This window comes from Butyricimonas hominis (assembly GCF_014287455.1).
Lineage (GTDB): Bacteria > Bacteroidota > Bacteroidia > Bacteroidales > Marinifilaceae > Butyricimonas > Butyricimonas muris.
In genome coordinates this window covers 807,401-865,071 of sequence record NZ_JACOOH010000001.1, presented here as the reverse complement: position 1 = coordinate 865,071, position 57,671 = coordinate 807,401, and the positions used below count along the sequence as shown (strand labels likewise).

Annotated in this window: 43 protein-coding genes and 1 pseudogene (2 of these 44 running past the window's edge); 29 read left to right on the top strand and 15 right to left on the bottom strand. The window is 41.7% G+C overall.

Features of this window, described 5'->3' with window-relative positions:
• The 10 genes from radA to H8S64_RS03345 all read right to left on the bottom strand — a co-directional run.
• A protein-coding gene (radA, locus tag H8S64_RS03390) for a DNA repair protein RadA (protein ID WP_186974934.1) crosses the window boundary here: on the bottom strand, positions 1 to 680 show its beginning. 688 nt of this gene lie to the left of the window's left edge; only the first 680 of its 1,368 coding nucleotides appear in the window; it begins with the start codon at positions 678 to 680; the stop codon falls past the left edge of the window.
• 36 nt (positions 681 to 716) lie between these two features.
• Entirely contained in the window at positions 717 to 1,079 is a 363-nt protein-coding gene (locus H8S64_RS03385; protein ID WP_099291400.1) for a four helix bundle protein, read from the bottom strand.
• Positions 1,080 to 1,111: 32 nt separating this feature from the next.
• Complete coding sequence (locus H8S64_RS03380) at positions 1,112 to 3,442, bottom strand: transglycosylase domain-containing protein (RefSeq protein WP_186975009.1); 2,331 nt, start codon at positions 3,440 to 3,442, stop codon at positions 1,112 to 1,114.
• Between the two features lie 31 nt (positions 3,443 to 3,473).
• Positions 3,474 to 5,021, bottom strand: coding sequence for an ATP-binding protein (locus H8S64_RS03375; RefSeq protein WP_186974933.1), 1,548 nt, complete (start codon positions 5,019 to 5,021; stop codon positions 3,474 to 3,476).
• 314 nt (positions 5,022 to 5,335) lie between these two features.
• Entirely contained in the window at positions 5,336 to 6,430 is a 1,095-nt protein-coding gene (locus tag H8S64_RS03370; protein ID WP_186974932.1) for a TlpA disulfide reductase family protein, read from the bottom strand.
• A gap of 12 nt (positions 6,431 to 6,442) precedes the next feature.
• A complete protein-coding gene (locus tag H8S64_RS03365; RefSeq protein ID WP_186974931.1) occupies positions 6,443 to 8,026 on the bottom strand; it encodes a PKD-like family lipoprotein in 1,584 nt (527 codons plus the stop codon).
• Positions 8,027 to 8,053: 27 nt separating this feature from the next.
• Positions 8,054 to 8,827, bottom strand: coding sequence for a DUF4843 domain-containing protein (locus H8S64_RS03360; RefSeq protein ID WP_186974930.1), 774 nt, complete (start codon positions 8,825 to 8,827; stop codon positions 8,054 to 8,056).
• A gap of 10 nt (positions 8,828 to 8,837) precedes the next feature.
• Positions 8,838 to 10,265 (bottom strand): RagB/SusD family nutrient uptake outer membrane protein, encoded by a 1,428-nt coding sequence (locus tag H8S64_RS03355; protein WP_186974929.1) that lies wholly within the window; start codon positions 10,263 to 10,265, stop codon positions 8,838 to 8,840.
• 12 nt (positions 10,266 to 10,277) lie between these two features.
• Entirely contained in the window at positions 10,278 to 13,610 is a 3,333-nt protein-coding gene (locus H8S64_RS03350) for a SusC/RagA family TonB-linked outer membrane protein (protein WP_186974928.1), read from the bottom strand.
• A gap of 130 nt (positions 13,611 to 13,740) precedes the next feature.
• Positions 13,741 to 14,886 carry a FecR family protein gene (locus tag H8S64_RS03345; RefSeq protein WP_186974927.1) on the bottom strand — a complete coding sequence of 382 codons (1,146 nt, stop codon included), beginning with the start codon at positions 14,884 to 14,886 and terminating at the stop codon, positions 13,741 to 13,743.
• Between the two features lie 176 nt (positions 14,887 to 15,062).
• Here H8S64_RS03345 and H8S64_RS03340 point away from each other — a divergent pair, with 176 nt between their 5' ends.
• The gene (locus H8S64_RS03340) at positions 15,063 to 15,605 is read left to right on the top strand and encodes a sigma-70 family RNA polymerase sigma factor (protein WP_186974926.1); all 543 of its coding nucleotides are present in this window, start codon (positions 15,063 to 15,065) and stop codon (positions 15,603 to 15,605) included.
• A 9-nt stretch (positions 15,606 to 15,614) separates the two neighbouring features.
• On the opposite strand, the gene H8S64_RS03335 is transcribed toward H8S64_RS03340, so the two are convergent.
• The 5 genes from H8S64_RS03335 to carA form a co-directional block, all read right to left on the bottom strand.
• A complete protein-coding gene (locus H8S64_RS03335; protein WP_186974925.1) occupies positions 15,615 to 16,130 on the bottom strand; it encodes a PIN domain-containing protein in 516 nt (171 codons plus the stop codon).
• Positions 16,131 to 17,183, bottom strand: a complete 1,053-nt coding sequence (locus H8S64_RS03330) for a helix-turn-helix domain-containing protein (protein ID WP_186974924.1) — start codon at positions 17,181 to 17,183, stop codon at positions 16,131 to 16,133. It abuts the gene before it with no gap.
• Positions 17,184 to 17,254: 71 nt separating this feature from the next.
• Positions 17,255 to 17,659, bottom strand: a complete 405-nt coding sequence (locus H8S64_RS03325) for a hypothetical protein (protein WP_099291388.1) — start codon at positions 17,657 to 17,659, stop codon at positions 17,255 to 17,257.
• A gap of 119 nt (positions 17,660 to 17,778) precedes the next feature.
• A complete protein-coding gene (gene carB / locus H8S64_RS03320) occupies positions 17,779 to 20,991 on the bottom strand; it encodes a carbamoyl-phosphate synthase (glutamine-hydrolyzing) large subunit (RefSeq protein WP_186974923.1) in 3,213 nt (1,070 codons plus the stop codon).
• A gap of 49 nt (positions 20,992 to 21,040) precedes the next feature.
• On the bottom strand, positions 21,041 to 22,129 hold the full coding sequence (gene carA, locus H8S64_RS03315; protein ID WP_186974922.1) for a glutamine-hydrolyzing carbamoyl-phosphate synthase small subunit: 1,089 nt from the start codon (positions 22,127 to 22,129) through the stop codon (positions 21,041 to 21,043).
• A 169-nt stretch (positions 22,130 to 22,298) separates the two neighbouring features.
• Between carA and H8S64_RS03310 the strand changes: the two genes are divergently transcribed.
• From H8S64_RS03310 to H8S64_RS22885, 28 genes and pseudogenes are all read left to right on the top strand, one after another.
• Positions 22,299 to 22,778 carry an arginine repressor gene (locus H8S64_RS03310; protein ID WP_099291385.1) on the top strand — a complete coding sequence of 160 codons (480 nt, stop codon included), beginning with the start codon at positions 22,299 to 22,301 and terminating at the stop codon, positions 22,776 to 22,778.
• An 84-nt stretch (positions 22,779 to 22,862) separates the two neighbouring features.
• Positions 22,863 to 23,702 (top strand): pantoate--beta-alanine ligase, encoded by an 840-nt coding sequence (gene panC, locus H8S64_RS03305; RefSeq protein ID WP_186974921.1) that lies wholly within the window; start codon positions 22,863 to 22,865, stop codon positions 23,700 to 23,702.
• Positions 23,703 to 23,725: 23 nt separating this feature from the next.
• A complete protein-coding gene (gene panD, locus H8S64_RS03300; protein ID WP_099291383.1) occupies positions 23,726 to 24,076 on the top strand; it encodes an aspartate 1-decarboxylase in 351 nt (116 codons plus the stop codon).
• A 76-nt stretch (positions 24,077 to 24,152) separates the two neighbouring features.
• Positions 24,153 to 24,572 (top strand): D-glycero-beta-D-manno-heptose 1-phosphate adenylyltransferase, encoded by a 420-nt coding sequence (gene rfaE2, locus H8S64_RS03295; protein WP_255469403.1) that lies wholly within the window; start codon positions 24,153 to 24,155, stop codon positions 24,570 to 24,572.
• A gap of 85 nt (positions 24,573 to 24,657) precedes the next feature.
• Positions 24,658 to 25,122: a GNAT family N-acetyltransferase gene (locus H8S64_RS03290; protein WP_186974919.1), complete on the top strand. Its 465-nt coding sequence runs from the start codon at positions 24,658 to 24,660 to the stop codon at positions 25,120 to 25,122.
• 696 nt (positions 25,123 to 25,818) lie between these two features.
• Positions 25,819 to 27,300 (top strand): lipopolysaccharide biosynthesis protein, encoded by a 1,482-nt coding sequence (locus tag H8S64_RS03285; RefSeq protein ID WP_099291380.1) that lies wholly within the window; start codon positions 25,819 to 25,821, stop codon positions 27,298 to 27,300.
• Positions 27,301 to 27,364: 64 nt separating this feature from the next.
• Complete coding sequence (gene dut / locus H8S64_RS03280) at positions 27,365 to 27,799, top strand: dUTP diphosphatase (RefSeq protein WP_099291379.1); 435 nt, start codon at positions 27,365 to 27,367, stop codon at positions 27,797 to 27,799.
• Between the two features lie 10 nt (positions 27,800 to 27,809).
• Entirely contained in the window at positions 27,810 to 29,546 is a 1,737-nt protein-coding gene (locus H8S64_RS03275) for a tetratricopeptide repeat protein (protein ID WP_186974918.1), read from the top strand.
• Entirely contained in the window at positions 29,536 to 30,390 is an 855-nt protein-coding gene (gene lolB1, locus H8S64_RS03270) for a lipoprotein insertase outer membrane protein LolB1 (protein WP_099291377.1), read from the top strand. Before H8S64_RS03275 ends, lolB1 begins: the two co-directional genes overlap by 11 nt.
• Before the next feature lies 1 nt (position 30,391).
• On the top strand, positions 30,392 to 31,579 hold the full coding sequence (locus H8S64_RS03265) for a murein hydrolase activator EnvC family protein (RefSeq protein WP_186974917.1): 1,188 nt from the start codon (positions 30,392 to 30,394) through the stop codon (positions 31,577 to 31,579).
• 181 nt (positions 31,580 to 31,760) lie between these two features.
• A complete protein-coding gene (locus tag H8S64_RS03260; RefSeq protein ID WP_099291375.1) occupies positions 31,761 to 32,159 on the top strand; it encodes an ATP-binding protein in 399 nt (132 codons plus the stop codon).
• 9 nt (positions 32,160 to 32,168) lie between these two features.
• Entirely contained in the window at positions 32,169 to 32,597 is a 429-nt protein-coding gene (gene ybeY / locus H8S64_RS03255; protein WP_186974916.1) for an rRNA maturation RNase YbeY, read from the top strand.
• A gap of 1 nt (position 32,598) precedes the next feature.
• Positions 32,599 to 34,482: a tRNA uridine-5-carboxymethylaminomethyl(34) synthesis enzyme MnmG gene (gene mnmG, locus H8S64_RS03250; RefSeq protein WP_436231458.1), complete on the top strand. Its 1,884-nt coding sequence runs from the start codon at positions 32,599 to 32,601 to the stop codon at positions 34,480 to 34,482.
• Positions 34,483 to 34,602: 120 nt separating this feature from the next.
• Positions 34,603 to 36,216, top strand: coding sequence for an adenine deaminase (gene ade, locus H8S64_RS03245; RefSeq protein ID WP_186974915.1), 1,614 nt, complete (start codon positions 34,603 to 34,605; stop codon positions 36,214 to 36,216).
• A gap of 12 nt (positions 36,217 to 36,228) precedes the next feature.
• Complete coding sequence (uvrC, locus tag H8S64_RS03240; RefSeq protein WP_186974914.1) at positions 36,229 to 38,031, top strand: excinuclease ABC subunit UvrC; 1,803 nt, start codon at positions 36,229 to 36,231, stop codon at positions 38,029 to 38,031.
• 146 nt (positions 38,032 to 38,177) lie between these two features.
• Positions 38,178 to 38,735 (top strand): RNA polymerase sigma factor, encoded by a 558-nt coding sequence (locus tag H8S64_RS03235; protein WP_141560916.1) that lies wholly within the window; start codon positions 38,178 to 38,180, stop codon positions 38,733 to 38,735.
• Positions 38,736 to 38,851: 116 nt separating this feature from the next.
• Positions 38,852 to 40,009, top strand: coding sequence for a FecR family protein (locus H8S64_RS03230; RefSeq protein ID WP_186974913.1), 1,158 nt, complete (start codon positions 38,852 to 38,854; stop codon positions 40,007 to 40,009).
• Between the two features lie 347 nt (positions 40,010 to 40,356).
• Positions 40,357 to 41,511, top strand: a complete 1,155-nt coding sequence (locus tag H8S64_RS03225) for a TlpA family protein disulfide reductase (RefSeq protein WP_186974912.1) — start codon at positions 40,357 to 40,359, stop codon at positions 41,509 to 41,511.
• Positions 41,512 to 41,570: 59 nt separating this feature from the next.
• Entirely contained in the window at positions 41,571 to 43,004 is a 1,434-nt protein-coding gene (locus H8S64_RS03220) for a TlpA family protein disulfide reductase (RefSeq protein ID WP_176554988.1), read from the top strand.
• A gap of 10 nt (positions 43,005 to 43,014) precedes the next feature.
• Positions 43,015 to 43,971, top strand: a complete 957-nt coding sequence (locus tag H8S64_RS03215; RefSeq protein ID WP_099291367.1) for a TlpA family protein disulfide reductase — start codon at positions 43,015 to 43,017, stop codon at positions 43,969 to 43,971.
• 5 nt (positions 43,972 to 43,976) lie between these two features.
• Positions 43,977 to 46,361 (top strand): S9 family peptidase, encoded by a 2,385-nt coding sequence (locus H8S64_RS03210; protein WP_186974911.1) that lies wholly within the window; start codon positions 43,977 to 43,979, stop codon positions 46,359 to 46,361.
• 423 nt (positions 46,362 to 46,784) lie between these two features.
• Positions 46,785 to 48,263: a hypothetical protein gene (locus H8S64_RS03205; protein ID WP_222621129.1), complete on the top strand. Its 1,479-nt coding sequence runs from the start codon at positions 46,785 to 46,787 to the stop codon at positions 48,261 to 48,263.
• A 41-nt stretch (positions 48,264 to 48,304) separates the two neighbouring features.
• Positions 48,305 to 51,970: a SusC/RagA family TonB-linked outer membrane protein gene (locus H8S64_RS03200; RefSeq protein ID WP_186974909.1), complete on the top strand. Its 3,666-nt coding sequence runs from the start codon at positions 48,305 to 48,307 to the stop codon at positions 51,968 to 51,970.
• Positions 51,971 to 51,982: 12 nt separating this feature from the next.
• Positions 51,983 to 53,560: a RagB/SusD family nutrient uptake outer membrane protein gene (locus tag H8S64_RS03195; RefSeq protein WP_186974908.1), complete on the top strand. Its 1,578-nt coding sequence runs from the start codon at positions 51,983 to 51,985 to the stop codon at positions 53,558 to 53,560.
• A gap of 11 nt (positions 53,561 to 53,571) precedes the next feature.
• Positions 53,572 to 54,591, top strand: coding sequence for a hypothetical protein (locus H8S64_RS03190; protein ID WP_186974907.1), 1,020 nt, complete (start codon positions 53,572 to 53,574; stop codon positions 54,589 to 54,591).
• A 156-nt stretch (positions 54,592 to 54,747) separates the two neighbouring features.
• Complete coding sequence (locus tag H8S64_RS03185; RefSeq protein WP_255469402.1) at positions 54,748 to 56,130, top strand: TolC family protein; 1,383 nt, start codon at positions 54,748 to 54,750, stop codon at positions 56,128 to 56,130.
• 91 nt (positions 56,131 to 56,221) lie between these two features.
• Positions 56,222 to 57,124 (top strand): HlyD family secretion protein, encoded by a 903-nt coding sequence (locus tag H8S64_RS03180; RefSeq protein ID WP_186974906.1) that lies wholly within the window; start codon positions 56,222 to 56,224, stop codon positions 57,122 to 57,124.
• 7 nt (positions 57,125 to 57,131) lie between these two features.
• A pseudogene (locus H8S64_RS22885) lies at positions 57,132 to 57,671 on the top strand (ATP-binding cassette domain-containing protein); it runs 1,120 nt beyond the window's last position.

Here is a 57,671-nt window from a genome sequence, read left to right as displayed (position 1 = left end):
TCCAAAATCTTGGGACCGGCCAGCTGACCGTCTTTCGTGATATGTCCGATCAATATCGTGGTAATTGTATTTTCTTTGGAGAAACGCAACAATACATTCGTGCATTCCCGTATTTGTGAAAGACTTCCCGGGATAGCATCCACCGTTTCGGTAGACAATGTCTGAATGGAATCGATAATCAACAGTTTCGGTTCCAGTGCACGGGAATGTTCCAGCACCGCTTCCAGTGAATTACCGGAAAGAAACAAACAATCGTCATTCTCCGCACCCAAACGTTGTGCCCGCATCTTGATCTGGGATACACTTTCCTCCCCCGACACGTAAAGCACCTTCCCGTTATGATTATGCAAGGCAAATTGCAAGATAAGAGTGGATTTCCCGATGCCCGGCTCTCCGCCCAACAAAATCATAGATCCCGGTACAATTCCGCCTCCCAACACCCGGTTCAATTCCCCGTCGCCCGTATCCATCCGTTCGTCGGCATTGGTTTTCACCTCCGATAACCTCAACGGGCGGGAAGAACTGTTCCCGATAATAGAAGCCGCCCGTTTCCCCTTCACGGCAACTTCCACTTCCTCCACAAAACTATTCCACTCTCCACAAGTGGCACATTTCCCTACCCACTTGGATTCTTTCGCCCCGCAATTCTGGCAAACGTAAACGGTCTTAGATTTCACCATAACAATTGAAAATTGAAAATTGAAAATTGAAAATGATTAGTTTTCAACGTTCAATTTTGTTGTTTTTACTATACTTGCTGTAAGCCGGATTAATTCACGGCTCTCCCCTATGATAGAATCAAACTCTGACTCGGTTAAATAATCTGTTTCTTTCAGCAATAGAAGCCAATATTCCGTTTCATTGGCCTCTTTTAAAGCTATATTCACTTTATTAATGAAATCTGCTTTAGACTGCGCGTGTTCACTCTCTCTAATCAACGCTCCAATCGACGTCCCACTCCTAAGCAACTGTTTCGACAACACAAACTCCTTACGCTCTGCACATAAAAACTTGTACAAATTAACTATCCGTACCGCAAATCGGAAAGACTTCCCCGCAACAATATTTTCCTCTTTCATTTTCAATTTTCAACTTTCAATTTTCAATTGTATCAGTCAAAAATTTCATCCACGAAATCGGATTCAGTGACCACCTCGTCACCCTCATCATCACAATCAAGGACTTTATTCACGCCATTCGGTTTTTCGAAATCTCGTTGCGGAACGGCAAGCGATTTATCGGCATATACTTTTTGCATAAATAATGCCCAAATCGGGAGAGCCATACTGGCTCCTTGACCATTCGCCAAGTTCTGGAAATGGATGGAACGGTCTTCAGCTCCAACCCACACTCCCCCGGCAAGATCGGGAGTGATTCCGATAAACCAACCGTCGGAGTGATTCTGTGTCGTTCCGGTCTTCCCACCGATCGGATTGGTAAATTTATAACGATAGCGCAACCGGATACCGGTTCCTTCATCAATAACACCTTTCAAAAGATTTGCCATCAAATAAGCCGTATTCTCCGTGATTACCTCTCGGGATTCGGGCTGGAACGTCGCCAATAAATTACCGTACTTATCCTCTATCTTGGTCACCATTATCGGCGAATTGTACACTCCTTTATTCGCGTACACGGAAAAAGCGGAAACCATCTCTTTCACGGAAACTTCCGAAGAACCCAAGAATATAGCAGGCACCGGATCTATAAAACTGTTAATACCCATTCTATGAGCCATCTGTACCACTGCCTCCGGGGTAAATTGCTTCAATACCCAACCGGAAATATTATTTACCGAGTTCGCCAACCCCCATTTCAAAGTAACCATCTCACCCTCACGCTTATTTGTCGAATTGCGGGGCGTCCATGTAGTCCCGTCCGGCAACACGAAAGTTTGCTGCACGTTCAACACTTTCTGACAGGGCTCCAATCCCTCCTGCATCGCCAAGGTGTAAAGAATCGGCTTAATAGTAGATCCGATCTGCCGTTTACCCGTGCTCACCATATCATACTGGAAATAATGATAATTAGGACCTCCCACGTACGCCTTGATATGTCCGGTAGCGGGTTCCATTGCCATAAATCCGGCACGGAAGAACGATTTATAATGTTTCAGAGAATCCAACGGACTCATTGTCGTGTCACGCACTCCATTCCACGTGAAAACAGACATGGCTATCGGTTTAGCGAACTCTTTCTTGATTTCGGCAAAACTCTTGCCAGCCTTGTTCATGGAGCGATAGCGCTCCGTGCGCCGGATAGAAGTATTCAAAATTTCATTAATCGCTTCCTTTGTCAGGTCATTGGAGAAAGGCGGATTCGCTTTATGCTTTCTTTCCGCCATAAAAGTCGGTTGCAACGTTCCCCCTAAATGCTCGGTCACCGCCTCCTCCGCGTACTTTTGCATCCGGGAATCCAGAGTCGTGTAAATCTTCAACCCATCAGTATAAATATTATAACGGGAACCGTCGGATTTCAGATTCTTGTTACACCACCCGTAAAGCGGGTCCCTCTCCCATGCCAGCGAATCAACGGCATATTGATCTTTATTCCATTTGTAATTCTTCTTTTCCGGTTTATTAGCTGTCAGGTACAAACGCATATATTCCCGGAAATAAGTAGCGATACCCTCTTTATGGTCTTCTTTATGAAAATCCAGTCCCAACGGCAAATTCTTCAAAGAATCGTATTCCGTTTCAGAAATCTTGTCATATTTCAACATCTGGCTCAACACCACGTTCCGGCGTCCCAACGTTTTATCCGGTCGGCGCACGGGATTGAAAAGTGAAGGATTTTTCGCCATACCCACCAACATGGCCGATTGCTCTACCCGTAATGAATCGGGAGAAGTAGAGAAATAAATATTTGCCGCGGAGTTAATACCAACCGCCAAATTCAAAAAGTCAAATTTATTGAGATACATGGTGATGATTTCCTCTTTCGTGTAGCTCTTTTCCAACTTCACGGCAATCACCCATTCCCGGAACTTACGCATCGCCAATTCCATGAAGTTCTGGTTTGCCTCTCTGGGGAATAACATCTTTGCCAGCTGTTGGGTAATCGTGCTACCTCCCCCGGCAGCCGAATTACCTGTCGCCATTCCTTTTGCCACACGGAACAGACCACGCACGTCAATACCGCTATGTTCATAAAAACGTACGTCCTCCGTGGCTATCAATGCGTCAATCACGCTCTGGGGAATATCTTTATATTCCATGTAACGACGGTTCTCGCTACCCTCGAAATATTTCCCGATGATTTTCCCGTCAGCAGAATACACCTCTGTCGCAAAACTATTATTCGGATTTTCCAACTCCTCGAACGTGGGCATAAAACCTAATTTCCCGTCGGAAACCAAGTAAAAAAAGAAAAATATTCCTCCCACGAATATCACGAACAATCCCCAAAAAATGACAAAGTCTTTCCAATATTTCTTTAATATCTGCATTCTGTTAAATATTTATTACCTATTTTCATTCCACTATCCACTCCCCGATATTTCGAGTTTTATTGTCAAAATTAATTCCTATCCGGAACAACTGCCGGGAATCAGCCTCGAACGGGCGAGCGTAATGCTTCTCCTCTATCTGACGCAGAGCCTCCGCCGCCGTTCCATCCAACTTGAACTCCATCACGTAAATATAACGGTCTGTCTGCAACACCAAATCAACCCTTCCCTCCGACGTGTGATACTCGACTTTCACGTAAAAGCCCACCAAACGAAAAACAATGAAAAGTACATTCTGGTAATGCACTTCCAAATTCCGGATAATCTCGTAAGGCGTATCGGCAAAAAAACTCTGAAGCCTACACAAGAAAGCATCCGGCTTACCGGTTTCAATCTCTCGTGTAAACTGTTGTATCTCGAAAGGTGTTTCCACCTTGTTCACTCTCGTGTAAAACGGCATCAAAAACTTGACAAATCCCTCCTCCACTTCACGATTCGGGAATCCAAGAACATAATTCTCAAAGCGGGGGTCATAATCCTTAATCGTGAGATACCCGCTTTGATAAATCACGGGAATCGGGCTCTCGTCCGCGTAGATACTGTTCAACACCTCTGCGCTCGTTTCCTCCCGGGACATTTGTTCCAAATTATAATGGTTCTTCTGTAACAATTCCACCAGATAAGTCGGGGTTCCCGTTTCAAACCAGTAACTACCGAATTTCATCTTGTAAAAGGTGTTCAACACGCTAAAGGGATTGTAAATTCCCTCGGAATTTTCCACGAAATGATACCCGTCATAAGACTCTTTCAACCGGGCGCATACCTCCTCGTACGTCATGTTCTGGGCAGAAGCCAATTCGTGCAAATCAGCCTCGAAATAACGATGAATCTCTTCCCCCGTCATCCCGCATATAGCGACATACTGGTTATCCATGGATATATCATTCAGATTATTGAGGTCACTGAACACGCTGACTTTCCCGAACTTGGTAACACCTGTCAATAAAGCGAACTTGATATCCCCGTCCATGGTTTTCAAAACCCCGTAAAACGGTTTCAACGTATTGCGAAATTCCCGTTGCAACCCTTCGTTATTGATGGCCTGCAACATCGGCTTATCGTACTCGTCAACAAGAATTACCACCCGTTGCCCCGTCCGCTCGTGAGCCCGACGAATAACCCCGGCGAATCGTAACGAGAACGACACCTCCGACGCTTCCCGCCCGTAAAGGTTCTCCCACCGGGTCAAGTTGTCATTGAGAATATTGCCCAAGCTCTCGACGGAATCATACTTCTCGATATTCAAATCAAGATGCAGAATAGGATGTTGCAGCCACTCTTTTTCCAACTCCTCCATGGCAAGACCATGAAACACCTCACGTTTTCCTTGAAAATAAGCCTCAATCGTCGAGATAAGCAAACTTTTCCCGAACCGACGCGGACGACTCAAAAAATAGTAACGCCCTGATTTTACCAGCCTATAAATCAACCTTGTTTTGTCCACGTAAAGATACCCGTCTTTCCGCAGGCTCTCAAAATTCTGAATACCGATAGGATATAACCCGTTGCTCATTTCTCTTGCATTTAAACCACAAAGTTAGGCAAAATCAACGAGATTTAGAACATTATTAAGCAAGACAATAAAGATATTACAATTCACGTTAAGACCTCAATCAGCCCCTTCTCTCGTTCTTCAACCGTTATTCCGTCATTGTCCAGCCGTTTCGAAACGACTGAACTCCGATAACCCGACGTGAGAACATCTTTTCCCTTTCCCGTGCTTGACCTTTCCGTATCTTGATATTGTCAGACTTTCAGGCCTTATGGACGAGAGGGTGTGTCGAAACACACCCTCCACATTTTCAAATAGTTATTAAAGAAACAAGCCTATTCCGTTCCTTTCAAAGCTGCAACAATACATTCTTCCAATGCTTCTCCCCTTAGGCTTTCAGCTATAATTCGATTGTTTTCATCCAACACGAAAACGTAAGGAATGCCGTGAACTTCATACAGGTTGGAAGCTATGCTACTCCATCCTTTTAAATCAGACAAATGAATCCAGTTTAATTTATCCTCTTGAATCGCTCGTATCCATGCCTCTTTTTTGGTATCAAAAGATACACTTACGATTTCCAATCCCGCGTCTTTATACTTGCGATAAATTTTCCGGACATTAGGATTTTCCGCACGACAAGGTCCACACCAAGAAGCCCAAAAATCCAGTATTTTTACTTTTGCTTTTATATCATACAAAGAAAGCGAATCTCCTTCGGGAGTTACCATTTTGAAATCGGGAGCGGTTCCCCCGACGATGATTCGTGACTCTTTATCAACATACGGCTTCATTAAAAGCCCCGGCACTGTTTTACGAGCGTTTTCACCCAGCAAAGCATATCTCTCGTGTAGACGTTTTGCCCTGTAAAAAGTTTGCATACGCCCGTACACGACGGCAGCACCGACAAGATTATCGTGTTGACGAACAAAATCACTCTCAACTTCACTATAACGCTCATCCATTTTAGACAATAAACCACGTATTTGCAGTTTACCGAAGTAATCATTGCCGTAAATTTTCTCGTATTCTAATCGCATCGAATCTTTTTGCATCTTTATCTCCAACTCTTTTTTCCGCAATTCATTCCGTTGCTGTTGCAGGACTCCCCCTCCATTTATGACATAAGTTGAAACATCCGGTATATTCGCTTCCACTTTAAACTCGCTATTTTCAACAAGTATAGGCACTCGTAATCTCGTGTCCGGAGCCACGATTTCCGCCATAACCGGTTCTTTTACACTTCCTTCAAAGAGAAACGTGCCATCTGCCGATAATACATTTCCCAAGGTATCCCACGTTCCCGTCACTCTCGGGGTAACCAACAATATTCGCCCCTCGTAACCGGTTATCTGTCCCTCTACCACGTAACGAGGAGAGGGTTGGCAGGCAGCCAAAATCATACTGCCTAACCAGACTATCCAATTCATTTTCATCAATATTTAATTTTTATCAGGTTCTTTATACGTGATATCCACAATATTTCCCAGTTTATCGTGTTTTTTATGTAGTTCAAACTTACCTTTCCGCAAATCTTGAGGAGTATCGTAGGTCCGCATGACACCACATTCCGATTCATCCATACCATCCACCGTGGACCCCACGATTAGGCGCCAAGCGCGTTTTCTTTGCCATGAATCAGTAGCACCCCAAGAATTATTAGACACCAAAGGTTCAAATTTTATCACTTTTATCTTTTCTCCCGGGAATGTCAATACCGGTATCGCTTCTTCGTCGGGATAAGCAACGTCAAAAGCATAAATCGTGTTGTTACTGAGATAATAAATATGATTATAGTTATTACTAAAGGCAAATTGAGTCGCATTTTCCAAGCCGGGACCTTTAATCTCCTCGTAGAACCTTTGTTCGTTTTTCTCGTCGTATCCCATGAGAATCCCATAAGCGTAATGCCTCCTCGTGTTCGGGTCTTTCAAAACAACCCAATTGAGCCCTTCGCCCAACGAACTATACGTACTCGCCCCTGCTACAAAATCCCGCCCGGTTCGTGCATCAAACTTTTTATCCCCGGAAAATTCCATCACGGAGGGATAAGTCTCTTTTTGCTTAATATTCACAAACTGACGATTCGTGGCATCATATAGCATCACCGGAACCGGGTCCGAAGCACCGGCGATATAAATCCAGCGATTCATCACCCCGACGAAAGGAGCCGCCTCGAACCGTTCCCCCTTGATAAAATTCACCGGATACCCGAAAAAACCGACCCCGTTAGCGGCAAGCTCGGAATAGACATCCCCGCTTTCTGTAACAAGTGTCCAACGGTCTTCTCCTTGGGTACAACGTTGCGAGAACTTAGCCATCTGAAGATTTACCACTTCCGGAACAATTCCAAAAAACCATTTGAAATCGGTATCTTCACCCACGTGCATATCCGATTTATCAATCTCGTAAGTACCTTTCTCCGAAACAAGTAACATACGAGAATGTTTATTACGGAACCAGCAAGGAAGTAACTTCAAGGGTTTCCCCACTGAAAAATCTTGGTTTGCCCAAATATTCTTGGCAATAATATCCATTGTTTCATCCCTATTGACTACCATATCAAGACGAGCTTCTCCCCCCATGTCACAAAGCACCAACCATCCTTCACTCATCATTGTTGTCAAACGTACGGAAAAACGCTCCCGATAGGCTACTCCCGTTGATTTGTCCGTCACGATATAAAACCCGGCGTAAGTGCCGGCATTCGCCTCGGCTAACCATTCCAAGTTTTTATCTCGACCGATAACAAAATCTTCCCCGTCTTTCACTTCATTAATATCTATTCCACTGGGAATCAATTTCCATTCATACTCGTACTCGGATTCATCCTTTTCTAAAGTAGAAGCTATTTCCGGTTGCAGACGAAGTACATCCGCGAAAGCCATCAGCGTGTAAGTCGTATCCCTGCCGATTCCGGCAATGGACAACTCGTTAATCTCGCGATAATCGTAATTTCCCTTGTCATCGAAACAGGAGGAAAATGCCCACCACCCCAATAATATATAAAACAAATATCTTTTCATAACGCTCTTATTTAGCTATATTTAAAATTATTTCTGCGCATCAGGTCCCATTGTCATCGGTTCTCCATCCTCATCCAATTCGGGATGCTCCTGAAGGTATTCATGCAAGTATCTCGCGGCAAATCTCAACTTACCTTCATTCAAACCGCTTTCCACGAAAGAAGCAACAAAATCCTCACGATCGTACCCCATTTGGTCACAAATAAATATAGCCTTTTTCGTTGAGAATTTACCAAAGAAGTTTTCGCCATAAAGCGACCACCACACGGGGGTTTGAAAACGTTCATCCATGTGTATGACACGTTGATAATCTATCGCTCGCAGTGAAGTTACTTGAGCAGTATCAATTAATGTTTGCATACGAGAATACAGGAATCCCAATTCCGGAGTTTCTTCCAGTCGTAACGTAAAACGCCGGGGACGTTCGATAAGATCATCAGCCCGCAACAACTCGATTTCCACCAACGCATCCGCTTTTCCCGCGAGAATCGCGTATTCTTTTTGCAGAAGACGGAAATCTTCGCCCTCCACGGCACTCAAAGTATCTTGTTCATCTGCGATTACCTGAATCGTGAATTTTCGGTCATAATCAGCCACATCTCCCAACAAGCACACTCGCAGATTCATATTTTGCGTCTTTATGTCTAAATTCTTCAATCCCCATGGCACTACAATTGTGTCTAACACAGCTTCCGTCGGGTCAAAATAAATCCCACTTGCACCCTCGTATACATCTATTTTTTCCTCGCATGCTCCAAAAAAGATCATGAACAGGATAAGCATATAAATAATTCGTTTCATAACTTAAACTTTAATTATATTTTGTTTCCCCGTCTGGAATGGGTAATACATATCTCAACAGATTGATTGTTTTCGTTCCGTACGGATCATATGCCGATTGAATCTCTGTTTTCATTTTCCGTTTGTAATAGAAAAACAATTGCCCCTCTCCATATAACTCCCTAAGCCATTCCGCTTCCAAAGACTGTTCTACTTGTGTCGAAGAGATCTCACGCAATCCCCGGTTTACCCGCAAGGTATTAAGATAGTCGGTTGCTTCCTCGGGATCTTCTGTCACCTCCGTGGCAATCATATACATCTCGCTTGTTCTTAACATAGGTATCATTTGCTGGTACAATGAATCTTGCCCTTGATAACGGTCATAAAGTGCATAACTCTCTCCATCAAAGTCAAATGTAGCGGAAGACAAAAAATATTTATACCGGTAATCAGCTCCCGAGCCTCCTGCTTTTTGAAAAACTTGTCTTACAACATCGAAACGGGGAATCAGTAATGATGATTGCAATTTCAGATTTTGCGCGTCAAACAGAGAGGTAAATATTGAATTACGATTCAAATTTTGCAATGCGAATAATACCTCGGTCGAAAACATCCTATCGGGAATAGTCCCATCAGTTCCCATCGTCATCGGATCCACCCACGGGAATAACTTTTCCGATATTTCAATAATTTTCAGCGCATATTCTTTCGCTTTCTCCGTATTTCCGATATACATGTAAACCCGGGCTAACAAAGCCTGTACTGCATAATAATTAAGACGTAAATTACGATATTGGAAAAAGACATTTCTTGAATCGCCTTGGACTCCATGCGTAATAATAGGATCAATCTCCAACTCTTTCTCCGCGTTCAGTAAATCTTCTATCACCTTACCCATAAACTTATCGCTCGGCAAAGAAGGGTTTACATCTAACACGAACTCTTCGTAATAAGGAAGTGTTTCCGAGGAAGCCCCGTAAACCGGTCCGAATAAACGGAATAAATCAAAATGCAACATTCCGCGTAAAGCCAATGCTTCACCCCGGCACAAATGATAGTAATCGTCCGAGAGAACAGCACGGTTTACCTCACAATTCTTTATCAACAGATTAGTATTGGCAATCAAGCTATAAGCCTTTTGCCAAATAGATTCAATTTTACTCTTGGAATAAGCTCCATCATACTCGTAATTCGCTAAAGAATAGAGACTCTTATTCTCTTCCGGGATAGCGTAACGCTGTGCCAAGATTTCCACGAATTCACATGTTAGTGCCCGACCGTACAAGTTATCGTTGTTCAATTCAACGTAAATACCATTTAACGCTTCTTCAAAACCGGCAATAGTTGAAAAAGCTGTTTTTTCCGATATTCTGTCACTGGGTTTCACATCCAACCAATCGGAACATCCACTACATATTCCAGCTAATAGGAGAAAAACAGATATAAATTTCGTTTTCATAATTGTCAAAAATTAAAAATTAACCGAGATAGCAAACGTAACACTTCTCGCGAACGGATAATCAATACCGCGTTCGTCTTTCAAAGAAGCAATCCGGCAAATATCATTCATGTAGGCACTTAACGACATTCCTGAAAAACCCGTCTTCTTTATCCAATTGTACGGCAATTCGTATCCCAATCGAACGGACTCCAGCACGATATAATTATTTTTCTGCACGAAACGAGATGACATTTGGGTAACATCCGTCAAGGCAATTCCTTTGAATCTGGCCTTGTCCCCCGGTTCTTTCCAACGGTCATACAGCGCGCGTTTGTCTTGATTCTTTTGTAAACCTTCTCTCGAAATATTTTCCACCTTGTTGTACAAAGTAGAGTTGAACGCATCAGCCCCAAAACTATACCTGAAATAAATACTAGCCGAAAGACCTTTAAAATACAAAACATTGCCGAATACCCCCTCCAAATCCGGACGAGTATCACCTACAAGTACTTCATTTTCATAATCGTAAGTAAATGTTCTACGTCCGTCTTTTGTCAAGAAAATTTCTTTTCCCGTGGCAGGGTCAATTCCCTCCGAACGAACGGTCCATAAAGCTGTCGGGCTATCGCCGTCAAAATAACGGGACAAATTTTTCCCGATATTCTCGTTGTTGTATTTTCCCAATTTCGTTTCGATGCCATCATAATACGCCTTGCTTCTCCGGAAAGTCAAACTCGTTGTCAGATTTACACGCTCTTTAGGCTTATAAATGAAAGAGTATTTTATCGTTCCGTTAAATCCTTTGTCAACTTGCTTTCCGATATTTGCCAAACGGGAAGTGACTCCCACGGACATGGCAACCCCGATGGAGGCTAATAAAGGATCCGTCAATTTGTGGTAATAATCAAAAGTAACATGGAATCGATTATTGAACATACTCACATCCGCGCCAATATTTTTATCCAATGTCTTCTGCCAATCCAAATCCGGATCTCCAAAGGCGTCTACCAAAATACCCGTGCCAAAATTATTCTGCATCCAGTTGTTAAACTTGTAAGTATTAATCGTTTTGAATGAACCGAAATTTTGGTTACCCGGGTTACCGATAGAAGCTCTGATTTTCAACATGGAAAACAAATTCGTGTTATTCTTTATAAAATCCTCGTTATGAAGATTCCATGCCAACCCGATAGCCCACGTCGTGGTGAAACGCTTGTTAGACCCAAATACAGATGAACCGTCAGCTCTTAAATTGACATCCAGCAAATAGCGATTCATGTAAGAATATCCACCGTTAAAATAAAAATTAACCGCTCTCTTTTTGGCATCGCTATAACCGGGTTTACTGTTTTCCGTGTACGAATTGGCAAAACCGGGTGTAGTATAATCTCCGCGTGGGAAACCTATCGCGGAAAAAGATTTAGAATCACTGGTGCTTTCCGAAAAAGAAAGCCCGAGAACAGCATTGATTTGATGCGCATCTGCCAATAGTTGTCCGTAAGTTACTGTCAAGGAGCCGTCATACCCGAATGATTCGGAATGGCTATCAGAATAAGAACCTTTTTTCAATGACTCTGTTTCATCGAATTGCGTGTCTTCCGGTGAACGAAAAACTTCTGTTGTCGATACCGATTTCGATACCCCGATACGTCCGCGAACATACAAAAAATCCCAAGGACGATATTCTATATCCAGATTATTGCGCATATCATAAGTATCCCCCTCGTTATAACTGTTCAATGAAGCATTCCAAAGTGGATTCGGCACGTAGATTCCCCCGTCTGAAGCTTGAGTATCACCTGCACCCGGTGTTTCCAGCCATTTATCTATTCCCCCGAACTCGTTGTATTTAGGGTAATACGGGTTTGCTCTTGAATACTCCGAGAAAGGAACTATCGGGTCCGTGGTCTTCGTGAAATCAAGAGTTAATTTATTTTGGAAATTCAATTTACCAACCCGGTACAACAAATCCAAGTTTCCACTTACCAACTGACGACGCGACTCTTTCATCACACCTTCTATATTCGTGTAATTCAGCCCCAACCCGAAACGAATCTGCTGGTCACCTCCTTGCACGTATAAATTATGACGTTGGTTCAAACCTATTCGCAAAGGCTCGGACATCCAATACGTGTCAACACCTTTCTTCACGTTCGCCAGCAAACGATTATAACGCATTTGTAACTCTTCTTCATGAGTTACAACATTTGAAGAAAAATTTCCTGCCAAACGTTCAAACTCCAACTTTTCCGCCGCGTTCATTAGGTTATAAGCGCTCAAATCGGCAAACGACACATCAAAACTCCCGTTATACGTTAATCTTATTTTACCGGCTTCCGGAACTTTTGTTTCCACGACAATAACCCCGTTGGCAGCCTTTGCACCGTATATGGCAGTGGAAGCCGCATCTTTCAATATAGTGACGGAAGCTATCCTATCCATACTCAAGTCCATAATCGTGCGCAAAGAACTCTCGAAACCATCCAGAATAAATAACGGCTGATTAGGATCTTCCCCGAACTCCTCCTTGAAACCGACGATACTACTCTTTCCCCGGATTTCCACGTCGGGCAAGCGATTAGGGTCGGAACCGTATTGATTGTTTTCAAGAATAGCAAAAGCGGGATCCAGTGTTTTTAAACTTTGCAATAAGTTTTGATTACCGACTACTTTCAATTCTTCCGCTTTATAAGTTTGCGAAGAGCCGGTAAAACTTTCTTTCTTACGATTATAGATACCGGTCACAACAACTTCTTCTACCTCTGTTTTTTCTTCTTGCAGCACAACATCAATAACTTTTCGCCCGTCAACAGCAATTTCCTCTTTTTTCATACCAATGAATGAAAAAACTAAAACCGGATTCTCCACGCCGGGAATCGTGAGCGAGTATTTTCCGTCCATATCCGTCGTGATACCTAAAGTTGTTCCTTTCAGCAAAATCGTAACTCCCGGCAAAGGAATATTATCCTTATCTGTTACTTTACCCGTGATTGTGATTTTTGCTACTTCAGGCGTTTTAGCACCTTTCCGCTTGATTACTACCGTATTCTGTTGAATAACATACTCAAAACCGGTATCTTTCAACACGATTTTCAAAACCTCCTCCAACGGCATTTGCTTCACGCTAAGCGTAACGGGTTTCAGTTGTTCCAATTGCGTCTTCCCGTAAGCAAAATTCACATCCGTTTGTTTTTGAATTTCCAACAACACCTCAATAATGGGGGCATCTTTCAATTCAAGTGTAATTTTTTTAGATAAAACGTCTTGAGCATTCACGCTCGTAACTCCCAATAGCAGGCAAACCCACAAGCATATCTTACAAAAAGAACCGCCCCTATTGCGAAATAGTAAACTTTTTTTCATAACTTTGTTTTTAAATATTTATCGAGTTAATTAACCGGTTCGTGATTTTCGAGATACACACTGAACCATTAATTTATTCTACAGGATGCACGTCGGCAAACGGGTATCCTGTTTTTCTTTATACATGATGCTATTTCCGGGTAATCTCCACCTCCTTCCCGTCGATTACGAATTTAACATCAGCAACAGACACTATCACGTCCAAAACCTCCCGAAGAGAGGAAGTACGTTTCACCGAGAACACGTATTCCCGCGTATCCGGAACTACTCCCTCGTGCACAAAATCAACATCATAATATAATTCAAGACTTCGCACTATTTGTTCTATCGTTTTACCGTTGAAAAGGACATAACCATTCCGTTTTGCCTTGTATTCTGCCAAATCCACCTGCATCACTTTAATATCTCCCGCTTCGTCAATAGAATACATATCCCCGGGATGGAGTATCGTTTCTTCGGTACCATTTTCGGGAGTGATTCCCACCCGCCCCTCGACCAACACGGCTTCAACCGGCATCTTTTCCCGGGCAAAAACATTAAACGTGGTCCCGTACACCTGCAATTTCATTCGCTCCGTGTTCACGGCAAAACGGTTGGATGATTTAGTCACCTCGAAATAAGCCTCTCCCCGAAGAGTAACTTCTCTCGTGGAACAAGAATCAAATTGCACGGGATAAGTCAACTCGCTGGAAGGTCCGAGTAACACGAAAGTCCCATCAGCCAAAACCAACTCGAAAGTCTTACCCCGCGGCACGATTATCGTGTGCCTCGGCACCTGTTTTTCCACACGGGCAGCATCCTCTTCACTCGTGTTCTCACGCGCGGAATATTCCAATTTATTATCGGCAACTTGTCTCGCGATACCGGAATCCAATTGCTTGGCTGTAAACTTATCGCCGCTCTCGGTAATAATGATTACCTCCGCCGCATGAACGGGAACATGTGCTTTACTCTCGTCGTGCATATTCCCGGTATAATACCACCAAACACCTGCTGAAAGCAACAAAATAACAGACGCTGCCACCGTTGTCCTTTGCCACAACGCACGCCGTTTCCTGCCTCGTTTACTCTTCAACATCTTCTTGTAAAGAATATCCAATTGTCCTTCCGAAAAAGATTCGTTCCGGGTTGGACTATTCGCGTAATAATCCCGGGTACGCCGGTAAAACTCTTCATTCCGGGAATCCTTTTCACGCCAACTTTCCACTTCCTCGATAGTCTTCCGGTCCGCAAAACCGTTGATATATGAAAATAATTTGCTCCAATCTATCTGCATAAAACCACTTGATTTTTATAATAAAACGCTTAAGTGAAAAAATGGGCCCCCCTTATTCCAATATTTTTTTATTATTTCCAACAATATATTTTTACCCCAACAAGTCCAAATAAAAATTTTATCGCATATATTTGTGATGTGGTTTTGGAAAAAAACAGAAATTTTAAATCCCGAATATGCCCGAGGAGAAATTTGAACATATCTTCAAAAGCTATTATAGTGATATATATAACTTCATTTATCACTATATAATGAATAGAGATGATACCGAAGATTTGGTTCAAGACGTGTTTATCTGTTTTTTCGAGAAATATCAAACTATACCGGAAGAGATAAACACGAAACAATACCTGCTGGCGATGTCTAAAAATCGTTGTATCAGCTTTCTCCGTCACAAGAACGTGATAGACCGCAATAACCTGAAGTATTTCGAATCGCTCGTTTTCAGTACCACTTCCGAATATGACACCACGTATGACGACTTGTTCACAAAACTGAATCTGGCAATGGATAACCTTTCCGACTTGCAAAAGCGAATCGTAGAAATGAAATTAGCGGGCAAAAACTACGACGAAATATCGAATGAGCTGAACGTAACACATTCCCAAGTTCATAAAAACATCAAAAAAGCATACACGAAAATCCGGACTTATATCGGTAAAAATCCGGATAAATCAATTCATTGCCTGTTATTTTACCTTTTTTTTCACTCATTCTAGCCGCAAACATCACGACACCATTTCAGTCCATCTTTTCAAACGTTCCGAAATATCCTTATCAGGTAAACGTTGATTAATCGTCCTCAACAAATTTAGTTTATCATACGCAATTTGAGGAGTTATTATATGTTGTTCTACCAACTGATCAAAAATATAAAGAATTCCAGAAACAATAGTTCCCGATTTAACAGCCGATCTACGCAACTTGTTATCTCCCGTGAGTAATCTATAATGATTCTTTTGAGCGTATAACCAAACGGAACAATCAGTAATAGACACATTATTATCTTGTTTCTGCTGATAATCAATTATTTCTAATAATTCATCAACAGAATGTGTCTTAACCGCTAACAAGCCATCATTAAAAAATTGCTCAACTTTTACCCGTTGTTCTTCCTTTACCAATTCATTCATAACAAAATCAGTTGTATGAATTTTCTGAGAAAGTCTAAAAAAATCATCCAATAAATCTATATCACAGAGATCTATAAATACATTGGTATCATTAACAACAACAGTTTCCATTTACACGAGATTTAAACTTTCTTTTAGTTGGTGTACTGGCTTTTTAACCAACACAGAAGCCTTTGAGAATGAAACTATTTCACTTGCTAGAGCCCGATACACGAGTCGTTCGAAACGAGAAGAACATTCTTCAGGAAAACGACTTTTTTCTACAATTTCTTTAAAATCAGATATTCTATTCTTTTTTATATAATACGTTTTTAATCTTGATTCCGTTATGATATTCAATTCTTTCGCCTTATACATCAACGCATCTATCGATACACCGAATTGACATTGAATATCTATCAACTCTTTTAAAGAAATATCTTTCCGACTGTTGCCAATAAGATTAATAAACACAGATTCAGAGATCAAAATCTCATTAGCAAATCGATTACATAAATATTCTTTCTTCTTACTTGATAAAACAGGATCTATATTCAATAATAAATGCCCTAATTCATGTGCCGCCGTGAATCTTTTTCTTTCCGGTAAAAAATTCTTATTCAAAATAATAAACGGACATTTTCCCCCAATAAAGCCACTAAGCCCATCAAAGGAATTATCTGCATCAATTTCTATTACTTTAATCTTATTCTCTTCCAATAATTCTATAATATTATTGATAGGATCTTCACCTATTTTCCATACCTCTCGGAGCCGATCAACTAAAGGTCTTATATCTTTGGCATCCCGTACTACTATATAATCCAATTCAGTACTAAACGTAGAATCAATGTTAAGAATACTTTCTATTTCCAAGTATCTTTCCACCATATCCAAAACTTGTTCTTCAATTTTAGCTTTCTCTTTGGATAATAATTTTGCTTTTTTTCGAAATTCAATTCCTTCTAATTTAACCTGAAACGGTTTGAAAAAATAATCAATACTCGTGTGAAGTACATTTGCCAATTGTATCAACACAGTACTATTGGGTAACATCTTTCCATTCTCATATTTCGAAATAGCTTGTTTAGAAACAATATTACCCATTACTTCACACAATTCATCCATAGAGAGTCCTTGCATGATCCTCGCATTCTTTAATCTTTGAGAAAATATTTGTTCCATAGTAACTTTTATTTGAGTTTACAAATATACGATTTTTAATCAAAAATGTAAACCGAACAAATAATTTTTACTTACCCTTCGACTTCGATATGGATTTCCACATCGTTCACTTCGCAATCTTTAGAACGTAACTCGATAATCATCCCCGGGTGTGTCCAAGTTGTCTGGAAATCGTAATCTTTGAGTTCTCCGGCTTTCAGCGGGAAAGAACGACGGAAACGAATGGCATTTCCTTCCCCGTTTTCCTTGATAATCAATATAGCATCACAATCTAATTTCCCGTCAAAATGTACACGTATCGCTTTAGGTAACTCTATCTTCGTGTTATACTCGAAAATCGCTTCCTGTTGCCCTTTTATCGTGAACGTCTTTTCCTCCACTATTTTGGACGTCTTCATCCAGATAAACAACCCTAGCGCAAACAACACCAGAATAGCACATAAATAAAGTATCCCTTTCAATTTCTTATTCTTCATAAGCACCTATTTTTTGTAATGGTGATTACAAAAATACAAAATTGCCGATTCAAAACAGCAATTTGTTCAAAAAACGCTACTTTAAATCGGCAATTTACTCAACTTTTAGTTTTTATCTCTCAGCTTTCCCCGTATTCGTCCCAACTCTTGATAGCGATTTCGTCAGGATTGACTTTGCAGATTGCATAGATAAACGCACTTGCCAAACGGGCATTCGTGATTAGCGGGATATTATAATCCACCGCGGCACGACGGATTTTATACCCGTTATCCAACTCCCGTTTCGTGTGATTCTTCGGAATATTAATCACTAGGTCTATCTTCCGGTCATGCAAATATTCCATGATATTCGGTTCCTTATCCTCATCCGGCCAGTAAAGAATATTCACGTCGATATTATTTTCCTCGAAGAATTTAGCCGTTCCTTCCGTGGAATATATCGTGAATCCTTTCTCTATCAGCATCCGGGTAGAATTCAACAACTCCACTTTGGAACGCGTGGGACCCGAGGAAATCAGGATATTCTTCTTCGGGATACGATGTCCCACGGAAAGCATACTCTTCAATATTGCCTCGTAATAATTCTCTCCGATGCACCCGACTTCCCCGGTCGATGCCATATCCACTCCCAACACGGGGTCCGCTTTCAACAGGCGGGCAAACGAGAATTGAGAGGCCTTCACTCCCACGTAATCCAAATCGAAAACCGATTTGTTCAACGCCTCCACTTTCTCCCCCAGCATAATCCGGGTTGCCATGTCAATAAAGTTGTATTTCAAGACTTTCGACACGAACGGGAAACTCCTCGAAGCCCGCAAGTTACACTCGATTACTTTTATATCATTGTCTTTCGCCAGAAACTGCATATTGAAAGGGCCGGATATATTCAATTCCCTCGCTATCGACCGGGCAATCTTTTTAATCCGGCGAATCGTTTCCACGTACAATTTCTGGGCGGGAAACACGATTGTAGCGTCACCGGAATGTACACCGGCAAACTCCACGTGTTCACTGATAGCGTAAGCTTTCACCTCCCCTTCCTGTGCCACGGCGTCAATCTCGACCTCTTTCGCCTGCTCGATAAACTCGGACACAACCACGGGATGCTCTTTCGATACTTCCGCCGCCAACTCAAGGAAATGCAATAACTCGTCTTTATTCGACACCACGTTCATGGCAGCCCCCGAGAGCACGTAAGAAGGACGAATCAACACGGGGAAGCCTACCTTATCCACGAAAGCGTATATATCCTCTATGCTCGTCAATTCGCTCCACCGGGGCTGGTCTATTCCCAGTTCATCACACATGGATGAAAATTTCCGGCGGTCTTCCGCCCTGTCAATGGATTCGGGCGAAGTACCCAGTATATTCACGTGCTGCCCGTGCAAACGCATCGCCAAATTATTCGGTATCTGTCCCCCCGTGGAAACAATCACTCCCTTCGGCACCTCCAATTCGACAATATCCATTACCCGCTCGAAGGAAAGTTCATCGAAATACAAGCGGTCGCAGGTATCGTAATCCGTGCTTACCGTTTCAGGATTGTAATTAATCATGACCGAGCGATACCCCATTTTCCGAATCGTGTTCAAGGCACTCACCCCGCACCAGTCAAATTCCACGCTACTGCCGATACGATACGCTCCCGACCCCAACACGATAACCGAACGACCGTCACGCTCGTACGCCACGTCATTTTCAGAGCCATTGTACGTGATATAAAGATAGTTCGTCATGGCAGGATACTCCCCCGCCAGCGTGTCTATTTGCTTCACGACGGGCAAAATACCCAGTTTTTTACGGTATTCTCTCACTTTCAACATCTTCTCGTGATGCGAAAGAGATGTATTTTTAATCGTCAACCGACCTATCTGAAAATCGGAAAACCCGTATTGCTTTGCCGCGCGCAATAAATCCGCGCTAATTTCCTCCTCGCCATTCAATTTTGACAACTCTTCTTTCAACAAGTGAATATTCTCCAAACGTTGCAAAAACCAATGGTCTATCTTTGTCAAATCGTGAATCTTCTGCACGCTGTACCCTTTATCGAAAGCCCCGGCTATGGCGAATATTCTGGCATCCGTCGGGTTCGCCAACTCCTCATCTATATCTCTCGATTTAAGCACATTACCCACGAACCCGTGCATCCCTTGCCCAATCATCCGAATCCCTTTCTGGATAGCCTCCTCAAAAGTCCTACCGATAGCCATAATCTCCCCGACACTCTTCATCGAGGAACCTATCACCTTGGAAACCCCCTCGAATTTATTCAAATCCCAGCGGGGAATCTTACACACCACGTAATCCAACGCCGGTTCAAAACAAGCCGTGGTCACCTTCGTTACAGAATTTTTAATCTCGTGCAACCCGTAGCCCATACCTAATTTCGCCGCCACGAATGCCAACGGGTATCCCGTTGCCTTTGAAGCCAAAGCGCTGGAACGGGAAAGACGCGCGTTCACCTCTATCACCCTGTAATCCTCCGAATTGGGGTCCAAGGCATATTGCACGTTACACTCTCCCACTATCCCTATATGACGGATAATCTTGATAGCGATTGACCTCAGTTTATGGTATTCACTGTTACTCAACGTCTGCGAGGGAGCTACCACGATACTCTCGCCCGTGTGTATTCCAAGAGGGTCGAAATTCTCCATATTACACACCGTGATGCAATTGTCATACTTATCCCGAACAACCTCGTATTCCACCTCTTTCCAGCCTTTCAAAGACTCTTCCACGAGAATCTGCGGCGAATAGGAAAACGCGCTGGAAGCCAGACGTTCCAACTCCTCTTTGTTCGAGCAGAAACCGGAACCCAAACCGCCCAACGTGTAGGCAGCCCGGATAATCACGGGGAATCCCAACCTATCCACCGCCGCGAAAGCCTCCTCCATGCTATTGGCGGCAATACTTCTCGGTGTTCTCACGTCAATCTCAGCCAGTTTCCCGGCGAATATTTCCCTGTCTTCCGTGTCTATAATCGCCTGCACGGGTGTCCCCAACACCTGTACATTATATTTTTCCAATACCTCGGATTTGTACAACTCCACCCCACAATTCAATGCCGTCTGCCCGCCGAAAGAAAGCAGTATCCCTTCCGGACGTTCCTTCTTAATCACCTCTTCCACGAATTCGGGAGTAACCGGCAAATAATATATCTTATCCGCCACTCCCTCGGAAGTCTGCACCGTGGCAATATTCGGGTTAATCAACACGCTATAAATACCCTCTTCCCGCAGTGCCTTCAATGCCTGCGAACCTGAATAATCAAATTCCCCGGCTTCCCCTATCTTTAACGCTCCCGAACCTAGAAGCAAAACCTTCTTCATATTTATTGATTTTAAATTTTAGATTTTAGATTGAAAAATTTCATCATTTTCAACTTTCCATTTTCAATTGTTTCATCGAGGCGATGAAATCATCGAATAAAAACTCCGTGTCCACCGGACCACTCGACGCTTCCGGGTGAAATTGCGCGGAAAAGAACGGCTTTTTCTTGTGCCGTATTCCCTCGTTCGTACCGTCATTCACATTCACGAAAAACGGTTCCCAATCTGCCGGAAGAGTCTTCTCGTCAATGGCAAACCCGTGATTCTGTGAAGTTATATAACAACGCGTTCCCCCGGGTTTCATCACCGGTTGATTATGGCTTCGATGCCCGTACTTCAATTTATAGGTCGAAGCTCCTGCCGCTCTCGCCATCAATTGATTTCCAAGGCAAATTCCCATAATCGGGATATTCCCTTTCAAGGCCTTCCGTATATGTTCGATAGTTTCGACGCACATCGCCGGGTCACCGGGTCCGTTGGAAAGGAAAAGCCCGTCATACTTCTCCCTCGTGAAATCGTAATTCCACGGTACCCGCTTCACCGTCACGTCACGTTTCAATAAACATCGCAGAATATTATTCTTCACCCCGCAATCCACCAACATCACTTTATACTTCCCGTTCCCGTACTCCATAATCTTTTTGGTAGAAACCTCAGCCACGATATTATCCTTATTCGGGTCGTAGAAAGGCACGTCCTCATCATCAAACAAAATTTTCCCCACCATCGCACCGTTATCCCTCAACTTCCGCGTCAAAGCCCGGGTATCTATACCAAAAAGCCCCGGAATCTGTTGTTCTTTCAACCAATCTCCGAGGCTTTTTTGTGAATTCCAATGACTGTACCGGGAAGAATAATCGGAAATCACCAACGCCTTGCAATGAATCCTGTCCGACTCGAAAAACTTCGATATCCCGTCCCGTTCATCATCCACCGGGACCCCGTAATTCCCTATCATCGGGTAAGTGGGAACCAGTATTTGCCCCTTGTAGGAAGGGTCCGTCAAACTCTCGGGATACCCCGTCATTGCCGTATAAAAAACAACTTCCCCGGACACCGATTTCTCGTAACCAAAGGAAGTTCCTTCATAAACCGTCCCGTCTTCCAGAACCAGACGAGCTTTCTTTAATTTCTGCATATTTATTCTATCAACTAAAGATTATATGTAATTATACGCGAAAATAGAACTAATAATCGACACTACAAAGAATATTTATGTGTTTCGATAAATAATTATGCATAAATATATTCATCCATTGAAAATCAAACATTTTTGATTAGTTTTGTAGGGCGTAATATTAACACCTATGAGAAATAAAACAAAGCGCTTGTTATCTATTAGAAAGCTCATCGAGAACGAGCAAATATGTTCACAGGAAGAACTACTGTTCAGACTGAAAGAACTGGGCGTGGAAGCAACTCAAAGCACCCTGTCGCGTGACTTGAAATTCATGAGAGTGGCAAAAATACCTCACAAGGACAAAGGTTACATTTACATCATACCGGAAAGCATCCAGAACGAACAGGCTGACGAAAAAGCATCGGCTATCGTCACGGATTCCATTTCAAGTATCGATTTTTCCGGCAACATCGCCGTCATGAAAACCCTTCCCGGTTATGCCAAAGCCGTTACCGTCTTAATCGACAACGAGAACTATTTTGAAGTTTTAGGCACCATCGGGGGCGATGACACCGTTTTAATCGTGATGCGGGAAGGCGTTACCCACAAGGAATTATTGGACGCCCTTTCCTCCATACACCCTAATATTCACTCGCTATTTAAGTAATCATTTTGAATTTTCAACTTTCAATATGGTATTATCTCGAAAATAGTTTGTAAACTTGCACCCCGTATTTTCAAGATTATAATCATGAATATTATTACAAAGAAAGCGGAATTAACCACCACGATAGAGAAGCTGAAACAAGAAGGGAAAACGGTGGGACTCGTGCCTACAATGGGTGCACTTCACGAGGGACACATCTCTCTCGTAAAAACATGTAAAGAAGGAAACGACGTGGCTGTTGTCAGCGTGTTTGTCAATCCCACGCAATTCAACGATAAAGAAGACCTCAAACGCTACCCGCGCACCTTGGACAAAGATGTCGCCTTACTCGAGAAAAACGGGTGCGACTACGTGTTCGCTCCCAGCGTCGAGGAAATGTATCCCGAGGAAGATACCCGGGTATTCAATTTCGGGTACGTCGAGAGCGTCATGGAAGGAGCCAAACGCCCGGGACACTTCAACGGCGTGGGACAAATCGTCAGCAAATTATTCGATGCCGTTCAACCCCACCGGGCTTATTTCGGGATGAAAGACTTCCAGCAAGTGGCAGTCATCAAAAACATGGTAAAACAACTGCACTATAATTTAGAAATCGTGCCTTGCCCCATCATCCGCGAGGCAGACGGGCTTGCCATGAGTTCCCGCAACACCCTGCTGGAACCGGAATACCGGAAAAACGCGCCTCACATCCATGCCGTTCTTCAAGAAGCCACGAAACTGACTTCCGAAATGAGCGTCGATGAATTAAAACAATGGGTAACGAAAGAAATCAACAAAAACCCCTACCTTGAAGTCGAATATTTCGAAATCGTGGATGACACCGAATTAAAAACCATCCGGGATTGGAAAGAGAACAACGTGAAAGTCGGTTGCGTGGCAGTATACGCCGGTAAAATCCGACTAATTGATAATATTGTATTTTAAACGTATATCAAACTGACACGAAGATGTTTATAGAAGTAGTAAAATCTAAACTTCACAAAGTTACCGTTACTGAAGCCAACCTCCAGTACGTGGGTAGTATCACTATTGACGAGGCTCTTCTGGAAGCCGCCAACATGATAGAGAACGAAAAAGTTCAAATCGTGAACGTCAACAACGGCGAGAGATTAGATACCTATATCATCAAAGGTGAAAGAAACTCGGGTATTATCTGCTTGAACGGACCGGCTGCACGCAAATGCGCCGTGGGCGACGTGATAATCATCATCTCTTACGCCTCCATGGATTTCGAAGAAGCCAAATCACACAAACCCGTTCTCGTATTCCCCGACACGGCTACAAACAAACTAATCTGACACGCCAATGGACTTTTTACCTTACATAGAGAAAAAAATAGCTCACACGCCAGAAGAAGCCTCCAAAACCATCAGCATGTGGAGGTACAGAAACGACAAAATCGTCTTCACCAACGGTTGCTTCGACATCCTGCATAAAGGACACATCGAATACTTGGCAAAAGCCGCTTCTTTAGGAACTAAACTTATTATCGGTTTAAATACCGATAGTTCAGTAAAAAGATTGAAAGGCGATTCCCGTCCCGTGAACGATGAAAATGCCCGGGCTTTAGCGTTAGCTTCATTGATTTTCGTTGACCAAGTCATCTTCTTCGATACCGACACCCCTTACGATTTAATAAAAACGGTACAACCGGACGTACTGGTAAAAGGAGGGGACTACCGCCCGGAAGACATCGTCGGGTACGACATAGTGAAAGCCAAAGGGGGAGAAGTAGTTACCATAGATTTCGTGGAAGGTTACTCCACCACTTCCCTGATAGAGAAAATGAAATAAAATAGTTGCTCGTTATCAACTATTCCTTACAGGAGGATGTATCTCGAGACACATCCTTTTTTTATCAATTAAACCTTAAAACACAATGAATAATTCGATTACAATCCGGGAATACAAATCAATAGACAAAAGTACCGTGATAAATCTAATCAAGTTAAACACGCCTAAATACTTCGCGCCGGAGGAAGAGAATGATTTTAGCAACTACTTGGATAATGAAAGAGAACTCTATTACGTTCTACTCTTTAATGAAAAAATTGTAGGATGCGGTGGAATTAATTTTGCCGAGAATAAAACGATAGGAAAAATCAGTTGGGATATTTTACACCCGGAATACCAAGGAAAATCGCTGGGAACCCGATTACTTGAATATAGAATCGAAAAACTTGAATCCATCAAAAGCGTTCAAAAAATAACCGTCAGAACTTCGCAAGTAGCTTATCAATTCTATGAAAAACAAGGATTTGAACTAAAAGAAATCAAAAAAGATTATTGGGCTAAAGGATTTGATATGTATAAAATGGAGTATTTATACCCAAAACGCAAGTGAATCCGTCTGCAATAAGGCATCACTTCCGGTTCAGTAGTACATATAAAGTTTTTTATACTCTATTGTAATCCTATTAAAACGCTATTGTAATATAGGGTTTTAATAGCGCTTTAATAGGGAACTAATAGCGTTTTACACGGAAGTGATGTGGAAGTGATACCGAAATAATACTATATTCAGCTATAAATCCTACATGTTCATTCTATAAACCGATATATGAATATATAGACATTTATTTGTTAGTATCCCCGTTAGTAACTGTGAATAAAAAAAGAACTAAAAAGAATAACTTCATTTGCATTTCACGAAAAGAGAAGCAAGTAATAATTGAAATCAAAAATCCAAGAATAGTTTTTTAAATTAACCCTGCTTGTTTCTACAAATTACTAACATCAGTTTTCTATCATTTCACAAAATACTTTTTCCGAATCATTATTACTAACAATTGTGGATAACTCAAAAACAATTTTGATTATCAGTACATAATCAATACATACATTGTGAGTAACCTTCAAACCAACAAATAATAACTACAAAAACAAGAGAAATCCATTTATTTTATCACAATTACTCACAGCCTATAATCATCTTCATATTCTTTTTAAAAAAAATAAAAGATAATATATATATGATATTGTTGTTGAGAACTTCTTACTTTTGTCACTTCAATGAACTTGAAGCAAAAGTAGAAAAAATATGAACCCACTGAAAAAACTAATGGGAGAAACCGTGATATACGGTTTCACGACAATTATCGGACGATTTATAAATTGGTTGCTGGTGCCTTTGTACACGAGAGTATTTATTGCAGACGAGTACGGGATAGTAGTCAATCTAATGGCGTACACTTCTATTTTAATGGTGCTGTTGACGTATGGTACGGAAACCGGTTTTTTCAGGTTCGCCACGAAAGACGGTAAGGATAGAGTTTTCTCCACTCTATTGACTTCTTTGAGCTTTACTTCCATACTTTTTCTTGTTCTTTGTTTTTCTTTTCTTCCTCAACTTTCTGTTTTATTGGAAGTTGAAGATTATCCGATTTACATCTCTCTATTAGCCGTGACATTGGCTATCGACGTGATTACTACTTTGCCTTTCGCTTTGCTCCGTTTGGATAGCCGTCCTATTCGTTTCGGAATCATTAAGTTAGTGAATATAGGAATCAATGTAGGTTCGAATTTGTTTTTCTTGTTATTGTGTCCTTATCTCGAAAAGCAAGGAATACATGTTCCCTTTTATAACCCGGAGGGAGGGGTTATCTACGTTTTCATCTCTTACCTGTTGGCTTCGGTTGTAACGCTGCTTATGTTGCTTCCTTATATATTGAAGTTTAAGTTTGTTTTTTCTTTCTCTTTATTGAAAGATATATTGAAGTATTCTTACCCGATTCTAATCGTGAGTTTAGCGGGAATTATTAATTTGCAAGGTGATAAAATATTGATGCCAAAGCTTTTGGAAGATGAAGCTACCAGCATGGCGATGACCGGGATCTACGGGGCAAACTATAAGCTTGCCTTAATCATGTATATATTTACCCAAGGATTCCGTTTCGCTTTTGAACCTTTCTTTTTTAATTATTCCAGAAACTCTGACTCAAAAAAAGTGTACGAGGATGTTTTACTCTATTTTACCGGGTTTGGTTTGATGATATTCTTGGGTGTCATGTTTAATCTCGACCTTTTGAAATATTTCGTTAAATCGACTTATTTCGAGGGATTGGCTATCGTGCCGTGGGTTCTCATGGCAAATCTCTTCCAAGGGATGTATTATTCGCTTTCCTTGTGGTATAAATTGACTGATAAAACGATATACGGTGCGTACATGGCTATCGCGGGATGCGTGATAACCATTGCCGGTAATGTTATTTTCTTGCCTAAAATCGGTTTTATGGCTTCCGCTTATTCCGTGTTTACTTGTTTTTTGGTAATGACTATACTTTCGTTTATTCTGGGAAGACATTTTTACAAGATTAATTATGATATACCGAAAATTCTTTTCTATTTCGTTATTTGTCTGGCGTTTTATTTTGCAGGGCGAATGATTAAATTTGACGGGGATTTGGTAACTTGTTTAGTTCGTTTGCCGTTATTTATACTCTTCGTTTATATCTTCGTGAAAAGAGAGATGAGTTTTTTATTGACAAAAGATTTTATGTACAAGTTAATTCATAAAAAATAGCTATCTTAGCACGATTTATACAAATAAGGTGTTGTATAACTAACTATCAAAGTAATAGAGAGAAATGAAAATAAAGATCGTGAATAAGTCGAAGCATGCGCTTCCGGAATACAAGACAAAATCATCGGCGGGAATGGATATTCGGGCAAATTTGGATGCTCCGGTTATGTTGAAATCGTTGGAAAGAAAATTGATTCCTACCGGGTTATTTATTGAATTGCCCGAGGGCTACGAGGCTCAAATGCGTCCGAGAAGTGGGTTGGCTTTAAATGAAGGAATTACTTTGTTGAATACACCGGGAACGATAGATGCCGATTACAGGGGGGAGATTGGTGTTATTTTGGTTAATTTATCACACGAAGTTACACAAATCAATGACGGTGAACGGATTTGCCAAATGGTGATTAATAAAGTCGAACAGGCTGAATTGATTGAAGTGGAGACTTTGAACGACACGGAAAGAGGAGAGGGAGGCTTCGGTCACACGGGTAAAAAATAAACAATTTAGAATGAACAAATTAGTTAAATCGTTATTTGTTATTCTGTTTCTTTTATGTGCCATTCAAGTATTTGCAGATAAAAAGAAAGCAGTTGAACCAACTTTAGAAGGCGAAGCTAAAGTGCAGTTTGACTATGCTTTCATGGAAGGAGTCCGGTTTAAAATATTGGGTGATTTGAAGTCGTCTTTGACTTATTTCGACCAATGCATGAAAATTTATAACCGGAGTGCTGCGGTGCGTTACGAAATATCCAGTATACTTTCTTTGGGTGAAGATTTAAACCTTCCTCTTCAGTTGATGCGTGAAGCGGTTCAGCTCGAATCCGATAATATTTGGTACAATCTTTTGTTGGCGAATATCTTGCAGAAAAAATCAATGATTGAAGAAGCCTGTAAGGTATATGATGAACTAATCGCTAAACATCCTGAAAGAGAAGATTTTTATATTATTCAAGTTGATCTTTATACCTCGACTGAAAAATGGGAGAAAGCGATAGAGGTTTTGAATAGATACGAGAAACAATTCGGAGTAAATGAACCCGCGATAATAGAAAAAGCCAAATTGTATTCTAAAATGGATAACGTGAAGAGAGCTTCTTCCGAGATCATGAAATTGATTAAAAAATACCCGGAGAATACTGATTATTTGGGATTATTGGCGGAGTTGTATTTGTCACACAATCAGGAGAAAAAAGGATTACAACTCTTGAATAGGATTGTGAAAGATTATCCCGATAACGGTTTCGTTCAATTTTATCTGGCTGATTATTATCGAACCAAAAAAGATTCTCTGAACACGGAAAAGTATATTCGTCTTGCGTTGGCAAATGATAATATAGACAACAACTTGAAAGTTCAATATTTATTGAAATTACTTGTTAATCAAGCGGATTTAAGTTTATCGACCGATCATATTTACAGGTATGTTCAATTATTATTGGAGAAATATCCGGGTGATCTCAGTGTAAGAACTTTGAATGCTGATTTTTTAAAGAGAGAAAATAAATTGGAGGAATGTAAGAAAGAACTCGAATTTATTATCTCTAAAGAGAAGAATAATTATCTGGTTTGGGAGGAATTAATGCTTTTATCTAACCAATTGGGTGATACGGCAGCTATGAAAAGTGAAGGGTTGGAGTGTTTGAATTATTTCCCGAACGAGCCGCTCCCTTATATGATGATAAGTTTACCTATGTTGATTGAAGGAAATTACGCGAAAGCAACGGGATATCTTCAGAAAGGGCTTGAATTGGCCCCGGATAAATCTTTTATAAAATCTCAATTGTACGCTTATTTGGGTGAATGTTATTACAAGCAAGATAGTATAGAAATCGCTTTTTCCATGTTTGATAGTGCGATAGCTATCAATCCGAATGATATAATGACTTTGAATAACTACAGTTATTATCTTTCTTTAAGAAATGAGCGTTTGAATCAGGCTGAAAAAATGATTTCAACGGCGTTGAGTGCTGATCCTAATAACGCTACTTTCTTGGATACTTATGCTTGGGTACTTTTCAAACTTAAAAATTATTCTTTGGCACGTTTTTATATGCGTTCTGCCATAGAAAACACGGAAGAGCCTAGCGGAGTATTGTACGAGCATTACGGTGATATTCTTTACATGAATGGCGATAAGGAGGAAGCATTGAAAATGTGGAAAAAAGCATTGGAATTGGGTGATGATATTAGTGATAATTTGAAAAATAAAATAGTGAATGGTTTATCGGTAGAGCATGAGGAATAGTTTTATTTTTATTTTGGTTTTGATCTTATTAGTGTCGTGTAAGTCTGTTAAAAAAGTAGTTGAAGTTAAACGAGAATTACCGAATATAACTGAAGGAAGATTACTTAGAAATGTTTATTTCAACGAATTGGACTATAATACTATATATGCCAAGAAAATAGATTTGACGTTAAAGGAGAAAAAGAAATCCCATAGTTTGAAAGCTATGATGCGTATTCAAAGGGATAGTTTTATCTGGGTATCGGTGACTGCCCCGATGGGGATCGAGGTTGCACGAATTTTATTGACTCCCGATAGCGTGAAGTTTATCAGTCCGAGAGATAAAAAGTATTTTGTATCGGACTATAACTATTTTATAGAGCGTTTCGATGTCGGTTTTACTTACGACTGTTTTCAGCGAATGTTGACAAACCGTTTCTTTGATTTTGAATCCTGTACTACCGAAATGGATAGAAATAAGCGATTCAAATTTGATAAGTCCGGTAATGACTATGTTTTGTACACTTTGGAGGAGAAAGCAATCGGTAGAAAGTTGAAGAAATTATACAAGAAAAAGAGGAAAAACAAAGAATTTTCCTTGATCTTGCAGAAAATACATATAAATCCTGATTGTTTCAGACCTTGTCTGGTGTCTATTGAGGATATGGAAGAAAGAGTAGGGATGAGTGTTAAGTACAAGAATATTAAAGATTTTGAAGGGAAAGTTTTTCCTGAACGGATAGTTTTTAATATCTTTACCGATGATGACAACTGGGAAGTCCAACTGGATTTCAGCCGTGTGGAATTTGATGTTGAAGTATCATCTAACTTTAAAATATCGAGCAAATATAAACGGATGTATTAACATGAATGTTTTTCGCGTCATATTGATTTTAATCTTTTTCTTCACCTTTACGGTTGCTTACACGCAATCTATAGAGGCGATTAAAAAGAAAAATGCGAAGACCGAAAAAGAAATTGCTTACCTGAACAAATTATTGGATAACGCTCGTAATGATCAATCGGCTACTATTCAGAAAATCACGATTATTAACCAGAAAATTGTAAAGGGAAAGGAAATGATCCAATCCCTCACGAATGAAGTTAAATATATAGAGAAACAAATATCGAGCAACGAGTACGTTAAATCTGATCTGGAAGCGAGTAAGCAACAAATGTTGGATTTCTATGCTAAAATGGTTTACGAAACTTGGAAAAAAAGAAATACATCCGATAAGTTGGTATATATATTCTCTTCTTCCAGTTTTACTCAAGCCTATGCACGATATAAATATTTCGAGCAGGTACAGGATTATTCCAAACGTCAGTTAGAGAGAATAAAACAAACGAATGATTCGTTGACTTCGATCAATAATCAACTTACTGAATTGATGGCGTTGAAGAATGCGACGCAATCTAAAATATCTGCCCAGAACAACGAGTTAATCAAGGAACAGAATCAAGCTAATAAATACGTCGGGGAACTCAAGAAAAAAGAGAAAGAGATTCTACGAAAACTGAATATCGAGATTAAAAACCGGGAACGGTTTAAAAAAGAATTGGAGAAACTTATTGCTGCTCAAGCGAAAAAGTCCGGGAGTAAAAATTCTAACTATAAATTAACACCGGAAGAGAAACTTATTTCTGACGATTTCGCTAAAAACAAAGGAAAGTTACCTTGGCCTGTTGAACAAGGGTTTGTTTCCGAAAAATTCGGGGTGAATATACATCCGGTGTTCAAACAGGTGAAGTTAAATAACGCGGGAATTACAATTACTACATCGCGTAATGCTGATGTGAGAGCGGTATTCAAAGGTGTGGTAACTGAAATAATGTTTATTCCGGGGGATAATAATGTTGTTATTGTGCGCCATGGAAATTATCTGACGGTATATTCAAATTTGGTGGAGATCTTTATAAAGAAGGGCGACACCGTGAACGTGAAACAGAAAATTGGTAAGTTGGCAAGTAGCGGGGAAAACAGTACACTAAATTTTCAGGTATGGAAAGATAAGGATAATATGGACCCACAATTGTGGTTAACGCCGTGGTAAATTATGGATATAAAATTTTTATATTTATCGGAGTTGATAATTAGAAATATTTTGCTTACATTCGCTAAACTGTAGTTAGTGGGGTATTTTGGATACGTTTACGTATGTTTGGTTTAATAATTAATAGGAGTTATTTAGTTTATGATTTTGTCTAAGATTTTAGATATTAACTGTAGAAAGCATGGACAAACTGGAATTTTCAATTGCCTCGGAAATTGGCAATATCGTTAAAGTTGAGAATTTTATCGATTATTTTTCGGACGTTTATAATGTTGAACCGGACGTGTTTGGCAAAATAAGTTTATGCGTCATTGAAGCCGTAAATAACGCTATTCTTTACGGTAATAAATTGGATCCTATGAAGCATGTGAAATTCATAGTTCATGAGGAAGATAAGCGTTTGTTCGTTGCTGTAAAGGATGAAGGCGAAGGTTTTGATTATTCATATATACCTGATCCTACTTTGCCCGATAATATTGAAAAAGATGCCGGGAGAGGACTTTACCTGATGAAAACGCTTTCTGACGATTTGATATTTGAAGACGGAGGATCCAAAGTGATCATGGTTTTCAATTTATGAATGGATTAGATGAGTGAGATTTTTTTTTTCAACGAGGAATGTGAATTTCCTGCTTTTTTCTCAAAAGAGAGGGTGACTCAATGGCTTCAACTTGTTGCTGAAGATTATTCATTGAAATTGGGTACTATCTCTTTTATTTTTTGTAATGATGATTATATACTGGACGTGAATAGAAAGTATTTGAATCATGATTACTATACTGATGTAATCACGTTTGATTACAGGGAAGGGAAAGTACTTTCCGGTGATGTATTTATAAGTCTGGACACGGTTCAATCCAATGCTTTGGAATTCGGTACTACCTATGAAGAAGAATTGCATAGAGTGATAGTTCATTCTGTGCTTCATTTAATAGGTTTTAAAGATAAATCGGATAATGACGCGCAAGAGATGCGTCAAAATGAAAATCATTGCTTAGAATTGCTTAAAACACTTTGATATGTCGCAGTTGTTACCTGAATATGATGTTATTGTAGTGGGAGCTGGTCATGCCGGTTGTGAGGCAGCTTGTGCGGCAGCTAATCTCGGATCAAAAACTTTACTTATCACTTTGGATATGAACAAGATAGCGCAAATGTCTTGTAATCCGGCAATGGGTGGTATTGCTAAAGGTCAGATTGTCAGAGAAATAGATGCGTTGGGTGGATATTCAGGTATCGTAACGGATAGAAGTACAATTCAATTCAGAATGTTGAACCTTTCCAAAGGACCTGCTATGTGGAGTCCGCGATCTCAATGTGATCGTATGGTATTTTCTTCCGAGTGGAGGGATATTGTAGAACATACCGATAATCTCGATCTTTGGCAGGATGATGTTATTGAATTGATTTTGGATGATGGGAAAGTGGCAGGGGTGAAGACTCAATTGGGTGTTTCCTTTTCAGCTCCTCGTGTAGTGCTCACGAATGGAACATTTTTAAATGGTCTGATGCATATCGGTCGGGTAACTTTTCCCGGTGGTCGTATTTCTGAACCTGCTTCTCATGGATTGTCCGAGCAATTGTTTGATCATGGTTTTACCGTGGGGCGCATGAAAACGGGAACACCTGTTCGTATTGATGGTAGAAGTATCGATTTCTCTAAATTGACCAGACAGGATGGGGATAATGATTTTCATAAATTCTCTTTTCTGAGTTTCGCGTATACAAATTCACTAGAGAAACGACCTTGCTATATCGCTTACACGAATAAAGAGGTTCATGATATATTGCGTGAAGGTTTTGACGATAGCCCCCTTTTTAACGGGACTATCAAGAGTATAGGCCCTCGTTATTGCCCGAGTATCGAAACTAAGTTAGATACTTTTTCCGATAGGGATAGTCATCATTTATTTTTGGAACCGGAAGGGGAGAGGACTACGGAATATTATTTGAACGGGTTTTCTTCTTCTTTACCTTGGGATATACAATTAAGGGCACTTCGAAAAGTTGAAGGTTTTGAAAATGTAAAAATATATCGTCCGGGGTACGCGATTGAGTATGATTTTTTTCAACCGACACAATTGTACCCGACTTTGGAAACGAAGTTGATTAAGGGACTTTATTTTGCGGGGCAAATTAACGGGACTACCGGATATGAAGAAGCCGCCGCTCAAGGTTTGATGGCTGGGATTAACGCGCATCTTTCTTTACATGAGAATAGAGATTTTGTATTAAATCGGGATCAAGCTTATATAGGTGTATTAATTGATGATTTGGTGACGAAAGGAGTGGATGAACCTTATCGTATGTTTACCTCTCGTGCCGAATATCGTATTTTATTGCGACAAGACGATGCCGATGTCAGATTGACTCCCTTGGGATATTCTATAGGTTTGGTGAAGGAAGATCGTTACTCTATTTTTGAAGACAAAATTTTAAAGCGGGACAGGTTAATAGACTTTATTTCCAATTTCAGTATTTCTCCGGATGAAATAAATTCCGTGTTGGAATTATTCGGTTCTTCACCTATTCGTCAAAAATTGAAATTGATTGATATCATTTCTCGTCCTCAAGTAACGATTCCTAAAATAGTGGATTATATTCCTTCATTGAAAGAATTTATTTTTGATAATTCTATTCGAGAAGAAATTATTGAGGCGGCTGAAGTTTTGATTAAATATTCGGGGTATATAGAACGTGAAAAATTAATTGCCGATAAATTGAATCGATTGGAAAATTTAGTCATCGAGAATAAATTTGATTACATGGCGATAAATTCTCTATCATATGAAGCTCGTCAAAAGTTGACTAAAATCAAACCAAAAACAATAGGACAAGCGTCACGTATAACCGGAGTATCGCCTTCGGACATTAATGTTTTATTGATTTTAATGGGAAGATAACTGAAATGTTTCACGTGGAACATTTCAAAATGGTGCGAAGGGTACCTTGTAATATAGATACATGAAAACTTGGGGAGAGATAGAAAAAGTAGAAATAAACATCATATAAACAGTTATTTTATGAAAGTGATAGAAGGAAATTTAGTTGATATTGACAATAGAGAATTTTATCCGTGTACAATAACTGTTTCTGACGGAAAAATTCTTTCGATAGAGAGAAATTCAAATTCTTACAATCATTATATATGCCCGGGATTTATAGACGCTCATGTACATATCGAGAGTTCTATGTTGATGCCTTCGGAATTTTCAAAATTGGTTATTCCTAACGGGACAGTGGGGGTAGTATCTGATCCGCATGAAATAGCGAATGTTTTGGGTGTTGAAGGAGTGAAAATGATGATAAAAAACGGGGAGGAAACACCTTTAAAAATTTTCTGGGGAATACCTTCTTGCGTTCCGGCGACTCCATTAGATAAACCGGGTAATATTATTACCGCAGAAGACACGGAGATATTGGCAAAAACCGGACAATTTACCATGCTCGCGGAGGTGATGAATATTCCGGGTGTTCTTAACGGTGAGCCGGAAGTTATAGCAAAACTGGATATAGCTAAAAAATACGCTTTAAGAATAGACGGTCACGCGCCGGAATTGAGGGGTGATACGTTAAGCGCTTATATTGCTCATGGTATAGAAACCGATCACGAGTCATCTGAATTGGAAGAAGCAGAGGAGAAAATTTCAAAAGGAATGCAGATCATGATTCGAGAAGGGAGTGCGGCAAAGAATTATGATGCTTTAAAATCTTTAATTGCCACACGTACCGATAACGTGATGTTTTGTACGGATGATTCCCATGCCGACGATCTTTTAATAAAAGGACATATCAATTATTTAGTGAAAAAAGCCGTGTCTGACGGTTTCGGGATATTTGATATTCTTCAGGTGGCATGTATTAATCCGGTACATTTTTATCATTTGGATGTAGGGACATTGCATGTCGGGGATAAAGCTGACTTTATCATTTTGGAAGATCTCGAATCTTTGGATATTCATGCTACTTATATTAATGGGGTAGAAGTCTATCGAAAAGGGGGAAAAATAGAAATTTCGGATTCAAAAATTCCTTGTTTGAATTTATTTAATCACGATATTATAAAAGATATTGATATCCGCACGGATGTGGAAGGAGATATTCACTGTATAAAAGTAGTTCCGGATAGTATCATTACCGAGAGAATGATGCTCCATTTCGACCGAAGAATAGAAAATTATCAATCGGATGTGGATTCCGATATTTTGAAAATAGTGTACTTGAATCGCTATTATAACACGAAACCCCAAGTCGGATTTATATCCGGTATAGGTATAAAACATGGGGCTTTCGCTTCTTCAATTTCTCACGATTCCCATAATATTATCGCGGTAGGCTGCACGGATACGGATATTGTAACTGCCGTGAATGAAGTGATAAAACTCAAGGGCGGACTGGTCGTGAATGATAGCGAGAAATTGCATGCGTTACCGTTACCGGTAGGGGGAATTATGAGTGATCGTTCCGGTCAGGAAGTTGCCGAACAGTACATGGAATTGAATAAATTACTTTCTAAAATGGGAACACCCTTGAATTCTCCTTTTATGACGCTCTCGTTTATGGCATTGATTGTAATACCTACTCTGAAAATAGGCGAAAAGGGAATATTTGACTTCGATAAATTTGATTTCATATAGGAGTTTATTGATATGACTGATGAATTAGGATTGAAAGAGAAAGTTAGTAAATTACCTACCACTCCCGGGGTGTATCAATTTTTTGATGCAAATGGAGTTATTATTTATATAGGTAAGGCTAAAAATCTAAAGAATAGAGTTTCATCCTATTTTGTAAAGAATAATCAATCTTCGAAGACCATGGTTCTGGTCAGAAAGATACGTGACTTAAAGTATATTGTCGTTAATACGGAAGAAGATGCTTTGTTACTGGAAAATAACTTAATCAAGAAATATAAGCCTCGATATAACATCCTACTGAAAGACGATAAAACTTACCCTTGGATATGTATCACGAAAGAGGCTTTTCCCCGTGTATTTACCACACGTAAGTTTATCCGGAACGGTTCGGAGTATTTTGGTCCTTTTACATCTGCCAGATACGCCAGTACACTGATTTCCTTGATAAAAAGTCTTTATAAATTGCGTACATGCAATTTAAATCTCAATAAATCAGTGATATATAGCGGAAAATATAAAGTTTGTCTTGAATATCATATAGGAAATTGTTTGGGTCCATGCGTGGGGTACGTGACGGAAGAGGAATACATGGAAAATATTACCCAAATTCGAAATATATTGAAAGGTAATATCTCTTCTGTCATTGACTTCATGATGCAAAAGATGAAGGAATATACCATTTCGCTTCAATTCGAGAAAGCTCAAGAAATGAAGGAAGCCATAGAAGCACTGAAATCACACCAGACTAAATCCACTATTGTTAGTGCTTCCATGAATGACATAGACGTTTTCTCTTATCTGGAAGACGAAAAATACGCGTACGTGAATTATTTGCGTATTGTTCATGGAGCTGTAAACCAAGTACATACAATAGAATTAGAGAAAAAACTAGATGAATCGAAAGAATCACTTCTATCATTTGGAATTTTTGAAATCCGCCAGCTCGTGAATAGTCGTTCCAAAGAAATTCTGGTTCCCTTTTATCCTGATTTGCTTATGCAAGGGCTGAATTACGCTATTCCCCAGCGAGGAGAGAAAAAACAATTGCTGGACTTATCGGAACGGAACGTGAAATTCTTTAAAATGGATCGTGAGCGGCAGAGAGGATTACGTCGTCAAGATACCAAATTGGACTTGTTGAACACGATAAAAAACGAGTTGAAATTGCCTCGTTTACCGCATCGCATGGAATGTTTCGATAACTCGAATATACAGGGAACCACTCCGGTAGCTTCCTGTGTTGTCTTCATAGACGGGAAACCGGCGAAACGGGAATATAGACATTTCCACGTGAAAACTGTTATCGGGGCAAATGACTTTGCTTCCATGGAGGAAATATTGTATCGTCGCTATCATCGGGTTTTGGAAGAGGGGGGAGAACTTCCCGATTTGATAGTCGTGGATGGTGGAAAAGGACAATTAAGCTCTGCTGTTGCCACTTTACGAAAACTGGATTTGGTGGAACGAGTACCGATAATCGGTTTGGCAAAGCAAATGGAGGAAATCTATTACCCGGGCGATAAAGATCCTTATTTATTGGCGAAAACATCTATTTCTTTAAAGACTTTGATGCATATTCGGGATGAAGCCCATCGCTTCGGTATCACATTCCATCGTAAATTGCGCGAAAAGAAACAAACGGTTAGTGTCTTGAGTGAAATAAAAGGTATAGGAGAAAAGACGGAAATATCTTTATTACAGAATTTTAAAACGGTAAATGCGATTCAATCCGCTTCACAGAAAGAACTGGCAACTGTTATCGGGGCAGCTAAAGCAAAAATCGTGTATGATTATTTCCATAAATCCGATGAATAAAGATATTGGATTCGAGTACAAATAGAATAGGTTTTTTAAACGATTATTTTGGAAGTAAAATATAATCTCTATATTTGTCTGTTACATCGAACGGAAAATATTCAATAAACTATGCATGTTTATTATACGAGTGTGTGATTTTATCTATGAGTGACGAATTGTATACAGTAGAATGGCTGAATGAGGATTATTCCGAGCATTTTGAAGGTTTATACAAGTTTATGTATAAACGTCTGTATCTTTTTGCCCGAAATTTTTTAATGGATGAAGCGCTTGCCGATGATGTTGTTCAGGAAGTTTTCATGGGATTGTGGAATAAAGGGAAAAGTATGCCGGAAAATATTCCACTGGAACGTTACCTGTTTACCTCGGTGAGAAATTTATGCGTGGATCATCATCGTAAATTGAATATTATAGATAAATATCAAAAGCATCTTGTTGAATCCGAAGCCATGGTATATTTTCCGTACGGGGAAGAAGAATCGGAGCGGGAAAGAAAGGTGAAAAAACTTTTGGCGGAGTTACCCGATATGCAACGGCAAGTGTTGGAATTGAGTGTCGTCGAAGGGTTGAAGTACAAAGAAGTGGCGGAACGTTTGAATATAGCGGAGGGAACCGTACACACGCATATAAAAAGAGCATATAAATATATCAAGACTCACTTGGCATTTTTGCTGTTATTTTTGTATATGATATTCAAATAGTCATTTTATGGAAAAAAAAATCATTTTGCTGTACCCCGAAATAAACATGAGTTCGTTTTCAGTATCAGAAGAACTATGTAAAATTGAATTTATGTAGATTTAAGAAGAGGTGAATTATGAAACAGATAGAGTGGGATATCATAGAACGCAAATTAGAAGGGGGACTTTCTCCGGAAGAAGAAAGTCGTTTCGGAGAATGGTACACGGCAAACAGGGAGAATAAAGATTATTTTCACAAGATAGAAAGGTTTTATCAGAAAAACGGGTTCGTTAAGGAGATTACCGATAAGGATGCGAATGTTTCTTGGAAGAAGTTTTCCAATCGTCTGGAGAAAAAGAAACCGGGAAAAAGGCGCAATCTTTTTTATTGGTCTGTTTCAGGTGTGGCGGCTTGTTTGTTGATCGGCGTTCTGGTATTTACTTTAGGGCGTGACGAGAAAACTGTTGCCCCTACCCAAATGGCAACCATTCCGGCGGGAGGAAATAAAGCTATTTTGCAGTTATCCAATGGAATATGTGTTGAGCTGGAAAATCTTTCCAACGAGATGGAAGATGCTTCGGCTAAAATCGTTAATACAGGCTCTGTATTGAGTTACGAGAAAAAACAGGATACTTTGATCCAAGAGGAAGTTTTCAACAAAGTAACGACTCCGAGAGGGGGAGAATACGGGATAACACTTTCGGACGGGACAAAGGTGTATTTGGGAGCTCTCTCGGAGATTGAATACCCGGTGACATTCTCCGGAGATAAACGAGTGGTGAAGGCATCCGGTGAAATCTATTTTGACGTGGCTCATGATCCGGAACATCCGTTTGTCGTGGAAATGAAAAACCAGAAAATAGAAGTATTGGGAACATCATTCAACGTTAGGGATTACGAGGATGAAGAGTTTGTTGAAACCACTCTCGTCAAAGGTAAAGTGAAAGTATCGGCAGGCAATGAATCCTGTATTCTGGAACCGAGTCACCAAGCTGTGTTGGATAAGAAAAATAACACGATAGTACAGAGAGAGGTAAACGTGGATGAATTCGTGGATTGGAAAAACGGAAAATTGAATATCCGGAACCAACGTTTGGAAGATATTCTGACCCGATTGAGCAAATGGTATGATGTTTATGTCTTCTACACGAGTGAAGACGCCAAAAACTTACGCTTCTATGCGAATATTGACCGGTATAGTGATATGAATGAATTGTTGGATAAGTTCGAAAAGACAGAACAAGTTAAATTCGAAATCAAAGGAAACGTGATTAATGTTTCGACCATGAAATAAGAATCAAAATGGTATTGACTGTATAGAGTAGAGGGTGTGTCAAAACACACCCTCTCGTCCATAAGGTCTGAAGGTCCATAATGTCGTAAGGTCAAATGTATAGAGAGATTTGATTTATGATATTGTATGTCATTGTGTTATTGAATCGTGGACTTTATGGACATTATAGACTGGAGGTGTGTCAAAACACACCTCTTTTATTAAGAATTTGTTAAAATGTATCTTCTTTGTACCCTGTTTTGAAAGTTTGTTCGTTTTGCGTTAAACAGTAATTTTAATGCCGGAACGAATGAATAAGAATAAGGGTTTTTACTTGTAAGTTCGGGTAAATTTTAAAAAAGGGATGTATGAAAAGAACGAAGATTTTTCTAGCAGTGTTCGCGTTATCAGGTATGTTTTATAACGGTCAGGCACAGGAAACAAAAACGGAAGTGAAGGATAGTGTCACGAGTGACGGTACCGTTCGCAAGACTATTAAAATGGAGGTCAAGAGTGCGGAGGATTTGCAGAATTTATTCAAGATGTTGGGTAATGGAAACGTGCAGGTAACTAATAAATCAGCCGATGCTCAACAAAAAAAGGGGACAGTAACGACCTTGAATCAAGTTCAGGGACGATTAATGGAGAGTAATGGTGATAAAACTTTGCATGCAAAATCTTATTTGAATCGTCAAGCACCGGAATTGAAAGTTGAGAAATGGTTGACGGATGTACCGAACACGGAAGGTAAATTTGTGTTGATTGATTTCTGGGGGCCTTCTTGCGGACCTTGTCGGAAGAGTATTCCTGATTTGAATAAATTCAGTAAGCAGTTTAAAGATAAATTAGTGGTGATTGGTGTGGCTCCAAACAAGGAAGAATCTGTACGGGGGATGAAAGAGCCTGTCATCGAGTATTATAGTGCTATCGATACGAAAAAGGAATATATCGGTAAATATGAAGTGAAAGGTTACCCGCATGCAGTGCTTTTGGATACTCGGGGAATCGTTCGTTGGGAAGGTAATCCGGTATTATCAGGATATGAATTAACAGCCGAGGTAATTGAAGGGTTGTTAAAAAAATATGATTACGAGAATGGAGGGGTTGACCGGAATATGGCAAAACCGTTTTTAGGAGAAAAAGTACCGGATTGGAATATAAAGGAATGGTACCCGAAAGAACCGAAAACGAAAGGCAAGTTTGTTTTGCGGGATTTCTTCAGTTTCCACTGTGGCCCCTGCCGGAAAGCAATCCCGAAGTTAAACAAATGGAGTAAGGAATTTGCCGATGATTTAGTGGTGATTGGTTGTGCCAAAGATGGCGTAAAGCGATTACTGGAAATCGAGCCTAAAATCGAGTACAATTTGGCAAGTGACCCGCAAGGGGAAATATGGAAGACTATGGATTTGCACGTGTTGTCATACGTCCAATTGATTGATCCGAAAGGGATTGTCCGTTGGGAAGGTCTTTGCATAGATTTGACAACTGCAAAAATCAAAGAAATTATTAGTAAGTACAAGTAGCTGTTTTTTGGAGGTTGTCCGAGATAATTTTTGGACAACCTTTTTTTAATCGCATGAAAATGAAACGTAAAGTTATTCTTGTCGTTGTAGCGATATTGTGTCTTTTGGGAAGCGGATACGCGCAGAAGACTGAAAAAATGAAAGTTCGGGAATGGCAATCCCCGGTATTGAAAAGTGCCCGGACTTGTTTAGAAGTTCAAGTGCAGGGTTATGAACCCGGAATGAAGAAAGAAGGATATTTGTCATGGGGTGGATTTCTGCCCGGTAAACAAGAATTTGCACTGGATGAAAACGGGAAAACTCTGATAGAATTCGAGCAACACGGTTCTTTGTTGTTGAATCTTTCTTTAGCGTGTATGGATCGGGAATTAGAGATTGTCCTGAATCCAGGGGAGAATGCAAGGCTTTACGTGAATACAAAAGAAACAAGGGGAGAATTTGAAGGGGATTATTCGGAATTGAATCAATATTTGCTTTGTCGTGGTGAGCGTAACCGTAGTTATCCGGTAGATTTGGAAAAAATCAAAGGAATGACGGAAAATGAATACATTCTTTATTGTAAAGAATTGTATGATAGTCGATTAAAAGAGTCATCGAAGCAAAAGAAAAAACAAGGTGAAGGTTGGTTCCGCTATGCTCAATTGGAAGCGTTGTTGGATTGTGCGGAAGATATTTATTCGATGAATCCGAATTTTGAGAAGGCGTATCAAGGAGCAAAAGATTCGAGAGAGCTGCCTTATACAAAATATCCCTGCTTTAATATATTGCAGCCAATTTTTCTGGAAGCCGGTTATGATTTGATGCTTCTGCCCGAGCATTCGATTAACAAGATGTTATCGTACTTTAGAAAGGAAGAACAGTTGCAGGCTTTTTTGGAAAATAAAGGAGGTTATTTACTGGATTTACAAAAAGCTCATGTTTGCCATTTGCGTGTAAATAATGATCTGCCTTTAAAAAAGGAACATCTGACATTGATGCAAACGGCTTCACCCTACGTGAAAGAGTTATTTACCGATATTTACGAGAAAGGAAATAAGGCATGGGCAGAACATCTGGCAAAACCGGGATATAAGATTGGAAAGGTTCCGGACGTACCGAAAGAACAGGTGTTTGACAGTATCATGACGGGCTACCGGGGAGAAGTGGTATTTGTTGATTTCTGGTACGTGTACTGTAAATCTTGTTTGAAAGCGATGAATGAAATGGAGGAAGTGAAACAAGAATTTGAGAAAAAAGGGGTTAAGTTTTTGTTTATTACCGGGGCGAAGGCTTCACCGGAAGAGCGTTGGTTGAAAATGATACCGGACATGAGTGGCGACCATTACCGGGTGACGAATGAAACTTACCGCTATTTGATAGATGAGCAGTTTAAGATGGGAGGGTTGCCCCATTATTTAATCGTGGATAGAGAAGGGAATATAAAACATTCTTTCAGAGGTTTTATGGGACGTGAAAAGATGCGGGAAGTATTGGAAAATGAATTAAAGAATTAAAAAAGAATATATGAAAAGAGTTGTATTATTATTTATAGCCGTGTGGTCTGTTTTTCCTGTTTTTTCACAACAAAAACAAGACAAAGTTTGGTTGTATGCCAAATCGATTATCAATCAAAAGGCTCCGGAATTAGTTGTCGAAGAATGGATTACGGATCGACCGGATACAAAAGGAAAATTTGTTTTGATTGATTTTTGGGCAACGACGTGTGGCCCGTGTAAAAAAGCGATATCTCATTTGAACGAGTTCAGTGAGCGGTTTAAAGATAAGTTGGTGGTGATCGGGATTTCTTACGAGAAAGCGGAGAAAGTGAAAGCCATGAAAGAACCTGTTATTGATTATTATAGTGCGGTGGATACGGAAAAGAGAATGAGTAAAGAATTGGAAATTACAGGGATTCCGCACGTGATACTGATAGATCCTCAAGGTATAGTACGTTGGGAAGGTTATCCGTTGGGAGGGGTTAAGTTGACGGCGGAGGTGATTGAAGACATTATGAAGAAATACGGGAATGAGGATAAGGTAGAAAAAAAGATGTGGGCAAAATCTTTCTTGAATCAAAAAGCTCCCGAATTAGTGGTTGAAAAATGGTTGACCAAAGAGCCGAAAATGAAAGGTAAATTCTTGTTGATTGATTTTTGGGGACCTTCTTGTGCTCCTTGTCGGAAAGGGATTCCGGATTTAAATGAGTTCAGTAAGAAATTTAAAAAAGATTTGGTGGTCATTGGGATGTGCGGTCAGAAAGAAGAACAAGTGAGAGCGATGAAAGAGCCTGTGATCGAGTATTACAGTGCTATCGATACCAAGAAAGTATTGCATAAAGCCTTGGGGATAACGGCTGTCCCTCATGCTATTCTGGTTGATCCGGAAGGCATCGTACGTTGGGAAGGCTACCCTCTTCTGAAAGGACATGAATTGACGGCGGAAATAATTGAAGAAATAATCAAGGAGTACAAGAAGAAATAAAGATAATGGTAAGGTATTTTTTATGGATATTACCTTGTTTATTCGCCCTTTCCGGGGTAGGGCAAAAGGCGAATTATAAACAAGCGGAGCGTTTTTTGAATTTAGAATCTCTGGTCGGTTCTACAAGTGTGTTACCTAATGTTTTGAAGGGGACGGATAAATTCTGGTATAAATATGAAACGAAAGACGGGATACGTTATTATTTCGTGGACCCTAAAGCCGGGTTGAATCGTGAATTGTTCAACCGCAAAGAGTTAGCGGGTGAGATTAGCCGGGTGACGCACAAACCTGTTAATTACAAGGATATTAAATTATCGGGTTTTTCTTTGGAAGAGAAAGGGAAGGTTTTGCAATTTACTTCAGAGGGAGTAAGATTTAAATACGATCTTCGGACGAACGCTTTGGAACGAGTGATTTCCGACACGACAAAGAAAAATCCGAAAACACCGGTGAAGCCGGCTAAGACGATAAAATACGACGGTAAACTTTCCCCGGATAGCAATTACACGGTATATGCCAAGAATCATAATCTGTATTTATTTTCGCTGAAAGATTCCGTGGAAACACAATTGACAACGGACGGGCGTACAGGTTATTCTTACGCACCCAAGACGGCGGATTCCACGAAAAAGGTGATTCCGGATATTACTTGGTTCGGTGATTCAAGATTCTTTTACGCGGAGCGTGAGGACAAAAGAAAAATGGAGGAGCTTTACTTGGTAAATACTTTAGGCACGGGGCGTCCGACATTGCAGAAATACAAATTTGCCATGCCGGGGGATGAACACGTGCAACAGAATGAATTACACGTGTTTGATATTTCCATTAAAAAAGAGGTGAAATTAGATGTAGAAAAATGGAAAGATCAAAAATTATCCGTGTACAGTGTCGGACGCCCCGCTAAAAGGCTTTATTTCACGCGCAAGAAAAGGACTTGTGATGAGATGGAGTTGTGTCGGGTAATCCCGGAAACGGGAGAAGTGAAAGTGTTGATTAATGAAGTATGTGAACCTTATTTTAATGATCAGCTATTTAAATTCCACGTATTGAAAGACGGGGAAGAAATTCTTTGGTGGTCGGAACGCACGGGGCACGGGCATTGGTATCGGTATGACGGAGAGGGAAACCTGAAGAATGTTGTTACTTCCGGTGGTTGGACATCCGGGAAAATTGTTCGGATAGATACCACGGGACAAACCATTTATTTCGAGGCTTACGGGCAAGACAAAGAGGGTGTGAGTCCTTATTATGCTCGCTTGAATAAAGTTCGTTTTGACGGGAAAGGAGGGGTGAAAATATTGACACCGGAACAGGCAACGCACAAAACGAACTTTTTGTTTGGCGGGAAATATTTCGTGGACAATTATTCCCGTGCTGATTTGGAACCTCGGAGCGTGATAAGAAACACGGACGGGAAAGTTGTTGTAGAATTGGCATCTCCCGATTTGTCCCGGCTTTACGAAACGGGTTGGCGTATGCCTGAACCTTTCTCCGTGAAAGCGGCAGACGGTTCAACGGACCTATTCGGTTACATGTGGAAACCGGCGGATTTCGATTCCACGAAGACGTACCCTATCATATCTTACGTGTATCCGGGACCGCAAACTGAAGGAGTTCCTTTGGAATTTAGTGTTTCAACGGGATTTAATAATGCGGCTTTGGCACAAGTGGGTTTTATCGTGGTCACGTTCGGACACCGGGGAGGAAGCCCTTTGCGTGACAGATGGTACCACACCTACGGATACGGCAACCTGCGGGATTACCCGTTGGCTGATGACAAGTACGGGATAGAACAACTGGCAGATCGTTACCCGTTTATTGATAAGTCAAGGGTAGGAATATTCGGTCATTCTGGGGGAGGCTTTATGTCCACGGCGGCAATCTGCACCTATCCGGATTTTTACACGGCGGCTGTATCTTCTGCCGGGAATCATGATAATAATATCTATAACATCTGGTGGGGAGAAACACACCACGGGATAAAAGAGGCAAAAGCTACCAAGCCTGTGACCAAGAAAAAAGCAAAAGCCCCGGAGGATGTAAAAGATTCCACGAAGAGTACGATTGAAAATGTAAAATTCGAGAAACCCAATATCCCGACCAATATCGAGTTGGCAAAGAACCTGAAAGGGCATTTATTGCTCGTGGCCGGGGATGCTGACAATAATGTGCATCCTGCCAACACTTTCCGAATGGCGGATGCGTTAATCAAGGCCGGTAAGAATTTCGATATGCTAATTTTACCCGGTCAAAATCACGGTTATCGGGGAGTGTCTTTGGATTTTTTCAAACGAAAAATATGGTTCCATTTCGCGAAGCATCTATTAGGCGATTATTCCACGGATCAATTTACAGAGATCGACGAATACATGCGTTTAGGAAGTAATTAGTTTTGTTTAAATAGTATCTGTGTATTTTTAAAAGCGTTCGGGATTTCCCGGACGCTTTTATTATGGATAAATAAAATAGATACTGATAGATTGCGATATAAGCCTCAAGGTAATTGGGGTGAAAACTTGGTTTTAGTATATTCCTTCATATTAATAAATTTTATTGCTGTATAATTTGTAAGATAGAGAAGGGGTATATAGTTAAATTCATTCGTTGTTTGGAAAAGTGATAAAGAATGTGTTAAAAAGAAAGAGTTAGATTATAAGATATATATAAAATGCCTATCTTTAGCAAGATGAGTTTTGTGTGGTAAAAAAACAATCGTGTGAGTTTTAAAAAATGAAATTGTTGTACCCGATTTTTACTAGTTATTCGTTTTTAAGAAAAATGAAATAATGTGGTAATCTAAAATCAATAGCATGATGAAAAAAAATGTAGGATTTTTATTATGGATACTTTTATCCATTTTTATTACATCTTGTACAAAAACGTATAGGGAAGCTGATGCGGAAAAGGAGGAAGAGATTGTTCCTCCCGGAGAGACCTATACGCCTGAACAGATGCACAATTTGAATGTAGTGTATTATGTACCGTCCGATATTTTGGAAATAGAGAATTGGCATTATCGTTTGTCAGGGATGACGCTGCATATACAGAATTATTTCCACGAGAATTTTATGCGGTATCGGGTGAACAAAAAGTTCGGGTTGGAGGTGAACGAGGCTAACCCAGAGTTTATTAGAATTCACTACATCAAGAGTAACAGGAGGCAAGCCGAGATGCAGGAGAAGAATGCATCGGAGATGGCACAAGAGGTGTTGGATTATTTCAAGCAAAACCCGGAGGCCAAACAGAGTGACCACTATCTGGTGTGGATGCCGAAGTACGAGGGAGCTTTTATCAAACATTTCTACCCGAGTGATAAAGAAGGATTTGCTTTTTGCGGGGTAGATTACACGAGATGGAATCCGAATTACCTGAAATCATCCCGTGCCATGGCGGCGTTTTTGACCGATTTGGGACTCGTGTTAAAGACGTTTGCGCATTCTTGTTTTGCCGTGAATGGGAATGTTGGGTCGGATGCTGATTTTATGAGTATAATGGGAGCGAATAAGCGTGAAAGATCGACAGCAAAATCTCAACCTATATATAATTATAAACATTATGCAGGGACGGGAGGTAGTTCGAGTTCTTTTATTGCCGGTACTCCGGGTAAAATTCGGGTGCCGATATGGGATGTGCGTTACTTGTCCGGCACCCAGTTGTTTAATGAAAAGTATTCTTACGAGCCGTTTGAGGTTGTTATAGAGGATTTTAAAGTGAAATCATGGGCTGGAGCAAATTTTGTTGTGGAGAATGATACAGCCAGGGCGGAGGTGAACTTTGTTGTTCCGCAGGATACGTTAAGGATTACGTGTAAATTCCGCACGGAGCCGGCAGATGTTGAATTGGCAGGAGTTACTTTGTTTGACGACCCGTGGTTGACGTATGATGTAACAGGGAAAAGAGATAGCAAAATGGATGAAGATGAAATGGAAGATACCGGTTTTGACGCTTACGGAATGTACATGGATGCCGTGTCGTTCACGAAAGAGGGTGATTGTCACGTGGTGGAGTTTGTTTACCCGATGGTGAATCATCTAAATATGTTGTTAACTGAGACATCGGTTAGTACTGAAACTCACGAGTTACGTCTTCGGTTTATCGGGAAAAACGGGATGGCTTACCCACATGCACCTCGGTCGATAAAGGGCGTGAAAGAAATGCGATACAAGTATAAAGTGACGGGAGTGAGGGCACAGACGAAACCTGTGGAAGTTCCTTACTATCAAAAGCATGATATTGCCGAGAAGGATTTCTATGGTGGCACGTGGGGTGAAATTGTTGAAGGGATGGAGTGATATGAAAAAAACAGATGTTTAATAAAGCTAAATATATATTTATGAGAGCGATAAAAACGATGAGATTAGTCGTGTTGCTTCTGCTGTTTTCGGTGGGTAGCGTGTTGTTTGCCAATGCGCAGGAGGTGAGGTTGGTTTTGCAAGTGAAGCAAAAATCATTGATCGAGGTAATTGATATACTGAAGCAAAAGACGGGGTTCTCTTTTGTTTATTCTGCTGCGGATGCGGAGCGGGTGAAGGGGTTGACCTTCGACTTGAAGAACAAGACGATTCGCAAGGTATTGGATGCAGTGTTGGCGAAGACGAATTTCGTGTACACGATTGACGACAAGGTGATTATCTTGAAACGGAAAGTTCCGGTACGACCCGCTGCCAAGCGGACGGTGAGGGGAGTCGTGGTGGGTACCGCACCGAATGACACGTTGCCCGGGGTGACGGTGATGGTGAAGGGTACTACCACGGGGGTGACCACCGACGTGCACGGGAAGTTCTCCATCGTGATCCCGGACGGGGACGACGTGGTGTTGCGTTTCACGTTTATCGGGAAAAAGATGGCAGAGGTGCACTACAAGGGACAGGAGTTCCTGACCGTGAAGATGGAGGATGATGCGCAGGAGTTGGAAGAGGTAGTGATCAATGCCGGGTACCAGCAAATTGACAAGCGGAAATTGACCAGCGCAGTGACGACGCTGAAGATGGACGACATCATGACCCCGGGTATGACCACGCTGGATCAGATGCTGGAAGGGCGCGTGCCGGGTATGGTATTTATGCAGAACTCAGGACAGGTGGGTGCCTCCCCGCGGTTGCGTATCCGCGGTACGTCCACCGTGTTGGGTTCCCAAGAGCCGTTGTGGGTGGTGGACGGTATCATCCAGGAGGATCCGGTGAACGTGGATCCCGCCCAGTTGAATGACTTGGACTTTGTGAACTTGTTGGGTAATGCCATCTCGGGGTTGAACCCGGAGGATATCCAGCAGATCGACGTGTTGAAAGACGCTTCCGCCACGGCGTTGTACGGTACGCGGGCGGCCAACGGTGTTATCGTGATTACCACGAAACAGGGTAAGGAGGGGCCTCCTACCGTGCGTTACAGTTTCAGCGGAACGCTTTCTCGCAAACCGCGTTACTCGGACCGCAACGTGAACGTGATGAATTCGGCCGAGCGGGTGGCTTACTCCCGAGAAATTTTGGAGAAGAAGATGGAATATAGTGACAAGAACACGTGGATCGGTTACGAGAAGGCTTTCGAGGATTACCGTAACGGTTTGATGACCTTCGAGCAGTTCCAACAGCAAACAGAATATTACGAGACATTGGACACGGATTGGTTCGACGTGCTTTGCCGGGATGCTTTTTCGCATACTCATTCTCTCTCTTTCTCCGGGGGCTCGAAGACCGCCAAGTATTACGCTTCGGTGGGATACAACCGCCAGAACGGGGTGCTACAGAAAGAATTCGGGGATCGCTACACGGCCTCAATGAAAGTGACGTTGAATTATGATCGTTTTAATGCGACTTTTGATTTGAAAGGGAACGTGCAGAAGCAGGAGCACACGCCGTCGGATGTGGGGTTGATGGATTTTGCTTACAATACGAGCCGCGCCATACCGGTGTATAACGAGGATGGGTCGCTCTATTTCTATCCCAAAAAAATGGTTATGGGGGGAGATAATGCAGGAGAAGCGTGGTTCAATATCTTGAACGAACGGGATAATTCTTACGAGAACATCGACAAGAATCAGTTGTCGTTCTCGGTGAATGCCAATTATAACATTTTGGAAAACTTGAAATTGACGGGTGTGTTTGCCTACTCTATTTCCAACACGGATGATGACGTGTATCACGGTGCCACAACGCATTATGCCAAGTCGCTCGCTAAAAAGGGGTATTCATTAGATGATTTTACGGATCGTGGAAAAAACGGGGAGTACGATAAGGGTAGTTTCCGACAACATACTAATTTGCCGTACGGGGGTGAATTAAAAACGAATTCGACTAAGAACGAAAACTACAACTTGCAGAGTCGGTTGCAGTATCATATCTATTTGGATGAGGAGCAAGATCACATGTTGTCCGCCATGGCGGGATTTGAATTGACTTCTTCCCGCTACACGGGATTATCCAAAACATTCCGGTGCTACGTGCCGGAGCGGGGATTGCAAGTGGGCAATGTGGATTTCAAAGAATATGGTGAATACACGAAATGGTTGACCACGGATGCTAATGCCTTGGGTAAATTTAAGGACACGGAATCGAATAAACTTCGTTTTATGGGAGTGTTGAATTATAGTTATCAGAATCGCTATATCTTTAACGCTAATATGTCGGTGGATTATTCCAACCAGTTCGGTGACCGGGCGAGAGACAAGTTTTTGCCGATTTGGTCGGTTTCCGGTCGTTGGAATATGCACGAGGATTTATTGAAAAACGTGTATTGGGTGAACGACCTTGCCTTGACCGCTTCTTTCGGGTACCAGGGAACAACGCAAGCATCGCAGATTCCGGATTTGATTATGGTGAAAGGGGAGTTGGATCCGGCGTTCAATGAATTCGGTTCAACCATCAAATCTTTCCCGAACCCGGATTTGAGTTGGGAAAAGACGATGTCGTTGAACAGTACGTTGCACTTCTCGTTGTTCAACCATAAACTCAGTGGAACGCTTTCTTATTTCTACAAGAAGACGACGGATGCTTTCTTGAACAAGAAGGTGATGCAGGTGAACGGGGTATCCTCTTACTCGGTGAACGAGGGAACCGTGACGAACCAGGGTGTGGAGGTGAGTTTGAATATCAACCCGATCAACACCACCATGGGGGGAGGAAACCGGGATGGCTTTATGTGGCGTATCGACCCGCAGCTGGGAGGTATTGTCAACAAGTTAATCAACCGGGCGCTGCAGTCGAATGCCGAGGATCCGTTGCACGACGAGTACACCTACATGGATTTCTTGAACGGGAATGCACACGTGTCGGGAAAACCGTTGAACTCCTTCTACTCGTATGAATTCACGGGGTTGAGTGCCGATGACGGTCGCCCGACGTTTGCCCGCGTGGGAGAGGAGTATTTTGCCGAGTATGTCGATATGCCGAAGGCGGATGTCTTCACCAAGGTGATGCGCTATTCCGGTTGCCGCGTGCCTGTGTTGCAGGGAGGTATCTCCAACACTTTCTCGTGGAAAGGGTTCGTGCTGGACTTCAACCTGACGTACAGCCTGGGTTCCAAGGTTAGGTTGTTGAAGTTGTTTAACCCGGATGCCAAGTCGTTGGCGGTGTCGCCCATACAGAACTTGCGCAAGGAGATGGTGGACCGCTGGCAAGTGCCCGGGGACGAGAAGTACACGAATATCCCGGGGATATTACCTAAGAAAGCGTATGAAAATACACTCAATCAGGTTTGGTGGAGAGGAGAGCCTTACGCATTTGCCAAGAATATCTGGGAGATGTATAACTATGCCGACGTGCGGGTGATCAGTGGTAACTACTTGAAATTGCAGCGGTTGAATTTGCGTTACGTTTTCTCGGATGAGGTTTGCAAGAAGTTGCGTTGCAAGTCGATGTACGTGTCACTGTCCGGAACGAACCTCTTTACCTGGGCTGCGAAGGAGCTGAAAGGACAGGATCCCTCCTCGCAATCTGGTTCGGCAGACAAGATAAACGTGGCGGTACAGCCGACCTACTCGCTGAGCGTGAACGTGTCATTTTAAAACAGGTGAGTTATGAAAAGATATTTTATTGGAATTTGGGTATTGCTTTTGGGATTGACCGGTTGCTCCGATTTTTTGGAGGAGCAGTCGAATGAATACGCTTACGCCACGACTTGCAAGGATTTGAACGAGTTGCTGGTGGGGAGCGGTTACATGAAAAACGAGGTGATTAGTGGTACTAACGCACTAAAACCCAGTAATAAAACGGGGGTCTATTTCCCTTGGTTGAATGTGATGGATGACGACGCAGAGGAGTTTGTGAAGGGGGATTACAACGATACCGATCCCTCCACTATGTTGCGTGGTTTTTATGCGTGGGAGAAAGATCCGTGTAATACTTCCGGTGTATTGTATAACGATCCCACTTGGGGACGCTTGTACGAGCATATCGCCGTGGTGAACGTCATCCTGAACAAGGCAGAGGAGTTTACCAAGGAATCGGAGGCGGATCGCAATGCGGTGAAGGGGCAGTGCCATTTCTTGCGTGCCTCGTTCTACTACCTGTTAGTGAACCTGTATGCCAAGCCGTACGATCCCGTGACGGCAGAGCGGGACCCGGGGGTGCCCATCAAGTTGACGCACTACGTGGAGGATATTGAATACGAACGTTCAACCGTGGATAACGTGTATCAGCAAATCGTGAGTGATTTGAATGCAGCCATCGATTATTTGAAAGATTACGAACCGACTACCGTTCGGCGTGTCGGGTTGGATGCCGCTCGCACTTTCTTGAGCCGCGTGTATTGCTACATGGGGAAATGGGAGCTGGTGCCGGAGTTGTGTAATGCGGTGATTAACGGGAACAAGTATAGCTTGAAGAACCTGCCCGGGGCAGGAGTGAAGGATACTTCTTGGCTTGATGCCAATTCGCCCGAGATTATTTTCACGCAAGGGAGCAATAGTATCAACCGGGTATTCCCGCTCGTGAAAGGAAAGACGAATTCAGCCGCTTTCCGCGTGTCGGAGGAACTGGTGTCCTTGTTCGACAAACACGGCGTGAAGGATGGCGAAGCGAACGACTGCCGGAAAAAATTCACTCTTTTCCGGGAAGAGGTGCCTGCCAATGAAGGATTCTCGGGTTTCTATATTCCCCGTAAGGTAGGGGCTGCTCCTGTCAATGAAAAGAGTTTGTTTGTTTCGGATAACTTCACGTTGCGCCTGTCGGAGGTGTACTTGAATCTGGCAGAGGCATTGGCGATGACGGATCAGGAGGAGCCTGCCCGCGAAGCGTTGAAAAGTTTGTTGAAATACCGCGTGAAGGATTTGCAGCCGATCACAGCCACGGGCGAGGATTTGATCAAGTATATTCGCGACGAGCGTCGCTTGGAGCTTTGCTTTGAAGGACAGCGTTGGTTCGATTTGCGCCGTTATGCGGTTAGTCCGAAATATTTGGAAACGAAGAGCATCAAGCACAACGTGTACGGGAACTCGTATGGCGGTAACGGTACGCCCGGTATATTGGAGGGGTACTATCTGCTCCCGACCTACCCGGACGGGGGATGGGTATTGCCGATACCTGCCGTGGAAGTGGAACAAAGCGAGGGTAGCCTTGAGCAAAACAGCCGTGAAGATTGTCTCTTGTATAATTAAAATGGAAAGTTATGATGAAGATAAAAACGTTAGTTTGTGGATTGCTGTTAGGAGTATTAGGATATTCCTGCGGCGATAACGAGGCGGGTTCTGCATCGCACTTGGATGAGAATTGGTATAAGATTGAGTACGATCCGAATGCGGGGGAACTGGATCAGTTGATATATGACGTGTATGCGAACACGGGTTTCCCCATTTTCTACTCGGACACGATCGGGTGGAGCACCCGTTACGACCACGGGGGTAATTCTTACACGCATTATGAAATATTTAAGCCCGGGTATAGCTTTACGGGTTCCCTTGGTTCAATCGTGTTTACGATTCAGCGGGACGAGAGTAAGATTCAGATGATGGTGGAATTGCTGCGGGATTATGTGATAGAACCTTACATGAACAAGGAGTACGGGTCTAATTTTAAAGGGAAATACGGGCCGCACGCATTCTTGGTGTTGGATACCTTGATGAAGGGTAAGGTAGCGGATTCTTTGTATCGGGATTTGGGTGTGCTGGCATTGAGTTCCCGGTTCACAATGTCGAGGGGGAAAGTGAAAAACTTTATTCCCGTGGAGCAGATGACCGAGGAGGAGAAAAAGGGGTATGGTTGGCGATTGGCCATGTACGAGTTGAAGTATTTCTTTGAAGTGACGTACAAGGAGGAGTTGCAGGCTTATTTTAATATCCCGAAAGAAACACCGGATTTTTATGAAAAGTGGGATAAGAAGGATCTTTTTGAGTTAGGAGCACAGTATAATACACAGTACAAGGATTTGGTGGTTCCTGATTATCTTAGCGAGTTAAGGACAAACCCGAGGAGATACGGTGTTTTGCGATATGCTAAAGTAGACCAATATGGTGTTACTTTCCCGAGTACATTGCAAGACCTTATGGATTTTATGGAGATGATTTACACGAAGACAGATACTGAAATCCGGGCAGAGCATGGCGAATACTCGATGATTATTAAACGATACGAGGCATTATTGAATTTATTGAAGAAAAGCGGTTTGACACAATTTATCAAAGAGCAATAAGACAGATCAGTTCATTTAGTGAGAGAGGCGTCCGGGCAGAGTTCCGGGCGTCTTTTTTTTGCGATAAATTTTGGGAAGCGTGTACCCTGTTTTATGGAGGTGTTCGTTTTAATTTAAAATTTAGATAAGTATGTGTTCAGCTAACAATTGGAGTTTATGAGAAAGAGAGCGTTTTCTTTTGTGTGTATTATAATGTTAAGTGCTTCGCTTCGGGGGCAGGAAGTGGCTAGGGGTGGTCAACCGGAGCGGGTGATCACGATCGAGGAGTGTCAGCAGTGGGCGATGGATAATTACCCGGCGATACGGCAACATGGGTTGTTGGATCAGGCACGGGAATACACGCTATCGAATATTTCGAGGGTGTATATGCCGGAGTTTAGTTTGTCGGGAGTGGCGTCGTGGCAGTCGGAGAAGATGGAGTTGGATTTGAAGATGCCGGATAAGGTGAATATCAGCGTGGATTTGAACGAGGTTGCTCAAGGGCAGAATCTTAACTTGCCGACGATGAACGTACCGGTGTCGATTCCCCAAATGACGATTCCCGTGAGTGACCGGGATCGTTATAATGTGTCGCTGTCGTTAAAGCAGGCGTTGTGGGCAGGGGGAAGGATGAAGGCGGGAAAAGAGATGGCAAACCGGGAGGTCGATATGATGCATGCTGGATTGGATGCCCAGTTATACGAGATCAAGGATAAGGTGAAACAGTTGTATTTCGGTTTATTGACGATAGAGGGGAGGGAGAAACAGTTGAATCGGGCGGACGAGATTTTGGATAGCCTGCGGGTACGAGCCGAGGTGGCTTTGAAAGAAGGGGTGATTTACGAGACGGATTTGGATGTGATAGACGTGGAGCGTATAAAATACAAACAGTTGCGGGTTGAACTGGAAGCCAAGCGGGAGGCTTGTCTGAACGTGTTATCGACTTTGATTCACCGACCTTTGTCGAAAGAAACCAAACTACAAGTTCCAGTAGTGGAGAGTCGTTTTGGAAATGGCGAGGTGAAGCGTCCGGAGTTGAGATATCTGGATAGCAAGATCAAGCGGCTGAATGCCGATTTGAAGATGCAGAATGCCGAGAACATGCCTAAAATCGGTTTGTTTGCGATGGGGGGATACGGTAAATCGGGATTGAACACGTTTGACAGTGATTTTAAGCCTTATTTTATCGGCGGGGTGATGGTAAGTTGGAATTTCGGAAAGTTGAATACACGAGGGAATGACCGGAAATTGATTAAGGTACAACAAGAGAGCGTGAGAAACCAACAAGAGAGTTTTATTTTCAACACGAAGATGGAAGTATTGATGCAGGATGCGGAAATCAGAAAATTGCAGGAGTTGGTAAAAAGTGACGAAGAGGCTGTGCGCTTGCGAGAGAGTATCCGGCAGGCATCCGAGGTGAAGTATGCGAATGGGGTGTACACGATCTCGGAGTTGATCACGGATGTGAATCAGGCGTTGATAGCACAGCAGGAAAAGGTACTGCGGGAGGTAGAGCTGAAGATGATGGTCTATTCAAAGAAAATAACGTTAGGTTTATAAAGTTCATAACGATTTATGATTTTGGATTTGAGATTTATGATTTCAAATTTTATTAAAGGATTTACGATTAGAGAATTAAATGTTTTTGGAGATGAAGAATACGATATTGGGTTTAGTAATTTTGGCTTGTCTGGGAGTTGGTTGCAAAGATAAAATGGAAGAGCGGGATGCATCGGGAATGTTTGAAACGAGAGAGGTAATCGTGTCGTCGGAAATGAGTGGAAGAGTGGAGCGATTGGAGGTAATGGAAGGGGATTACATAGAGGCGGGCAAGGTGGTCGGTTTGATAGATACGATGCAGTTGCATTGGTTGAAGGTACAGGCACAACAGGCGGTGAAGGCGGTGGACGAACGAATCCCGAATTTGGATAAGGTATTGGAGGTGTATCGTTTGAAGGTGGAGAAAGGGGAGAAAGAGTTGAAAAGGGTGGAGCGTTTGCTGGAAGGCAAGGCGGCTACACGGAAACAGTATGATGACGTGAAAGCGATGGTGGACGAGGGGCGTTCGGCTTTGGCGGGACAAACACATCAGGCGGAGGTGATGATAGCAGGGGCAAAGGCGGAAAGTGCGGCAATAGCCCTGAAAGTAGATCAAGTAAACGATCAGATCCGGCGTTGCATGATTGTAAACCCTATCGAGGGGACTGTATTGGCGAAGTACACGGAAGAGAAAGAATTGGCAGCCCCGGTAAAGGCTCTGTATAAAATCGGGGATTTGAAAAACATGACGCTTCAGGTTTACTTGGAAGGCGGGCGTATAGGCGGATTAAAAGTCGGCGATCCGGTACGGGTATTTGCCAAATTGGGTGGCGGAGAAGAACGGGAATACCGGGGGAAAATATCTTGGATAGCCTCGGAAGCCGAGTTTGTTCCCAAAACGGTACAGACACAGGATGAACGGGATAATCTGGTATACGCCGTGAAAATCCATGTAGAGAACGACGGTTTCCTGCGGGTAGGGATGTATGCCGACGTGAAGTTTAACACGCTATAAATAAATTATGATTGTAGCGGAGAATATCAGTATGAAGTACCGGCAGGTATTGAAAGAGATCGTCGCCCTGAAGGAGATTTCACTGGAGGTGAAGAAGGGAGAAGTGTTCGGCTTGATCGGACCTGACGGGGCAGGCAAGAGTACGCTGTTCCGGATATTGACGACGCTTCTTTTGCCTACCGGGGGGCGGGCTTCCGTGGGGGGATTCGACGTGATCGACCAGTACCGGGAGGTGCGGAATATCGTGGGATATATGCCGGGAAAGTTTTCTCTGTACCAAGACCTGTCGGTGGAGGAGAACCTGCGTTTTTTTGCCAGCGTGTTCGACACGACGTTACAGGCAAATTATGACCAGATAAAAGATATATACGAGCAACTCGCTCCTTTTAAGAACCGGAAAGCGGGAGCTTTGTCCGGAGGGATGAAGCAAAAATTGGGGCTATGCTGTGCCTTGATCCATAAACCGAAGGTGTTGTTTTTGGACGAGCCGACGACGGGAGTCGACCCGATATCCCGGAAAGAATTCTGGGACGTGTTGAAGCGGTTG

Bases quoted from the DNA above. Each gene is read 5' to 3' on its own strand.
- H8S64_RS03385 (WP_099291400.1), bottom strand. From the start codon at position 1,079: ATGAAAGAGGAAAATATTGTTGCGGGGAAGTCTTTCCGATTTGCGGTA.
- H8S64_RS03375 (WP_186974933.1), bottom strand. From the start codon at position 5,021: ATGAGCAACGGGTTATATCCTATCGGTATTCAGAATTTTGAGAGCCTG.
- H8S64_RS03370 (WP_186974932.1), bottom strand. From the start codon at position 6,430: ATGAATTGGATAGTCTGGTTAGGCAGTATGATTTTGGCTGCCTGCCAA.
- H8S64_RS03365 (WP_186974931.1), bottom strand. From the start codon at position 8,026: ATGAAAAGATATTTGTTTTATATATTATTGGGGTGGTGGGCATTTTCC.
- H8S64_RS03360 (WP_186974930.1), bottom strand. From the start codon at position 8,827: ATGAAACGAATTATTTATATGCTTATCCTGTTCATGATCTTTTTTGGA.
- H8S64_RS03355 (WP_186974929.1), bottom strand. From the start codon at position 10,265: ATGAAAACGAAATTTATATCTGTTTTTCTCCTATTAGCTGGAATATGT.
- H8S64_RS03350 (WP_186974928.1), bottom strand. From the start codon at position 13,610: ATGAAAAAAAGTTTACTATTTCGCAATAGGGGCGGTTCTTTTTGTAAG.
- H8S64_RS03345 (WP_186974927.1), bottom strand. From the start codon at position 14,886: ATGCAGATAGATTGGAGCAAATTATTTTCATATATCAACGGTTTTGCG.
- H8S64_RS03340 (WP_186974926.1), top strand. From the start codon at position 15,063: ATGCCCGAGGAGAAATTTGAACATATCTTCAAAAGCTATTATAGTGAT.
- H8S64_RS03335 (WP_186974925.1), bottom strand. From the start codon at position 16,130: ATGGAAACTGTTGTTGTTAATGATACCAATGTATTTATAGATCTCTGT.
- H8S64_RS03330 (WP_186974924.1), bottom strand. From the start codon at position 17,183: ATGGAACAAATATTTTCTCAAAGATTAAAGAATGCGAGGATCATGCAA.
- H8S64_RS03325 (WP_099291388.1), bottom strand. From the start codon at position 17,659: ATGAAGAATAAGAAATTGAAAGGGATACTTTATTTATGTGCTATTCTG.
- carB (WP_186974923.1), bottom strand. From the start codon at position 20,991: ATGAAGAAGGTTTTGCTTCTAGGTTCGGGAGCGTTAAAGATAGGGGAA.
- carA (WP_186974922.1), bottom strand. From the start codon at position 22,129: ATGCAGAAATTAAAGAAAGCTCGTCTGGTTCTGGAAGACGGGACGGTT.
- H8S64_RS03310 (WP_099291385.1), top strand. From the start codon at position 22,299: ATGAGAAATAAAACAAAGCGCTTGTTATCTATTAGAAAGCTCATCGAG.
- panC (WP_186974921.1), top strand. From the start codon at position 22,863: ATGAATATTATTACAAAGAAAGCGGAATTAACCACCACGATAGAGAAG.
- panD (WP_099291383.1), top strand. From the start codon at position 23,726: ATGTTTATAGAAGTAGTAAAATCTAAACTTCACAAAGTTACCGTTACT.
- rfaE2 (WP_255469403.1), top strand. From the start codon at position 24,153: ATGTGGAGGTACAGAAACGACAAAATCGTCTTCACCAACGGTTGCTTC.
- H8S64_RS03290 (WP_186974919.1), top strand. From the start codon at position 24,658: ATGAATAATTCGATTACAATCCGGGAATACAAATCAATAGACAAAAGT.
- H8S64_RS03285 (WP_099291380.1), top strand. From the start codon at position 25,819: ATGAACCCACTGAAAAAACTAATGGGAGAAACCGTGATATACGGTTTC.
- dut (WP_099291379.1), top strand. From the start codon at position 27,365: ATGAAAATAAAGATCGTGAATAAGTCGAAGCATGCGCTTCCGGAATAC.
- H8S64_RS03275 (WP_186974918.1), top strand. From the start codon at position 27,810: ATGAACAAATTAGTTAAATCGTTATTTGTTATTCTGTTTCTTTTATGT.
- lolB1 (WP_099291377.1), top strand. From the start codon at position 29,536: ATGAGGAATAGTTTTATTTTTATTTTGGTTTTGATCTTATTAGTGTCG.
- H8S64_RS03265 (WP_186974917.1), top strand. From the start codon at position 30,392: ATGAATGTTTTTCGCGTCATATTGATTTTAATCTTTTTCTTCACCTTT.
- H8S64_RS03260 (WP_099291375.1), top strand. From the start codon at position 31,761: ATGGACAAACTGGAATTTTCAATTGCCTCGGAAATTGGCAATATCGTT.
- ybeY (WP_186974916.1), top strand. From the start codon at position 32,169: ATGAGTGAGATTTTTTTTTTCAACGAGGAATGTGAATTTCCTGCTTTT.
- mnmG (WP_436231458.1), top strand. From the start codon at position 32,599: ATGTCGCAGTTGTTACCTGAATATGATGTTATTGTAGTGGGAGCTGGT.
- ade (WP_186974915.1), top strand. From the start codon at position 34,603: ATGAAAGTGATAGAAGGAAATTTAGTTGATATTGACAATAGAGAATTT.
- uvrC (WP_186974914.1), top strand. From the start codon at position 36,229: ATGACTGATGAATTAGGATTGAAAGAGAAAGTTAGTAAATTACCTACC.
- H8S64_RS03235 (WP_141560916.1), top strand. From the start codon at position 38,178: ATGAGTGACGAATTGTATACAGTAGAATGGCTGAATGAGGATTATTCC.
- H8S64_RS03230 (WP_186974913.1), top strand. From the start codon at position 38,852: ATGAAACAGATAGAGTGGGATATCATAGAACGCAAATTAGAAGGGGGA.
- H8S64_RS03225 (WP_186974912.1), top strand. From the start codon at position 40,357: ATGAAAAGAACGAAGATTTTTCTAGCAGTGTTCGCGTTATCAGGTATG.
- H8S64_RS03220 (WP_176554988.1), top strand. From the start codon at position 41,571: ATGAAACGTAAAGTTATTCTTGTCGTTGTAGCGATATTGTGTCTTTTG.
- H8S64_RS03215 (WP_099291367.1), top strand. From the start codon at position 43,015: ATGAAAAGAGTTGTATTATTATTTATAGCCGTGTGGTCTGTTTTTCCT.
- H8S64_RS03210 (WP_186974911.1), top strand. From the start codon at position 43,977: ATGGTAAGGTATTTTTTATGGATATTACCTTGTTTATTCGCCCTTTCC.
- H8S64_RS03205 (WP_222621129.1), top strand. From the start codon at position 46,785: ATGAAAAAAAATGTAGGATTTTTATTATGGATACTTTTATCCATTTTT.
- H8S64_RS03200 (WP_186974909.1), top strand. From the start codon at position 48,305: ATGAGAGCGATAAAAACGATGAGATTAGTCGTGTTGCTTCTGCTGTTT.
- H8S64_RS03195 (WP_186974908.1), top strand. From the start codon at position 51,983: ATGAAAAGATATTTTATTGGAATTTGGGTATTGCTTTTGGGATTGACC.
- H8S64_RS03190 (WP_186974907.1), top strand. From the start codon at position 53,572: ATGATGAAGATAAAAACGTTAGTTTGTGGATTGCTGTTAGGAGTATTA.
- H8S64_RS03185 (WP_255469402.1), top strand. From the start codon at position 54,748: ATGAGAAAGAGAGCGTTTTCTTTTGTGTGTATTATAATGTTAAGTGCT.
- H8S64_RS03180 (WP_186974906.1), top strand. From the start codon at position 56,222: ATGAAGAATACGATATTGGGTTTAGTAATTTTGGCTTGTCTGGGAGTT.